Here is a 55,498-nt window from a genome sequence, read left to right as displayed (position 1 = left end):
ACGATCTGCTCCAGCACGTCCTCGATGGTGATCAGGCCGGCCACGCCGCTGTATTCGTCGACGACGATGGCCATGTGGTTGTGATTCGCGCGGAAATCGCGCAGCAACACGTTCAGGCGCTTCGATTCCGGGATGAAGATCGCCGGACGCAGCATGTCGCGCACGTCGAACGATTCTTCCGCATAGTAGCGCAGCAGGTCCTTGGCCAGCAGGATGCCGACCACCTTGTCGCGCTCGCCCTCGATGGCGGGAAAGCGCGAGTGCGCCGTTTCCAGCACGACCGGCAGCCATTCCTCGATGGGCTTCGTGATGTCGATCACGTCCATCTGCGAGCGCGGGACCATGATGTCGCGCACCGACAGATCGGACACCTGGAACACGCCCTCGATCATGGAGAGAGCGTCGGCGTCGATCAGGTTGCGTTCGTGGGCGTCGTGCAGCACTTCGAGCAGCTCTGCGCGGTTTTCGGGCTCGGGGGAAATCAGTGCAGTCAATCGTTCGAACAGCGACCGGTGGGTTTTAACGTCCGAACGGACGTCAGCAGGGTGCTCGGGCATAGTTGGCGTGAAGCCGTTGTTGCGATGGGCCATAGGATACACCAAAAGCCGCAATGCCTGATTTTTATGCAGCACCGGACCCAGGCAGGCGTGCGACATTGCCCATGGTCTTCGTCCTATAGTTGACAGTACGCTACGGAAAGGAATCCTCATGCCCGCCTTGAACGTCAACGGCACCACCTCCGATTTCGACATCCCCGACGACATGCCCCTGTTGTGGGCCATCCGCGACGTGCTCGGCCTGACCGGCACCAAGTTCGGCTGCGGCGTCGGCCTGTGCGGCGCCTGCACCGTGCACCTGGACGGCCAGGCCATCCGCTCGTGCGTGACGCCCGTGTCGGCCGCGTCCGGCAAGAAGATCACGACCATCGAGGCCATCGGCAACGATCCGGTCGGCGCGAAGGTGCAGGCGGCGTGGCGCAAGATCGACGTCGTCCAGTGCGGCTACTGCCAGTCGGGCCAGATCATGTCCGCCACCGCGCTGCTGCACGCGACCCCGAAGCCGGGCGACGCCGCCATCGACAGCGCCATGGCCGGCAATATCTGCCGCTGTGGGACTTATAACCGCATCCGCAAGGCGATCAAGATCGCGTCGGGGCAGGCATGAAAGGGACCGACGACATGGATCGGATCACGACGGAGCCGGTATCGGACAAGCGCCGCCAACTGCTGAAAACCGGCGCCGCCGGGGGCGGCAGCCTGCTGTTCGGCTTTTCGCTGTTCGGCTGCCAGAAGCAGGGCAAGGCGCCGTCCGGCGACCGCAAGGAACCGCCGTCTGAACAGGCCGTCGGCCAGGCCTCGACCGCCATGACCAACGAGGCGCCGGGATTGGCGCACGACGCCTTCATCCGCATCGACCGCGACAGCCTCGTCACCCTCATCATCCACAAGGTCGAGATGGGGCAGGGCACCTTTACCTCGCTGCCGATGCTGCTGGCCGAGGAACTGGGCGCCGATCTGTCGAAAGTGAAGCTGGAGCAGGCGCCGGCGAACAATTCGCTGTACGCCGACGCGCTGCTGGGCGGCCAGGTGACGGGCGGTTCGACGTCGATCCGCTCCACCTTCAAGCCGCTGCGCGAGGCGGGCGCCAAGGTCCGCACGGTGCTCGTGCAGGCGGCGGCGAAAAACTGGAACGTGGATCCGGGCGACTTGCGGGTCGTGGCCGGGACGATCCGCCACGAGGCGTCGAACCGGTCGGCTCACTTCGGCGACGTCGTGGACGCGGCATCGCAGCTGAAGTTTCCGGCCGACGTCAAGCTCAAGGACGCATCCCAGTTCACGCTGATCGGCAGGCCGGTCAAGCGGCTGGATTCTCCCGCCAAGGTCGACGGGTCCGCGCAGTTCGGCATCGACACGCGCCTGACCAATATGGGCATCGCGGCCGTGATGGCGTCGCCCGTCCTGGGCGGCAAGGTGACGGCCGTCGACGAGCAGAAGGCGCTGGCCGTGAAGGGCGTGCGCCAGGTGCTGCGCATCGAGGGCGCCGTGGCCGTCGTGGCCGACCATTTCTGGGCCGCGAAGCAGGGCCTCGCCGCTGCCGCGCCGCGCTTCGACGACGGCCCCAACGCCAACGTCAGCCTGGCCGGCATCGTCGCGGACATGATGAAGGTGTCGCAGAACACGGGCGCCGTCGCCACCGACAAGGGCGACGCGCTCAAGGCGCTGGACGCCGGTCCGGGCCGGCGCATCGACGTCGTCTACGAGGTGCCGTTCCTCGCGCACGCGACGATGGAACCGATGAACTGCACGGTCGACCTGAAGCCCGACGGCTGCGACATCTGGGTCGGCACCCAGGTGCCGGCGCTGGCGCAGGGCGCGGCCGCGAAGATCACCGGGCTGCCGCTCGAGAAGGTCCGCGTGCACAACCACTATATCGGCGGCGGCTTCGGCCGCCGGCTCGAAGTCGACAACGTGATCCAGGCGGTGGAATTCGCCAAGCAGGCCAAGGGCCCGATCAAGATCATCTGGACCCGCGAGGAAGACATCCAGCACGACATGTACCGGCCCTACTACGTCGACCGCATGTCGGCGCGCATCGACGACAAGGGCATGCCCGTGGCCTGGTTCCACCGCGTGACGGGATCGTCGATCATGGCGCGCTTCGCCCCGGCCATGGTCAAGAACGGCGTCGATCCGGATGCGGTGGAGGCGGCGGCCGACATCCAGTACGCGATTCCCGCCATGCGCGTCGAATACGTGCGCCACGAGCCGCCGGCGATGCCCACCGCGTTCTGGCGCGGCGTCGGCCCGACGCACAATGTGTTCGTCGTCGAGAGCTTCATCGACGAGCTGGCGTATGCGAGCAAGACCGACCCCGTCGCGTTCCGCCGTTCGCTGCTGCAGAAATCGCCGCGCACGCTGGCCGTGCTGAACCTGGCGGCCGAGAAGGCCGGCTGGGGCAAGCCGTTGAAGCCGATTGCGGGGCGCAAGGTCGGGCGCGGCGTCTCGACGCAATTCGCCTTCGGCAGCTACCTGGCGCAGGTGGCGGAAGTGTCGGTGGGGCCAAGCGGCGACGTGCGCGTACACCGCGTCGTGTGCGCGGTGGACTGCGGCCAGAACGTCAACCCGGACACCATCGTCGCGCAGATGGAAGGCGGCATCGTGTTCGGCGCCAGCGCGGCGCTGTGGGACGAGGTGACGGTCGAGAAGGGGCGGGTGCAGCAGACGAATTTTTCCGACTACCGCGTGATGCGCATGCCGGAATCGCCCGCCATCGAGGTCTATATCGTCGACAGCCACGACGATCCGGGCGGGATCGGCGAGCCGGGGACGGCGGGCATCGCGCCGGCGCTGGCGAACGCGGTATTCGCGGCGACGGGCAAGCGGATTCGCAAGTTGCCGATCACGTAGGGTGGGCATTTGAGGCCGGGGGCCTCAAATGAAACGTGCCCACCATGCGCACCCGATACGCGTGCAAAGGTGGGCGGAGGCCGCCCACCCTACGTCCACGACATTGATCCCATCTATTCGTTGTCCGCGTACGGATCCGGATACCCGAGCACTTCCATGATGTCGCGCTCGAGCTGTTCCATCTCTTCCGCTTCCTCGTCGGATTCGTGGTCGAAGCCCTGGGCGTGCAGCACGCCGTGCACGACGAGGTGCGCCGTGTGCTCCTCGACCGTCTTCTTTTGCTCGTCGGCCTCGCGCTGCAGGACGTCCGTGCACAGGACGATGTCGGCCTGCGTCGGTTCGTCGTCGGCGATTTCCGCGCCCTCGTTGTAGGCGAAGGTGAGCACGTTGGTGGCGTAGTCCTTGCCGCGGTACTCGCGATTCAGGGTCTGGCCTTCCTCGGCGTCGACGAAGCGGATCGCCAGCTCGGCCGGGCCGAGGAGGGAGGCCTGCACCCAGCGCTCGACCATCTCGGGCGTGATGGACGCCTCCAGGCGGGTGTCGGGGTACTGGACGTCCAGTTCGAGGTTATGCTTTTTTGCGGACATGGCGGGTGGCTGGTTTATTCAAAGTTCCCGGGAGTGCGCCGAGTTCCTGCATCGACGCGGCCTTCTCGTAGGCGTCGACGATGCGCGCCACCATCGGGTGGCGCACGACGTCCGCGCTGGAGAATTGGGTGAAGGCGATGCCGCGCACGTCCTTCAATACGTGCATGGCGTCGACCAGGCCGCTCCGCTGCGTCTTGTGCAGGTCGACCTGGGTGACGTCGCCCGTGACGACGGCCTTGCTGCCGAAGCCGATCCGGGTCAGGAACATCTTCATCTGTTCGACCGTCGTGTTCTGGGCTTCGTCCAGGATCACGAACGCGTGGTTCAGCGTGCGGCCGCGCATGAACGCGAGCGGCGCGATCTCGATCACCTGCTTCTCGAACAGCTTCTGCGTACGGTCGAAGCCGAGCAGGTCGTACAGCGCGTCGTACAGCGGGCGCAGGTAAGGGTCGACCTTCTGCGCGAAGTCGCCGGGCAGGAAGCCCAGGCGTTCGCCCGCTTCCACGGCGGGACGCGTCAGGATGATGCGCTTGACGGCGTCGCGTTCGAGGGCGTCGACGGCGCAGGCGACGGCCAGGTAGGTCTTGCCGGTGCCGGCCGGGCCGATGCCGAAGCTGATGTCGTGTTCCAGCACGGCCTTCAAATACCGGATCTGGTGCGGCGTGCGTCCGCGCAGGTCGTGGCGGCGTGTCTTGAGCATCGGGCTGACGAGGCCCTCGTCGTCATCTGCCGCATCAGTGCCCTTGTCGGCTTCCTCCGTGACCGACGCGCCGGGTTCCTTCGGCGGCTCGGTGTCCGGTGCCTTGGGTTTCAGGCCGGCGCGCTGTTCGACGAGCGCCAGCTGCACTTCCTCGATCGGCACGACCTTGTCGGCCACGGCATAGAAGCGCTCGAGCAGTTCGACGGCGCGCTCGGCGTTGGTCCCGCTGACGATGAATTTCTCGCCGCGCCGGAAGATGGTTACGTCGAGCGCGGCCGAGATCTGGCGCAGGTTCTCGTCCAGCGGTCCGCAGAGGTGGGCGAGCCGCGTGTTATCGAGCGGCTCGGGAATGAAGTACGAAGGCTGGGTGGGCGTTTTCAACTGGCTTTGGCAATCGTATCAAGGCTGGCGACCAGGTCGCCGCGCAGGGTGTAATCCAGGCTTTCGGTGATGCGCACGTCGACCAGTTGGCCGACGAGCGTCTCGCCCGCAGCGCCCGGGAAGAAGTTGACGACGCGGTTGTTCTCGGTGCGACCCTGGAGTTCGCCCCCGCCTTTCTTGGACGGGCCCTCGACCAGGATGCGCTGCACGGTGCCGACCATGGCGGCGCTGGTCTTGCGGGTGTTGGCGTCGATTTGTGCCTGCAACCGCTGCAGGCGCGCGAGCTTGACCTCGTGCGGGGTGTCGTCCTCCAGGTTGGCGGCCGGCGTGCCCGGGCGCTTGCTGAAGATGAAGGAGAAGCTGTTGTCGAAGCCGACGTCGTCGATGAGCTTCATCATCGCTTCGAAATCGGCGTCCGTCTCGCCCGGGAAGCCGACGATGAAGTCGGACGAGATCGAGATGCTTGGTCGTACCGCCTTGATGCGGCGGATGATCGATTTGTATTCCAGGCCCGTGTAGCCGCGCTTCATCGCCTGCAGGATGCGGTCGGAACCGTGCTGCACCGGCAGGTACAGGTGGTTGACCAGCTGCGGGATCTTCGCGTACGCGTCGATCAGGCGCTGCGTGAATTCCTTCGGGTGGCTCGTGACGAAGCGCAGGCGCTCGATGCCCGGGATCTCGGCCACGTATTCCAGCAGCAGGGCAAAGTCGGCGAATTGCGGCTCACCTTCGCCCGACGCCATCGCGCCGCGGTAGGCGTTCACGTTCTGCCCCAAGAGCGTGATTTCCTTGACGCCCTGCGCGGCCAGGCCGGCGACTTCCGTCAGCACGTCCTCGAAGCGGCGCGAGACTTCCTCGCCGCGCGTGTACGGCACCACGCAGTAGCTGCAATATTTGCTGCAGCCTTCCATGATCGACACATAGGCCACCGGACCTTCGACCTTGGCCGGGGGCAGGTGGTCGAATTTTTCGATTTCCGGGAAGCTGATGTCGACCTGGGCCGCGCCCGTGTGGCGGCGCAGCTGGATCATTTGCGGCAGGCGGTGCAGCGTCTGCGGGCCGAACACCATGTCCACGTGCGGCGCGCGCTTGACGATCGCCTCGCCTTCCTGCGACGCGACGCAACCGCCCACGCCGATGATCAGGTCGGGCTTGGCGCGCTTGAGTTCCTTCAGGCGGCCGAGGTCGGAGAACACTTTTTCCTGTGCTTTTTCGCGCACGGAGCAGGTGTTGAACAGGATCACGTCGGCATCGTCCGGCGTGTCGGTGCGTACGAGCCCATCGGACGCGCCCAGCACGTCCGCCATCTTGTCCGAGTCGTACTCGTTCATTTGGCAACCGAAGGTCTTGATGAATACTTTTTTCTGCATGGAATGCTCTGAGTGCTCTAGTGCTGATGCTTTGACAAGTGGAAGTTCAGTTTACCGTAAATCGGAATAGGCGCCGGAAAAGCGGGTGCGTGCGGCCGTGCGCGCCGGTGCTTCATGCTGCGCGGAATTGAGACTTTCCGTGAGTTAAATTATAAACAGTCGGTTACATTGTTAAATCTTGAATTTTCCTTGCCAGCTGTTATCTTTAAAGTTGCCGATCCGACTCGAATTGGTTTCTCGTTGTGAATCAAGCAGTTCGTGTGGCTCGGCAATTGCAAAATTAGTCCAAAAAAACACTTGCGTGCGCCACAATTTGTCACCATGTGCTGAAATGACTATGTGACAAGCTTTCCAACGGTTAGCTTGATTTCGGCCAATGAATTTCGTGCTCAGGTCGAGTGTGAACGCGGCGTATGAGTTTGATAATTTGTCCGAAAAACAAGTGCATGTGGGAAGCGGGAAGTGCAAAAAACCGCAGCGGCGGCCGTGATCCGGTCGCGGCGCCCGGCCAGGGTTCCGATGCTGCATTGGTTTTTTCGCGTTTTCCGACAAGGGAGCGCACGCGGTCCGGTCACGTCGCCGGCATGTCAGGTGGATGCCTGGTCAGTCGGTAACGCGATCCGGGAACTTATGTTGACGAAACTTAGTCATTCAGTACGGTTCGTAAAAGAACTATTTTAACCATTCACGAGGTCATCATGGCACATCACGCTTTGTCATCACAGGAAAGCTACAACCCCAACCATCTGCTGGACATTCTGCTCGGCAAGATGCAATTGAAGAACGATGCAGCGCTGTCGCGCATGCTGGAAGTCGCTCCTCCGGTGATCAGCAAGATCCGTCACCACCGCCTGCCTGTCGGCGCCTCGCTGCTGATCCGCATGCACGAAGTGACCGGCATGAGCATCCGCGATCTGCGTGACTTGATGGGCGACCGCCGGACCAAATATCGCCTGTCGGATGCCCAAGGCCGCCCGAAGCCCGAGGAAAAAGCCGCACAACAAGCTGCTCAGCAGGCTGCGCAACAGCAACAAGGTCAGCCCCAAGCACAATCGGCCCAACAACCGCAATCGACCGACGCGTCTTCCAAGCCCTCGGGCAACTATGCGCACTGATGCCGAGGGCATGACAGCCGGTCCTGTCATGCCGTCGGCCAGACCCGGCAGCGAAGCAGGTCTTCGCTGCCGTCATCACCGGCGGCCATCCTGGGCTTGAGCGGCCCGTTTCAAGCCATCAGGATGGCCTCCATCTCGCCGAACTGCACTTCCGTTTCGCGGAACAGGTGCAGATAGGCTTCCTCGTTCAGCCCCATCGCATCCCAGGCCACGCTGGAGACGCGCGGCACCAGCTCGTCGTCTTCCCCGGCGAGATCGAGCGCGTGGACGATGCTGTTTGCCACATGCACGATCGCCGCCAGGAATCCAGCGCCGTGGGTTTCCGGCGCATGGTGGTAGGCGATCGCATGGCGCATGGTGTCCGAGAAATTCCAGTGGTCCGCGAGCGCGACCCCGGCGTCGACGTGGTCGATGCCGAGCACGGCCCGCTCGGCGTCCAGCCAATCGCCGCCGTGCTGTCCATGCCAGGCCACGACCTGGTCGTAGGCGTCCGGGTGGCCCGTCACCAGGACGAGCCGGCCGATATCGTGCAGCAGGCCGGCCGTGAAGGCGATGTCCTGGTTGAAACGCATCCGGCGCGCCAGCGCGCGTGCGCAGGCGGCCGTCGCGATCGAATGGCGCCAGAACGCCTTGTCATGAAATCCGGCGCAACGTCCGCTCGGAAAGCAACCCGTGACGGCGGCCGCCGTGATCAGGTTGCGCGTCGTCTGGAAGCCGAGAAAGGTGATCGCCTGCTGGATCGTCGTGACCTTCACCTGCAGGCCGTACGACGACGAATTGGCCAGGCGCAGCGTTTTTGCCGTCAAGGCCTGGTCGTACGACACCTTTTTCGCCAGCACGGAGATGTCGATGTCGTCCTGCTCCACGCTGCTGAGCAATTCCATGACGACGGCGGGCAGCGAAGGCAGGTCTTGCACGCCGGCCGCCAGTTGTTCGGGCGTCAGGCGGTTCATGGCGTCACCTCGCGCTGCAGGCGGTAGTCTTCCACGTAGCGGCGCAGGATGCCGGTGGCCCAGTCGCCGAGGTCGTCCCGGTCTTGCTGACGGAACAAATGATCGAGCCGCGCCTGGATCGCTTCCGGATCCGCCGGCGGCGGGGCCGGGACCGCCTGGAGGATGGGCAGCACCTCGATACCGTGCCGGCCCAGCGACGCAAGCATGGATTCCGTGAGGACGACGCCCTGCGCCAGCAACACATTTCCCTTGTCGTCGCGTACGACGTCGGACAACACCATCCCCGGACGGGTCTCGGCCAGCGGCGTCAGCTGGAAAGGACCGCTCATGCTTACCTCTTTTGTTTTTTGCAATGTATTGATATTACCACCCGGTAAAGTGGGCGTCAGCGGGCGGGAGGCCGGGTGTTGTAAGCCCGTCGCGTGCGCGCCTTCGCGTTTTAATGTTCCCTTAAGTGCGCGGCGCCCCGCACCCGGCCCGGGCACGGTACCATGCCCGAATGACTTATCAACGCTACATCGCCTTACTCAGAGGGGTGAACGTCGGTCGGGCAAAACGCATCGCCATGGCCGACCTCCGCAAACTGATCGCCGACCTCGGCTACGATCATGTGCGTAGCCTGCTCAATAGCGGGAACGTCGTGTTCACCGGCCCTGCCAAGCCGTACGACCGGGTGGCGGCCGAGATCGAGGAAGCGCTCGTGCTCAAGCTCGGTGTCGCCTCGCGCACCCTCGTGCTCGATTGCTCCGAGCTGGACGACATCATCGCGTCCAACCCCTTGCTGGAACAGGCCACGGACCATTCGCGCCTGCTGACCTTCATTCTCGCAAATGCCCATCCGCGCGCAGCCGTCGAAGCCTTGTGCGACCAGGACTGGCATCCCGGTGCGGTGGCGCTGGGCAGGCGGGCCGCCTATGTGTGGTGTCCCGGCGGCATCCTCGACAGCACGGCCGCCGCGGCGCTGGGCAAGCACTTGGGCGACGCGACGACGGCGCGCAACTGGGCGACGCTCAGCAAATTGCATGCGCTGTGCCAGGAATTGCCCGCTTGATTGCCCTTGAAACCGGGCGTTTCGTTCCCACATTAAAAAACGGCGCCTTGCGGCGCCGTGGATGGTCGAATCGTCGAGATGGCGTGCCGTCCGCGTCTTGCGGAACAGTCCGGGATTCGATCGATTCGTCCCCGCCGTCCTTCCTTATTTAAATTTTTCACTACTGTCGCGGCTGGCCCGATAACCGATCAGGATCAGGCCGACCAGCATCATGGCAAACACTTCCGGTTCCGGAAGTTCGGACATCGAAGGGGAAGGCGGCGCCACCACTTCGTTGCGATTTACCGTCGACAGATCGGCCACGCCGTGCGTGCGGACGGCGGCGTGATGATTGTCGAGGTCAATGGCGGCGGCCTGGACGGCGCCGCTCATCAAGAGACTAAGCGTTGCAGCGAGTGCGTATCGTTTCACGGTCATTCCTTATCAAACCAACTGACTGTGGATTACGTCGTCCGCCTTGACGCCGGCAGCGGTGCCATGCGGATGTATCCCAGCATAGCAAAAATGCGCCGTGCATTGCGTCCGTTACGTGCGGTTAAAGCATGATAAATGGATGGCAAAGTTAATCATTTTTACATAAAACAAACGCAATAAATTAAACGATTGGCCATTGATAAAAAGCCAGGCGAGAGCGCTTTTATTGCGATTTATTTATTGGGAGTATGAGATGAGCAATGAAAATAGATGTCACTTTGATCAGCCGTGTTGCGATTCAAAATTTTTTCCGCGCACGGTATACACGTCGCTTTTCTTTGCGAGTATAGTCTCCATATCCCCATTGCCTTCGGGCATCAAAACAATATCAAACGCACACGTTTGAATACCCCGCGGTCCCTGCACCGCCGCCTTTCGCGTCCACTCGGCACCTCGGAAGGCAAGCAACATCCGCAGCATCACGCACCTTCGAACTTTGTAAGAGTACCGATATGCCCAATTTTGCCCGAATTCAAATTGCCTTTAAGAATGTTTATGTCCGGATCTTGACTGCCGTAATGCTCGGCGTGCTGACGGGCTGGGCAATCTACAAGGCAGATATCCCGCAGGATCCGTCGCCCGTCGTCTACTCGCAGAACATTTCGGAGATCACCCAGCTGGCTACCGAGAAGGACCGCCTGGACTACCTGCTGGTCGCGAAGCCGCTGTCCGATTCTCCGCGCTATATCTTCAAGTTCAAGGGCGCGCCGCAACTGCACGTGGTGAAGGTGCCGAGCACGTCGCACCTGTCGCTGGAGCGCGAAGTCCTGCTCAAGAACGCAATCCCGTATTCCATCGCCAAGGACGACTACCTGGCGTCGCACAAGGCCGTCATGCAGGACGAGGGCGAAGGCGTGGGCGCCGACGTCGTCGACTTCCTCAAGCGCCACGCGCTCGACATCACGGTGTTGCTCGTGATCCTGTACGCCATGAAATTCGGCATCCCGGGCATGGGCATGAGCAGCCAGCTCATCACGCCGGACAAGCTCAAGGGCAGCATGGACGACCTGATCGGCATGGATGACATCAAGCAGGAAGTGCTGCACCTGGAAGACATGATCCGCAACCGCGAGTTGTACAAAGAGCACAACATCGACAAGCCGTTCAACGTCATGCTGACGGGCCCGGCCGGTACGGGCAAGACGAAGCTGGTGGGCTACCTGGCCAAGCGCCTCGACATCCCGCTGATCCAGGCGTCCGGTTCGGCGCTGGAATCGGGCTACGTGGGCGGCGGTTCGAAGGCGCTGAATGCCCTGTACCGCAAGGCGTCCAGTAAAGGCCGCTGCATCATCTTCCTGGATGAAGCGCAAAGCCTGTTCATGCCGCGCGGCCGCAGCGAAAAGAAATGGGAAGACGACACGGCGAATACCCTGCTGGGCCTGTTGGACGGCGTCAAGAGCGACAAGGGCGCGGGCGTGATCTGGGTCGTCGCGTCGAACTTCGATGATGCGTCGTCGGAGATGGACGAAGCGATGCTGCGCCGCTTCTCCGTGAAGATCAATTTCCGCCTGCCGAACAAGGCCGAGCGCCGCGAACTCCTGCGCAGCTTCCTGTCGCGCAAGAAGGAAGGTCTCGTGGATTGGAGCGACCTCGACCTGGACCAGGTCGCGGAAATCACCCAGAACCTGAGCCCGGCACTGCTGGAAACGGTGGTCGAGCGCGCATCGATGATCTCGATCCAGGAAAAGACGATCATCAATACCGATCTGCTGTTCCGCGCCTACGAGCGCGCCACGATCGGCTTGACGGACCGCGCCACGACGGCCGAGAAGCACAAGCAGCGCGAACGCATCGCCGTGCACGAACTGGGTCACTTCTTCATGCAGATCGACCCGTACCTGCGCGCCGGCATGAGCTTGGCCGAGGTCAAGGAAAAATCGCATCTGCTGAAGATCAGCACGGAAGCGGTGTCCAAGATCGGTGCGCTGGGTTATGTGCTGCAGTCCGGTGACGACATGTCGCTGCGCACGCTGGAAGAGATGGAGCGCGACGTGATCGGCCTGTACGGCGGCGTGGCGGCGGAAGAATTGTTTTATGGCGCACGCGGCATCTCGGTGGGCAGCCAGAACGACATCGAAAAGATCACGAAGATGCTGAACATGATGGTCGGCCGCCTGTCGATGTATTCGCGCGCCAAGATCGACTACAGCCAGTTGCAGAACGACGCCTCTGCCGAGCATACGCTGCGCCAGGTCGAGGAGAAGTCGGACGAGCTCTATAACTACACGCTGAATTCGATCCGCGACTACAAGGACGTGATCGTGTCGATCAAGGACACGCTGCTGGAGCAATACGTGCTGTCGAAGGACGCCGTGTTCGACCTGCTCGAAGCGCACGAGGAAGCGCTGACGGCCGGCTTGAGCACGCCGCGCCACGCCAGCCTGAAGCTGTGCGCGGAAGAGGCTGCGGTGGCTTGACCGTAACGATTGGTGGTCGACGATGCGGCGGACAGCAATGTCCGCCGTTTTTTATTCCGGCCGCCGCACGGCGCGGATCTTGCCGCTGTTGCCGCCGCCGCAGAAGAAATGGTCCGCGCCGTCGGACTCGAGACCGGAGACGATGAGGCCGGGCGGCATCTCGACGCTCTGCAGCACGTCGCCGGTGTGCGGATCGACGCGGCGCAAATCGCTCTGTTCGTTTTCCCAGGTGGCGTGCCACAGTTCGCCGTTCAACCACGTCACGCCGGTGACGAAGCGCTTCGATTCGATCGTCTTCAGGATCGCCCCGGTCTCCGGATCGAGACGATGGATCTTGCGCGCCCGGTGCTGGCCGATCCACAGCGAGCCTTCGGCCCAGGTGAGGCCGGCGCCGCCGCCTTCCGGCGTCGGGATGGTCGACAGGACCGCGCCCGTGTCCGGGTCGATCTTCTGGATGCGGCTGTCCGCGATCTGGTACAGGTAGCGGCCGTCGAAGGCCGTGCCCGCGTGGGCCTGGACCGCGAGCGAGCGGTCCAGCCGGCCGCTGGCGGGATCGACCGCATTCAAGTGGTCGCCGGAGGCGAACCAGAGGACCAGGCCGTCGAAGGAGACGCCGTGCACGCCGGGCTTGTCGTCGAAGGGTCCGTATTCGCGGACGATGTGGGCAGGTGTCGTTTTCATGTGGCCATTCTATTGAACGCCCAGGGAGGTCGGGAGTAACAAGTTTGTCGCGAAGCCGGGCAGCGGCAGCATCGACCAGCGGCGCGCACGGCCCTGGCCGAACGCCTCGATCTTGCCGGCGGCCGCCAGCGCTTCCAGGGAACGCTGGATGGTGCGCTGGCTGGTGCCCAGCGCCAGCGCGAGCGCGGAGCTGGACCACGTCTCGCCGTCCGCCAGCAGGGCCAGCACGGACGCGTGGTCGTCGTCGACGGGGCGGGCGAGCACGGCGACGTCGTGGCCGTCGCGCGGGATCAACTGGAAGCCGCGCGCCGTGGCGCGTACGGCGGCGACGCCGCGCAGCACAGTGCGCAAACGGCCCATCTCGACGCGCAGGCGGGCGCGGTGCGTCTCGTCGGGATGGCGGATGCGGAAGGCGGCCAGGATCAGCGCGTCGCGCGGCGCGTCCTGCGGCCAGGCCTCGGCCAGGGTGCGCAGCAGTGCGAACAGGACCGGCCGCCGGGCCAGCGGGATCTCCGTGGCGAGGTGGTGCACGGTATGCAGGCAGCCATTGACGACCAGTGCGGTGGAGGTCATCAGCCGCTCGACCTCGTCGAGCAGCACGTCGCGCGGGCCGTCCGGCGTGACGAGTCGCGCCGCCGGGGCGTCGAGCAGGCGCGCCGCCGATTCGATTTCGGCGCCCAGCGCGGCGATGCCGGCGGCGCGCGCGTGGGCATCCGCGCGGACGAGCGCCGCGCGCGCCGCCTGCGCGCGCATGCGGCGCATCGCGATACCGGCCGCGGTCAACTCGTGCGCGGCGCGCAGGGCGCGCGGCATGCCGGCCGGGTCCAGCGCGGCCAGGCGCCGTTCGGCATCGTCGAGGCGGCCCATCAGCAGCAGGCGGCGGACTTCCAGGTAGCGGGCGTGCGCCGCATTGGCGTGGTCGCCGTGCGCGTCCAGCGTGCGGTGCGCGTCGGCGAGCGGCGCCGCGCAGGCGTCGAGGTCGCGCGCGGCCAATGCGATTTCGGCCTCGGCGAGCAGGCAGCGCGCGCGCGCGACGGCGTGCCTGGCACCGAAGGCCCGTGCCGCGCGGCGCACGAGCACGCGCGCGCGCGGCAAGTCGCCCAGCTGCGCCATCGCGATGCCGCGCAATGCCAGCGCGGGCGCGTCGTCACGCAGGGCGACGCGGTCCAGCGCGCCGAGCGGGTCGCCATGCGCCAGCGACAGGGCGGCTGCCGTGATCATCGAGTCCATCGGAATCGCGCCAAACTTGTCACTCCCGTCGTGTGCCGTGCCGTCCCTACTATAGCACCGCACCTTCAACCACCTGAAAGGAAAGACGATGACTACGCATCAGACGGGAACCCGGGACGAATGGCTGGCCGCGCGGCTCGCGCTGTGGGAGGCGGAACGCGAACTCACGCACCGCAGCGACGCGCTGGCGCGCCAGCGGCAGGCCTTGCCCTGGGTCCGCATCGACAAGGACTACCGGTTCGATACCGAGGCCGGCCGCGCGGCGCTGGCCGACCTGTTCCAGGGCCGTTCGCAACTGCTTGTCTACCACTTCATGTTCGGCACCGACTACACGGCGGGCTGTCCGTCCTGCTCGGCGATCGCCGACGGCTTCAACGGCATCGCCACGCACCTGGCCAACCACGACGTGATGCTTACGGCCGTGTCGCGCGCGCCGCAAGCCAGGCTGCGCGCATACAAGGAGCGCATGGGATGGACGTTCCCGTGGGCGACGTCGCACCCGGAACCCGGCGCGGATTTCAATGCCGACTTCAACGTCTGGTTCGACGAGACGCAACAGCGCGAAGGCGGCATCGAATACAACTACCGCCGCGAGCCGCCGATGCAGTCGCCCGCCAGGACGGACTGGACGATGCAGGACAGCGCCAGCCCGGCGCAGCTGCAGGCCGCGGCGACCGGCACCGACCTGGCCACCTATATCCGCGACCGGCCGGGCATGAGCGCATTCGTGCTGGAGGACGGCGTCGTTTATCACACGTATTCGACCTACTCGCGCGGCCTCGATGCGCTGTGGAGCATGTACCAGTGGTTGGACCGCGCACCCCTGGGCCGCAACGAGAACGGCATCTGGTGGCGGCGGCACGACGAGTATCCGGTGCGGTGATGGGCCGCATCCCGATGCCCGGCGGGTGGAGTATGTCGGCGGTCTGGCTGCCGATGTGCGGCCAGTCGTGGTTCGGTGCCGCCGCCGGCTTCGTCGGGATGTGGGCCGCGATGATGGTGCCGATGATGCTGCCGCTTGCCGTGCCGCCGTTGCGGCGCTATCGGGCCGCGCTGGCCGGGACGGGGCGCCGGCGGGCGTCGCTGCTCACGGCGGCGGCCGCGTTGGCCTGGGCCGCGGCCTGGGCGGCGTCCGGCCTGCCTTTGTTCGCGGCCGGCGCGGCCGTCGCGCAAACGCTGCTGGCCATGCCCGCGCTGGCGCGGATCATGCCCGTGATGGCGGCGGCGGCCGGCGTGGCGGGCGCCGTCTGGCATGTCGCAGCGTGGCGCAGGCGGGCTGCGCATCCGCTGCCCGCCGTGACCGGTCCGTCCGCTTGCGCCAAGGCGCTGCTGCTGGGCGCGCGCCTGGGCGGCCATTGCGTCCGGCGCTGCGCGGGTCTCACCGTCGCGCTGCTGGCCGCGGGCTTCATGGAGAGGGGCACGATGGTCTGCGCCGTCGTCGTCGTCGCGCTGGAATCAGTGCGCCTGCGCGAGCGCTAGCCCGTCCAGCACGTGGCGCGCCATGCTGCGCGCCAGTTCGTGCTCGCCCACGAGGACCGTGCCGCCCGTCTCTGCGCGCAGCAGGCGCGCATCTTCCTCGTTGTGCGTGCGCACGACGCAGCGGATGGCGGGATTCAGGGTCTTCGCGGTGTCGACCATGGCGCGCACGTGGAAGGTGTCCGGCGTCGCGATCACGAGCATGGCGGCGCGCGATGTGGGCCTGGATCAGCACGGCCGGTTCGGCCGCATTGCCCGCCACGGCCGGCTGGTCGCGCCGGCGCAGGTGGTCGACGATGTCGCGGTTCTGCTCCGCCACCACATAGTGGACGCCCTGGCTGTCCAGTGCCTGCGCAATGCGCTTGCCCACGCGGCCGTAGCCGACCAGCACGACCTGGCCCGTCAGGCGCTCGTGCGTGACCGTCGTCGGCAGCTCGGCCAGCGGGTCCGGCGAGCGCGCCATGTTGCGGGCGCGTTCGGATGCCGACAGCACCCGATTTTGCAGCGGGCCGACCAGCTTGAACATCAGCGGGTTCACGGCGATCGAGACGATGGCGCCGGCGAGGATCAGGTTCTGGCCCATCTCCGGCAGCAGGCCGAGCGAGATGCCGAGGGCCGCCAGGATGAACGAGAACTCGCCGATCTGCGCGAGGCTCGCGGACACCGTGATCGCCGTATTGACCGGATAGCGCAGCGCCAGCACGAGGAGAAACCCGGCCAGCGATTTGCCGACGAGGATGATGGCGACGACGCCGAGCACTTGCAGCGGGCTCTCGACCAGCACGCGCGGATCGAACAGCATGCCGACGGAGACGAAGAACAGCACGGAGAATGCGTCGCGCAGCGGCAGTGTCTCCTGCGCCGCGCGATGGCTCAGCTCCGACTCGCGCAGCACCATGCCGGCGAAGAAGGCGCCCAGCGCGAACGATACGCCGAACAGGTGCGACGAGCCGTAGGCGATGCCCACCGCCGCCGCGATCACGGCCAGCGTGAACAGTTCGCGCGAGCCGGTCTTCGCCACGCGCCACAGAAACCACGGGAAGAGCTTGCGGCCCACGAGCAGCATGAAGGCGATGAAGGCGCCGACCTGCAGCAGCGTTTTCCCGAGCGACGGCCACAACGAGCCGCCGCCTTCGCCCTTGCCGCCCAGCGGCCCCGCGAGTGCCGGCAGCAGCACGAGCACGAGCACCGTCACGAGGTCTTCCACGACGAGCCAGCCGACGGCGATGCGCCCATTGAGGGAGTCGAGCTGGCCGCGGTCTTCCAGCGCGCGCAGCAGCACCACCGTGCTCGCGACGGACAGCGCGAGGCCGAACACGAGGCCGGCCCCGAGGTCCCAGCCCCACAGATGCGTGAGGCCCATGCCGAGCAGGGTCGCCACCGCGATCTGCAGTACGGCGCCGGGCAGGGCGATGCCTTTCACTTCGAGCAAGTCGTCCAGCGAGAAGTGGAGCCCGACGCCGAACATCAGCAGCATCACCCCGATCTCGGCCAGCTGCGACGCCAGATGCACGTCGGCGACGAAGCCGGGCGTGGCGGGGCCGATGACGACGCCGGCGGCCAGGTAGCCGACCAGGGCCGGCAGGCGCAGGCGCACGGCGAGCATGCCGAACACGAGGCCGAGACCGAGGGCGGCGGCGATGGTGGTGATGAGGCTGATGTCGTGCTGCATCGCGGCTCCTTCGTCTTGAACCAGGGTAGGGTGGGCGATTGATGTCGGGGGCGATTGATGCCGGGGGCATCAATCGAACCAAGCGTGCCCACCTGCGTGTCGCCATGACGCAAGCGTTCGCGAGGGCGGAGGGCCGCCCACCCTACATCGGGCCAGTATAAGCGACACGGCAAATGGCGCGCGGCCGTTACGGCACGGTGGCCAGGTTCAGCAATGCCTTGCGCACCGCCGCCCGCACCGCCAGGAATTGCTCGCGGCGCGATTCGCGGTCCAGGCGGAACAGCATCAGGCCCTCGATCTGCGCCACCATCAGGATCGCCCGCTGCATGTACTCCTCGTCCGAGATGGCCGGATTCAGCCCGCGGATCAGGTTGTAGACGGTCTTGCGTTCGCGCCCCAGCATGCGGTCCATCAGGCTGGAGGCGAAGGCGTTGCGCGAGGCCAGCGCCCAGATCTCGAAGAACAGCGCGTGCGTGACGGGATCGGTGATCTCTTCCAGGAACATGTCGGACGTCGACAGGAACTGGTCCAGGCGCGGGCGGTCGCTCATCTCGGCCGAGATGCGGTCCATCTTGGCCTGGAACTCGTCCATCGTCGTCAGCAGGACGGCTTCCAGCAGCCCTTCGCGGCTGGGGTAATAATGCTGGACGTTCGACAGCGTCATGCCCGCCTCGGCCGCCACCTTGCGCATCGACAGCCCGGCATAACCGTCCGTCGCCAGCAGCCGGCGCGCGGCCTGCAGGATCGCGTGCACGCGCTCCCAGCCTTTTTCGGTCGTGACGGAGGACTTGTTGCGCAGGGTCTGGTCGAGCATTTGTTTCATGCCCTGGATTATCGCACGGCATGCTTTGAAAAACAGGTCGACTGACCTATAATCGCTTGACTAGGTCGGTCGACCTAATCCATGGCAGGGCACAACGCAAGGAGACGACGATGAGCCGCAAAGTGTATGTGACGGGTGTCGGGATGATCCCGTTCGCCAAGCCGGGGGCGAGCGCCCCGTATCACGAGATGGGCGCCCAGGCCGCGCGCGCCGCGCTGGACGATGCCGACATCGCCTGGATTGAGGTCGAACAGGCCTATTGCGGCTACGTGTACGGCGATTCCACCTGCGGCCAGAAAGCGTTGTACGGCGTCGGCATGACCGGGATCCCCATCGTCAACGTCAACAACAACTGCTCCACCGGCTCCACCGCGCTCTATCTCGCGCGCCAGGCCGTGCAGGGCGGAGCGGCCGACTGCGTGCTCGTGCTGGGCTTCGAGCAGATGAGCCCCGGCGCGCTGGCGTCCGTGTTCACGGACCGGCCGGCGCCATTCGACGATTTCGACGCCGTCACCGACCGCCTCGTCGGCAAACCCGAGATCCCGCTGGCGCTGCGCTATTTCGGCGGCGCCGGGCTCGCGCACATGGAAAAATACGGCACGCCGCTGGAGGCGTTCGCGCGCATCCGCGCCAAGGCCAGCCGCCATGCGGTGAACAATCCGCTGGCGCTGTTCCGCAAGGAGGTGAGCAGCCAGGACGTGCTGGACGCGCCCGCGATCTGGCCCGGCGTGATGACCCGGCTGATGGCCTGTCCGCCCACCTGCGGCGCGGCCGCCGCCGTGCTGGTGTCCGAGGCGTTCGCGAAGAAGCACGGCCTGCGTGCCGACGTCCACATCGCCGCGCAGGCGATGACGACGGACCGTCCGAGTACGTTCGACTCGAACGACATGATGCGCCTCGTCGGCTACGACATGAGCCGGGACGCGGCACGCCAGGTCTACGAGCACGCCGGCATCGGGCCGGACGACCTGGACGTCGTCGAACTGCACGACTGCTTCGCGCACAACGAGTTGATCACCTACGAGGCGCTGGGCCTGTGCCCGGAAGGCGGCGCCGACAAGTTCATCCGCGACGGCGACAACACGTATGGCGGCAAGGTCGTCACGAATCCGTCCGGCGGCCTGCTGTCGAAGGGTCACCCGCTCGGCGCGACGGGTCTCGCCCAATGCTTCGAGCTGACGCACCAGCTGCGCGGCAGCGCCGGCGCGCGCCAGGTCGACGGCGCGCGCACGGCGCTGCAGCACAACCTGGGGCTGGGCGGCGCCTGCGTCGTCACGCTCTACCAAGTGTGAGGAGGCGGCCATGACCTCGCCCTGGATGACGCCCGAACTGGACACCTTCCGCGACGCCGTGCGCCGTTTCGTCGCCGCGGAGGTCGTGCCGCACCAGCAGCGCTGGCGCGAACAGCAGCACGTCGACCGCGCGCTGTGGCGCAAGGCCGGAGAGCTCGGCCTGCTGCTCGCCGACGTCCCCGACGATGTTGGCGGCTCGGGCGGCACCTTCGCCCACCAGGCCGTCGTGTTCGAGGAGCTGGCGCTGGCCGGCGACACGGCGTTCGGCCTGCACGTGCACGCGATCGTCGCGCATTACTTGCTGAACCACGGCACGGAAGAGCAGAAGGTCAAATACCTGCCGCGCCTGGCCAGCGGCGAGATGATCGCGGCCATCGCGATGTCCGAGCCGGACGCCGGCTCGGACCTCAAGGGCATCCGCACGACGGCCGCGCGCACGGACCTGGGCTACCGCCTGAACGGTTCCAAGACCTTCATCTCGAACGGCTACCTGGCCGACCTGATCCTCGTCGTCGCCAAGACCGATCCGGCCGCGGGCGCCAAGGGCGTCTCGCTGATGCTGCTGGAGACGGCGAACAACCCGGGCTTCCGCGTCGGCCGCATCCTCGAGAAGATGGGGCAGAAGGGGCAGGACACGTGCGAACTGTTCTTCGACGATGCCATCGTCCCGCTGCAGAACGTGCTGGGAAGCGACGAAGGCCGCGGCTTCGCCCAGCTGATGACGGAGCTGCCGTACGAGCGCACGATCGTCGGCGTGGCGGGCGTCGCCTGCATCGAGCGCGCGCTGGCGCTCACGGTCGCGCACGCGCGCGAGCGCCGCGCGTTCGGCCAGGCCCTCATCGACATGCAGAACACGCGCTTCGTGCTGGCCGAGTGCAAGACCGAGGCGACGGTGGCGCGCGTGTTCATCGACCGCTGCATCGAAGACCTCGTCGCCGGCCGCATGGACACGGTGCGGGCGTCGATGGCCAAGTACTGGATCACGGACTTGCAGTGCAAGATCGTCGACCGCTGCCTGCAACTGTTCGGCGGCTACGGCTACATGCTCGAATACCCCATCACGCAGATGTACCTGGATGCGCGCGTGCAGCGCATCTACGGCGGGGCGAACGAGATCATGAAAGAAATCATCGCCCGGTCGCTGTGATGACCAGCGGACCTTTGAAGGGGCTGCGCGTGATCGAGATGGCCGGCATCGGCCCGTGCCCGTTCGCCGCGATGATGCTGGCCGATATGGGGGCCGAGGTGATCCGGATCGACCGCAAGGCCGATCCGTCCATGCCGAATCCCTACCCGGTGCTGGGCACCAAATACGACGTGATGGCGCGCGGCCGCCGCACGCTGGCGCTCGATCTGAAAGACCCACGTGCGCGCCAGGTGCTGCTCGACCTCGTCGCCAAGGCCGACGCGCTCGTCGAAGGCTTCCGGCCCGGCGTGATGGAGCGCCTCGGCCTCGGCCCCGACGCCTGCTTCGAGCGCAATCCGAAACTGGTGGTCGGCCGCGTCACCGGCTGGGGCCAGAGCGGCCCGCTGGCGCAGGCGGCCGGGCACGACCTGAACTACGTGGCGCTGACCGGCATGTTGCATGCGATGGGCGACGCCGACCGTCCGCCGCCGCCGCCGCTGAACCTCGTCGGCGACTTCGGCGGCGGCGGCATGATGCTGGCGTTCGGCGTCGTGTGCGCCATGCTGGAAGCGCGCACGTCCGGCCGCGGGCAAGTCGTCGACGCGGCGATGACGGACGGCGCGGCGCTGCTGGGCGCGATGATGGCCGGCCTGCGCGCGCAAGGTTCGTGGTCCGCCGCGCGCGGCGCCAACCTGCTCGACGGCGGTGCGCCGTTCTACGCCACGTATGCCTGCGCGGACGGACGGTTCATCGCCGTGGGCGCCATCGAACCGCAGTTCTACGCGCAACTGCTGGCGCTGACGGGGGCGTCGGACCCGGCGTTCGCGCGGCAATGGGACCGGGACGACTGGCCGGCACTGAAGGACAAGTTCGCGGCGCTGTTCGCCACGCGCACGCGCGACGCCTGGTGCGCGCTGCTGGAGGGGACGGACGCATGCTTCGCGCCCGTGCTCGACATGGACGAGGCGCCGCGCCATCCGCACAACGCGGCGCGCGCCACCTTCGTCGACGTCGACGGCGTGACCCAGCCGGCGCCGGCGCCGCGCTTCTCGCGCACGCCGGGCGCGGCCCGGCCGGTGGCGGCGCCGGGGCAGGACGGCGCGGCCATCCTGGCCGACTGGGGCTGGCCGCGGGACGCCATCGCCACGCTGCGGCGCGACAATATCGTCTAGGCTGGGCTACGATGGCGGCATGGACACCATGCCTGTTTCGTCAGCCAAGGAACGCGAACTGCGCCAGTCGAAGCGGCTGGCGCTGGGCTTTTTCGTCGGCGCCGCCGTGCTGTTCGTCGTCGCGCTGCTGCTGTCGGCCCGCTGGCCCGGCGGCTGGTGGATCGGCCTGCTGAAGGCCTTTGCCGAGGCCGCGATGGTCGGCGCGCTGGCCGACTGGTTCGCCGTCGTCGCGCTGTTCCGGCGCGTCCCGATCCCGCTCGTGTCGCGCCACACGGAGATCATCCCCGCCAACAAGGAGCGCATCGCGGACAATCTCGCCGCGTTCGTGCGCGACAAATTCCTCGACACGGATTCCATCGTGCGCCTGATCCAGCGCCACGACCCGGCGCAGAAGGTGGCCGACTGGCTGACGGCGCCGGAAAACACGGAACGCCTGGGCGATACCCTGGTGCGCGTCGCCGGCTTCGCGCTCGACGTCATCGAGGACGCGGCCGTGCAGAACTTCGTGCGGCGCGCCGTGCACGGCATGATCGCCGGCGTCGACCTGTCGCAGACGGCGGGCACGATCCTGGAAAGCCTGACGCGCGACGGCCGCCACCAGCAGATCCTCGATGAGGGCATCGATCAGTTGGCGCACCTGCTCGCGAACCCGCAGACGCAGGATGTCATCGCGCAGGGCATCGTCGACTGGCTGCGCGAAGAATACGCGTTCATGGAAAAGATGCTGCCGTCGGAACTCATCGGCCGCAAGGGGGCGGACGTCGCCGTGCGGCTCGCGGCCGGCATCCTCAAGCGCGTGAGCGACGACCCGGACCACCCGCTGCGCCGCCGCTTCGACGTCTTCACGCACGACTTCATCGAACGGCTCAAGAGCGATCCCGCCTTCATCGAGAAGGGCGAAGACATCAAGCGCTACCTGGTCGGCGACGCCACCGTGAACGGCTACATCGGTTCGTTGTGGGGCGACCTGAAAGGCTGGATCAAGGCCGACCTGCACCAGGCCGATTCACAGTTGCGGCGGCGGATCGTCGCCACCGGCGGCTGGATCGGCCGCACCTTGGCCGAGGACCCGGTGCTGCGCGCCGCGCTGAATGAGAACCTGGAACTGGCCGTGCGCGGCGCGGCGCCCGACTTCGCGGGCTTCCTGACGCGCCACATCGCCGATACGGTGAAGCACTGGGACAGCGGCGAGATGTCGCACCAGGTCGAGATCAACATCGGCAAGGACTTGCAATACATCCGCATCAACGGCACCATCGTGGGGGGCTTGATCGGCGTCGTGCTGTACCTGCTGTCCGCCCTGCCGGGCTGGCTGACGTAACACGGAGGATCGTCATGCATCTATCGAGCGACATGCTGAACGCCGCGCTGGCCGGCACGCCGGAAGAGGCGCGCCTGCCGGGCCGCGACCTGGTCGAGGTGGCGCGCTACCTGATCCCGCTGGAAGCGAGCCTCGTGCAGGGCTGCCTCGCCGCCTCCGGCATCCCGGCCGTGCTGGCCGACGCGCACCTCGTGCAGACGGACCTGCTGCTGGCGCCCGCGCTCGGCGGCGTGCGCATCCTCGTCCCCGAAGACCACCTGCAGCAGGCCCGGGCCGTGCTGGCGGCGTTCGCGCGCGGCGAGTTCGCCCTCGGCGAAGACGCCGACGTCGGCGGCGAGTGAATTATTTCAGCAGCGCCACGATGAACGGCCCCCCCCGGCAGGTCGTGTGCGAGTTGGCTTGCCTGCAAGTACTGCCGATCCGGATAGGTTCCGCCTCGTCCGGCAATGAAAAAGCCGCCGGCTCTCGCGAACCGGCGGCTTTCGAATTGGTGGTGATAGGTGGACTTGAACCACCGACCCTAGCATTATGAATGCTATGCTCTAACCAACTGAGCTATATCACCGGTAAAACCTTGCAACTCTCACTAAAACAAAATGGCTCGGCCTTGTATGCCAAGCCATTTCGCTTGAATTCTGTGGTGGTGATAGGTGGACTTGAACCACCGACCCTAGCATTATGAATGCTATGCTCTAACCAACTGAGCTATATCACCAGAACGGGGTGCATTATGCCGTCCGCCCCCGGGACTGTCAAGGCTACCCGCTCCGGATCGCCGTGTCCAGCGTCACGCCAATCGTGTCACGTCCGCAACGCGGCCAGATGGTCGAGCATGCGCCGCGCCGGGTCCGGCCCGAGGCAATCGATCACGATCCGCTCCGGCATCGAACGCAGCCACGTCAGCTGGCGCTTGGCCAGCTGGCGCGTGGCGACGATGCCCGTCTCGCGCAGCCGGGTGCGGTCGATGCTGCCGTCGAGGTATTCCCACGCCTGGCGGTAGCCCACGCAGCGCATCGAGGGCAGGTTCGGATGCAGGTCGCCGCGCGCGCGCAGGCCCGCGACCTCGGCCACGATGCCCGCGTCGTCGCGCCGGCCCAGCATCTGGTCGAAGCGCAGCGCGATACGGTCGTGCAGCACGGCGCGGTCGCTCGGCTCCAGCGCGAACGGCACGAGGTCGAACGGCAGTTCCGGCTTGTCGCGGCGCGCGAGCAGCGCGGACATCGGCTTGCCCGCCAGTTCGAAAATCTCCAGCGCGCGGTTGATGCGCTGGGCGTCGTTCGGCGCCAGGCGCTCGGCCGTGACCGGGTCGACGCCGCGCAGCTTCGCGTGCATGCCGGGCCAGCCGATGCGCGCCGCTTCCACGTCGATGCGCGCGCGCACGCCGGCGTCGGCCGTGGGCAGGTCGTCCAGGCCGTCGTTCAGGCCCTTGAAATACATCATCGTGCCGCCGACGAGCAGCGGCAGCCGGCCGCGCGCCTGGATCTCGGCCACGAGCCGGATCGCGTCGGCGCGGAACTGGGCGACGGAATAGGCGTCGAGCGGGTCGATGATGTCGATCAGGTGATGCGGCGCGCTCGCCAGCTCCTCGGCGCTGGGCTTGGCGGTGCCGATGTCCATGCCGCGGTAGACGAGGGCGGAATCGACCGAGATGATCTCGACGGGAAGTTCTTGCGCGATGGCGAGCGCCGCCGCCGTCTTGCCGGACGCGGTCGGGCCCATGATGGCCACGGCCAGCGGTTTGCGGTACGAAGTCATGTGGTTCTTACTGGCCGCGCAGGAACAGCTTGTCGAGGGCGGCGATTTCCAATTGGACCCAGGTCGGGCGGCCATGGTTGCACTGGTCCGCGCGTTCCGTCGCTTCCATCTGGCGCAGCAGGGCGTTCATCTCGGGCTGCGTGAGGATGCGGTTCGCGCGCACGGCCGTGTGGCAGGCGAGGGTGCCGAGCAGTTCGTTGCGGCGCTCGATCAGCACGCGCGAGCCGCCGTATTCGCGCACGTCGCGCAGCACGTCGCGCGCGAGCGTCTGCGCGTCGGCGTTCTTCAGCAGCGTGGGCACGGCGCGCACGGCGAGCGTCGTCGGCGACACCGCGGCGATGTCGAAGCCGAGGGCCTTGAGCGTTTCCTGTTCTTCCTGCGCGGTGCCCACTTCGACGGCGTCGGCGAAGAAGGTCACGGGGATCAGCATCTGCTGGACCTGCATCTGCTCGCCGCCGGCCTGGGCGTCGAGCGCGTTCTTCAGTTGCTCGTACAGGATGCGTTCGTGCGCCGCGTGCATGTCGACGAGGACCAGCCCTTTGCGGTTCTGCGCCAGCACGTAGATGCCGTGCAGCTGGGCCAGCGCGAAGCCGAGCGGGAAGTCGTCGTCGGACGCCGGCTTCGTCGTTTCCGGCAGCGGGGCTTCCTCCACGCCGGGCGGCGCCGCCGTTTTCGGTGCGCCCGTGAACAGCGCGCCGTAGCTGTCCGTGCGCTGCGGGACGCCGCCACCCGTCGGTGCATCCCAGCGGCTGCCGGGCGCGAACGGCGACGGCGAGAACGTCGACGAGGCGCGCGCGCCGCCACCGCCTCCGCCGCCCGTGCCGGCGCCGGACGTCCAGGCGGGCGACGCCAGTTGCGATCCGAACGACGTCTGCTCGTGCGGGCGGCGCCAGACTGGCGTGTCGCCCAGCGAGGTGGACGACGGCGTGATGTCGGACGCGCTCACGGGCGCGGGCGCGTTGCCGTGCGCCGTCGCCGACGTCTGGGCCAGCGCGCGCTGCACGGCGTGGAACACGAACTGGTGGACGGCGCGACTGTCGCGGAAGCGCACTTCGATCTTCGACGGGTGCACGTTCACGTCGACCATCGCCGGGTCGAGTTCGAGCGCCAGCACGTACGACGGAAAGCGGTCGCCGTGCAGCACGTCCTCGTACGCGGCCTTGACCGCGTGGACGAGCAGCTTGTCGCGCACGAAGCGGCCGTTGACGTAGAAATACTGGCTGTCGGCGCGCGCCTTCGATGCCGTCGGCAGGCCGACGTAGCCGTGCAGGCGCAGCGGGCCGGCGGTCTCAATGAGATGCAGCCGCGCTTCGGCGAAGTCGCCGCCGAGGATCTGCGCGCTGCGCTTGGCCGCCTCGCTCGTGTTCCAGTGGTCGATCGTGCGGCCGTTGTGCGTCAGGCTGAACGACACGTCCGGCCGCGCCAGCGCGATGCGGCGCACGACCTCGGCGCAGTGGCCGTATTCGGTCTGCTCCGATTTCAGGAATTTGCGGCGTGCCGGCGTGTTGAAATACAGGTCCTGCACGTCGATCGTCGTGCCGAACTGGCCGGACGACGGCGCCACGGTGCCCTGGTGCGAGCCGACGATTTCCCACGCGTGCGGCGCGCCCGGCGTGCGCGACGTGATGCACACGGCCGCGACGGACGCGATCGACGCCAGCGCTTCGCCGCGGAAGCCGAGCGTGTTCACGTTCTCGAGGTCGGTCAGCGACGCGATCTTCGACGTCGCGTGGCGCGCCAGCGCGAGCGGCAACTCCTCGGGCGGGATGCCGCGGCCGTTGTCGGTGATGGCGATGCGCTTGACGCCGCCTTCCTCGAGCCGGATCGTGACCTGCGTGGCGCCCGCGTCGAGCGCGTTTTCCAGCAGCTCCTTCACCACGGCCGACGGCCGCTCGACGACCTCGCCGGCGGCGATCTGCGAGATGAGCTGGTCGGGAAGCTGCTGGATGGGACGGTGGGTGGGGGCCGGGGCGTTCATCCCCCGATTATAGCCCGGCACCCGCGTCACGAAACGAGCGCACATTCGGGGTCAGAGCACAAATTTCGAGAAATTCGGGGTCAGAGCACATTTTTGAGCAATTTCCCGCGATGGCGGATGACGCCGCCCGCCACCGGTTCGTTGGCGATTTGCGCGCTACAACGCCATCGTTGATCGGCGTATTCCCTGTCTGTGCAATTTCCTGAAAAAGTGCTCTGACCCCAAATTTAAGGAAAAAAGTGCTCTGACCCCGAATTTATTGTTCCCGTACGGGAATTGGCGCGGCGCACAGGTCGAGGTGGCCGGCCGCCACCTTGGTCCACGGGCCGCCGCGGTTGCGCTGGGCGTCGAGGACGGCCCGGTAGGTGGCGCCGTCCGTGCGCATGACTTCGAAGTGGCTGCGCTGGTCCGGCGGGACGTCGGCCGCCACTTTGATCGATGCGATCGGCACGTTCATCTCCGGCTTGTCGTAGAAGCCCATCGGCGCCGGGCCGCGCGGCAGGGCGGCTAGTTGCGGCATGCCGGAAATCACGCGGCCGACCACCGTGATGTTGCGGTCGAGGTGGCGGGCCGGGCCGATCACGGCGTACAGCGACGTCCCGCCGCCGCTGTCGGCATCGATGTCGCGGCCCACGCCGACCATGCCGTAGCAATGCGCCAGCCACGTCTCGCCCGTCCTGGGATCGCGTCCGACGGGAAAGCCGTTCGAGTGGCCGACCTCCCGCGCGTAGCCGTCGACATCCGGCTGGCGCGTGAAGTGCGTGTCATTCTTGATGGGCACCGTGAATTCGGCCTTCAGCGTCTTCTGCGCGCCCGTGACGGGCCTGGCCTTGTCGTTGTCCTCGTTCGGGTCGCCCCATTGCACGACCCAGTTGTCCTGCACGCGCACGACGGCCAGGCCGTCGAAATAATGGGCGCGCACGAGAGCCTTGATGTTCCTGACGTGGTTCGGCGCGAAAGTAGGGGCCAGTTCGATGACGACGCGTCCGGACGGTAACTCCATGTACAGCGTGTTGTCCGGTTCGAGGGGGCGCCAGTCGGACGGTTTCGACGCCTTGACGATGTCGGCGACGCTGGGCTTGGGCGGCAATTCGCGAGCAGCGGCGGCACCGGCCGCGAGCAGCGCGCAGGCGGCAACGAGGCTCGTGCGCCGGTGGGTGCAGTAGGGCTTCACGTCGTCTCCTTGGCCGCTTGTGGCGGCCTGGTCATTGTGGGTGTGACGACGATTGTAATATGGGAAATAATGAAAATGAAACCATTTACCAATCGAGAAAAAATCGCCGCCGGCATGACCTGGGACCGATTTCCGAGGGCGGACTGATGGTATGATTCGGCGCTACCGTTTAGGAAAATTATGGATCTGATGCAACTCATCGGCATGATTCTTCATGTCGACAAAACCCTGGGCACACTGCTGGCGCAATACGGGGTTTATGTCTATGCCGTGCTGTTCGCCATCGTATTCTGCGAAACCGGTCTCGTGGTTCTGTTCTTCTTTCCTGGTGACACGCTCCTGTTCATCGCAGGCGCCTTCTGCGCCACCGGCGAGATGAGTTATGCGGTGCTGACGACCTTGTTGATCGTGGCGGCGGTGACGGGCAATACCCTCAACTATTACATCGGCGGGGCGATCGGGCACCGCGTCTTCACGCACGACTACCGCTGGCTGAACAAGGACGCGTTGCGGCGCACCCACGAATTCTTCGAACACCACGGCGGCAAGACTATCATCCTCGCCCGTTTCGTGCCCGTCGTGCGCACGTTCGCGCCGTTCGTCGCGGGCGTCTCGGACATGACCCATGCGCGCTTCCAGATGTACAACGTCACCGGCGCCGCGGCATGGGTCGTCACCCTGGTGACCGGCGGTTACTTCTTCGGCAATATCCCCGTGGTCCGCGACCACCTGACGGTGATCGTGCTGGTCGGTGTCGGGGCAGCCGTCGTGCCGCTGGCGCTGGGCGGCCTGTACAAGGTGGGCCGGCGCATGATGAGCCGTTGAGCGGACGGATTGCCGCATTCGCAGCGCGCCGCAGGACGGCGCGCTGTGCGTTTACGGGTCTTGACGCATGGAATTGTTCCCTAGCCTCAAGTTTACTGTCGGTCACGCCGATAAGGCAGGGGAGAGCAACAGTACTGGATTCCCATGCGTAACCTGATCGCCTTGTTCGTGTGCAGCTGCGTCGCCTTGAGCGCCGGCGCCGCGAACGATCCCGAGGCCGCCGCGGCAGCCAAATTGGCGGCTTCCGTCTCCAGACCGGCATCGGCCATGGTGCCTTTGGCGCCCGCGGCCAAGAAACCCGAGCCGGTCGTCCGGAAGGCCGAACCGGCGGCCGCCCCGGCCGCCGCCCCGGAAGCCAGCGAGGAAGATGCCGAGGTCGCATTGTCGGCCAAGATCGCCCAGCGCCTGGCCGCCCTGCGCGAGCGCCAGCAGGCCCGCGCCGCGGCCGCCGCGCGCGCGCGCAAACTGGCCGAGGCCAAGCGCCGCCAGGAAGAGGCCGCCGCCGCCGCGGCAGCGGCCCGCGCCGCCGCGCCCAAGCACGGCACCGTGTGGTCGTACGAGGGCGAGACGGGCCCGGCCAACTGGTCGAAGATCAATGTCGACTGGGCCAAATGCGGCACCGGCAACCGCCAGTCGCCCATCGACTTGCGCGACGGCATCAAGGTCAATCTGGAGCAGATCAGTTTCGACTATCACCCGTCGTCGTTCAGCGAAGTCAACGACGGCCACACGATCAGGGTGATGGTGGGGAGCGGCAATTTTATTACGGTCGGCAACACGGTCTACGAGCTGCAGGAATTCCATTTCCATCGCCCGTCCGAGGAAAAGATCAACGGCAGGGGCACGGAAATGGTGATCCACCTCGTGCACCGGAGTGTCGAGGGCAAGGTCGCGATCATCGCCGTGCTGCTCGAGCGCGGCCAGCCGCACCGGCTCATGCAGACCATTTGGGATAATTTGCCGCTGGAAAAACATGACGTCGTGTCGCCGTCGATCGTGATCGACCCGTCCGACGCGCTGCCGGAGCGCCGCGACTACTTCACCTACATGGGGTCGCTGACGGAACCGCCGTGCACGGAAGGCGTGCTGTGGATGGTGTTCAAGCAGCCGATGCAGGCGTCGCCGGCGCAGATGGCATTGTTCTCGCGCCTGTATCCGCTCAATGCGCGCCCGGTGCAGCCGACGGCGGGGCGCATGATCAAGGAGTCGAACTGAGCGCTCGTATGGTCAATGCCAGCCGCGGCGGTGGCCCCATCCGCGCCCATGCCCGCGCCCGCCGCGGTATTCGTAATCGTGGTAGCTGAAGTCGAGCGAAACGGGCGGCCCGACATAGGCCGGGCCATAGCCGTAAGGATAGTAGGGGCCGTCGTAGGCCCCGTAAGGCGGCGCGTAGACGGCGCAGCCCGACAAGGCGCCGCCCGCCGCTAGCGCGAGTGCCAGGCGTTTCAGCCGGCCGGTTGTGTTGGTGTCCATCGCGTCACCCCGTGTGCTGTCCTGACTATAGTCTAGGCCGGCCCGGGAAGGTTGCCGTTCTTTTTTGCTACAAATTGAAACGCCGGCAATGCCGGCGTTTTGTCGTCATGCCGCTTGCACCACGGCCCGGTACGTCCCGCGCCAGGTGCCGCCCGGCTCCAGTTGCTGCGGTTCCAGCAGGGCCGGTTCGATGCAGACGAAGCGGCGGTATTCCTCGTCTTCCATGTCGGGCAGCGCCGCCGCGTCGGCCGCGCCCGGATTCCACACGACGGCGTCGTTGAAGCCCGTCTGCTCCAGCGTCACCTTGTCCGCGCCCGTGTCGAACGTGATTGTGCCGCCGATGCGTTCGAACACCTGGTCGAGCTTGTCGGTGATGGCGAGCGTGTCCGTCTGCACGCCGTCGATGCGCACGGCGTCCAGGTCGTCGACGAGGTGGTAGGTGTGGAGCGCGGCCGCGAAGGGAAGCGGTTGTGCGCCCGTGTTGCGCACGTCGAGCGCCATGTCCAGTTGCGCGCCGCGCACCGCTACCCGCAGCACCAGCTCGAAGGCGTACGGCCACGCGGCCGCCACGTCGGGGGCCAGGTCGGCCTGGTTCAGCGCCAGCACGGCGAACGCGGCGCCGTCCGCTTCGCCCTGGTCGACGACGCGCCAGGTCGACACGCGCGCGAAGCCGTGGCGCATGCCGTTGCCGCGTTCGGCGAACTGGGGAAAGATGACGGGGACGCCGCCGCGGATCGCCTTGCGGCCGTCCAGCGCCGACAGGCTGCTGAGGAACAGCCGTTCCTGGCCCGGCGCCTCGGCCGTGGTCACGGCCTTCCACGACACGAGGTGGGCGCCGTACAGAGTGATGGTCGCCTCGGCGCCGTCCGGCGCGCGAAGTTGCAGTGCGGGCAGCTGCCCGAATTGAGTGGTCGTTACGTTCACGAGAATCCTCCTCAGGGGGACGCCCGCGGGCGTCCGTTAAGTCATGCGGCTCTTCGCCAGCGGCGGATTGTACGCGAAGTAGCGTTTGATGCCTTTCGTGATCGCGTCGGCCAGTTCGTTCTGGTAAGCATCGTCCTTGAGCCGCGCTTCTTCCTCCGGGTTCGAGATGAACGCCGTCTCGACGAGGATCGACGGGATGTCCGGCGCCTTGAGCACGGCGAAGCCGGCCTGTTCGACGACACCGCGGTGCAGGCGGTTGATGCCGCCGATCTCCGTCAGCACGGCCTTGCCGAGTTTCATGCTGTCGTTGATCTGGGCCGTCTGCGACAGGTCGATCAGCACGCTCGCGAGCTGCCGGTCGTGGTTGTCGAGATTCACGCCGCCGATCAGGTCGGCCTTGTTCTGGTCGTTCGCGAGCCAGCGCGCCGCGCTCGAGCTGGCGCCTTTTTCCGACAGCACGAAGACGGACGAGCCGCGCGCCGTCCGCTCGACGAACGCGTCGGCGTGGATCGACACGAACAGGTCGGCTTGCACCTTGCGCGCCTTTTCCACGCGCTGGCCGAGGGGGACGAAGAAGTCGGCGTCGCGCGTCAGCATCACGCGCGTGTTCGGCAAGCCTTCCAGCTTGGCCTTCAGGCGCTTCGCCACCGACAGCACGATGTCTTTCTCGTGCACGCCCGTCGCGCCCGTGGCGCCCGGGTCTTCGCCGCCGTGGCCGGGGTCGAGGGCGATGGTCACCATGCGCATCACTTTCTGGCCCGGCGTCACCTTGGTATGGGCGGCGGGCTGCGGCGTCGCCGGCTGCGGCGTCGCCGGCTGCGGTTGCACGGGGGAAGCCGCGGCGCGGGCCGCGTCCGCTTCCAGCCTGGCGATGGCGTCCGGGCCGGCCTGCTCGACGGCCGGCGCGCCCGGTTGCCCGGCCGGGGTCGGGGTGACGGGAGCCGCCTCCGTGGTCCAGTTTTCCTTGGCGATCATGGCGGCCAACGGGTCCACTTCCTTGACCGGGTACAGGTCGAAGATCAGGCGGTGGTGGTAGCCGGCGACGGGCGCCAGCGTAAACACTTGCGGCTTGACCTCTTCCTTCAGGTCGAACACGAGGCGCACGACGTTCGGCCGGTTTTGGCCCACGCGCACCTGCCTGATGTACGGGTCGTTCGATTCGATCTTCGCGACGAGGCTTTTCAGCGTCTCGTTCAGCGCCAGGCCTTCGATGTCGACGACGAGGCGCGGCGGGTCCGGCACCATGAAGTGCGTCGTCTTGAGTTCGCCGTCGTTTTCCAGCGTGACGCGGGTGTAGTCGTCGGCCGGCCATACGCGCACGGCGAGGATCTGGGCGGCGGATGCCGGCAGTGGCGCGATGACGGACAGCAGCAGCGTGCCGCCGGCCTTCAGGATCGTACGTCGCGTCAAGGAGCCGGGAATCAGGGTGTCGGGGGGTAGTGCAGGCGTTCGAGGCATAGCAGGCCCAGGTCGGACAACGCCTGCAATTCTACCTCACGCCCGCGTCCGCTGACCTTAAGCAACACTTTAACGTCGGGCGGCGGCAACACCGGCTCGCCTTTTTCCGGCCATTCCACGATGCAAATGTTGTTTCCGTCGAAATCTTCCCGGAAGCCCGCGTCGAGGAATTCCTCCGGGCTGGACATGCGGTACAGATCGTAGTGGATCACGTTGACGGGCCGGCCGTCCAGGTCGATGCGGTATGGCTCGGACAGCGTATAGGTCGGGCTCTTGACGGCGCCCTTGTGGCCGGCCGCGTGCAGCAGGGCGCGCGTGAGCGCCGTCTTGCCGGCGCCGAGGTCGCCGTGGAGATACATGACGAGGCCCGGGCGCAGCGCGCGCGCGAGGGCGGCGCCCAACGCTTGCGTGGCCGATTCGTCGGGAAGATAGGCATTCACTTGCTGCTGCATCGAATAAAATATGAGGTTTGTAGGTCCGCCATGTCCGCCACCCAGTCGCCCGCCACGCCCGATCTCCCCGCACTCGCCCAGGCCATCAAGGCATGGGGCGCGGAGCTGGGCTTTGCCGACGTGCGCATCGCCGACATCGATCTCGCCGACCAGGAAGCGGGCCTGCGGGCCTGGCTGGACGCGGGCCATCACGGCGACATGGATTATATGGCAAGCCACGGCATGAAGCGCGCCCGCCCGGCCGAGCTGGTGCCGGGCACGGTGCGCGTGATCAGCGCGCGCATGGACTACCTGCCGATGGCGACCCCGGCCGACTGGCGCGCGCGCGAACGCCTGCGCCAGGAAGATCCGCAGGCGGCCGTCGTGTCGATCTATGCGCGCGGCCGCGACTACCACAAGGTGTTGCGCAACCGCCTGCAGCAGCTCGCGGAGCGCATCCGGGCTGCCGTCGGCGAGTACGGCTACCGCGTGTTCACGGATTCCGCGCCCGTGATGGAGCTGCCGCTGGCGCAGAAGGCGGGCCTCGGCTGGCGCGGCAAGCACACCTTGCTGCTGAGCCGCACGGCCGGCTCCACGTTCTTCATCGGCGAGATCCTCGTCGACCTGCCGCTGCCCGTCGACGCGCCCGGTGGCGCCCACTGCGGCCAGTGCAGCGCCTGCATCGACGCATGCCCGACGAGCGCCATCCTCGGCCCGGGCCGGCTGGATGCGCGCCGCTGCATTTCCTACCTGACCATCGAGCTCAAGGGCGCGATCCCGGAAGACTTGCGGCCGCTGATCGGCAACCGCATCTACGGCTGCGACGATTGCCAGCTGGTCTGCCCGTGGAACAAGTTCGCGCAGCGCTCGAGCCTGCCGGATTTCGACGAGCGCAACGGCCTGGGCGCGGCGGGACTGGTGGAGCTGTTCGGCTGGAGCGAGGAGGAATTCAACCGCCGCCTGGAAGGCAGCCCGATCCGCCGCATCGGCCACGAGCGGTGGCTGCGCAACCTGGCCGTGGGCCTGGGCAATGCCGGCGGCGACGCCGATGCCGCCGATGCCATCATCGCCGCCTTGCGCGCCCGCGCGGACCACCCGTCGGCGCTGGTGCGCGAGCACGTCGCGTGGGCGCTGGCGCGCCACGGCGCCGCGGTGTGAGCGTCAGAGTTCGATGCGCTTCATGCGCAGCGCCGACCAGTCGCCGTCGATCGAGATCATGGCGACGCCCGTGATGCCGTTTTCCTTGGCATAGGCATTGATCGAGTCGCGGTTGATGTCGGTGGCCTTGGAGGCGGTCTGCTTCAGGTAGGCGACCCACAGCGAGCCTTTGTCGCCGAGCCGTTCCTTGGCGATGGGGAAGAATTGTTCGAGTTCCTTGCGGTTCATCGCGAACAGCAGCACGACGTCCACCTTGTCCGCGTCGTTCCTGATCAGGTTGGCCGGCATCTGCGACACCATGCCGGGGTGGACGTTCCCGTTCAGGATCAGCATCGATTTCGCGGTCCTCAAGAACATTTTGTCGGCTATCGTCTTCTCGCTCATCTGCGTTCCCTAAAGAATTTTTCGACGTGGTGAGTTCGACCACTCCATGTTCAGGTTGATTTTACAAGCGAACCCCGCGCGGCACAGGACGCGCGGCCAGCCGTGCGCGGGTGTTACTTCAACAACCCGGCCAGCTCGACGGCCGTCTTGACCTGCATCTTGTCGAAAATGTGGGCACGGTGCACTTCGACCGTACGCATGCTGATGCCGAGCTTGTCGGCGACGACCTTGTTCATGTTGCCGGCCAGGATGAGGTCGAGCACCTCCCGTTCGCGCGCCGACAGCGTGGCCAGGCGGGCGCGGATGGCGTCGCTGGACGCGGCCTTGCGCGACGCGGCCAGCGCTTCCTCGACGCGGTCCATCAGCTGGTTGTCGTTGAACGGTTTTTCGAAGAAATCGAAGGCGCCGCGCTTGAGGGAGTCGACGGCCATCGGCACGTCGCCGTGGCCGGTCAGGAAGATCACGGGCAGGCGCGCCAGCAGGCCGCGCGCCACCAGCTGGTCGAACACGGCGATGCCGTTCATGCCCGGCATGCGCACGTCCAGCAGGACGCAGTCGCCATGTGCGGCATCCGCCACGAAGCGGTCGCCCAGGGCGTCGAGAAACGCCTGGCCGCCCGCGTAGCCGCGGGCCGGCAGTCCGCGCGACTGCGCCAGCCATTCGAGGGCGTCGCGGATGACGTCTTCGTCGTCGACGATGTGCAGCATGGTGTCTCCCGGGTGTTCTATTCTTTTGGCCTATTGTAAATCACGGTTCAGGCGACGGGGGCCGTCTGGGCCTGCTGCAGGGTGAACGTGAAGACGGTGCCGCCGCCCGGATTGGCCGCGTGGGTCAAGGTGCCGCCGTGGAATTCGATGGCCGTGCGGCAGATCGACAGGCCCATGCCCATGCCCTCGGCCTTCGTCGAAAAGAACGGCGAGAACAGGCGCTCGGCCACTTCCGGCGCGATGCCGTGGCCGTTGTCGATCACGGACACGGCCACCTCGCCCTGCTCGCCGGTGTGCGCGGTGATGCGCAGGACGCGCCGCTCCGGATCGATGGCCTGCATCGCCTCGATCGCGTTGCGCGTGAGGTTCAGCAGCACCTGTTCGATCAGCACGCGGTCCGCCAGCACGGGCGGCAGGTCGGGCGGGACGTCGACCGAGAGGCTGACGTAGCTCTGGCGCGCCTGCAGTTCGACGAGGGCGCGGATGCCGTCGACGACGTTGGGAATGGCGACGGTTTCGCGGCGCGGCTCGCGCTTCTTGACGAATTCGTGCACGCTGCGGATGATCTGGCCGGCGCGGCGCGCCTGCGTGTTCGCCTGTTCCAGCGCGCGCTTGAGCATGCCGGCATCCACCGGCGCGCCGTCGTCGCCGTCCGCGCGCGCGAGCACGTTCAGCGCGCCCGCCGTGTAGCTCGCAATCGCGGCCAGCGGCTGGTTCAGTTCGTGCGCCAGCATCGACGAGATCTCGCCCATCGTCGCCAGGCGTGCGCTCGTCTCCAGCTTTTCCTGCTGCTGGCGGTTGAGTTCCTCGGCGCGCTTGCGGTCCGTGATGTCGAGGATGGAACTCATCCAGCCGGTGTGGCGGCCGTTGGCGTCGACGAGGGGCGCCTCGAACACGAGCACGGGCACGCGCACGCCGTCCGAGCGCTGGAACACGGTTTCGAATTGCGGCGTGACCTGGCCGGACAGCACCTTGCGGAAGCGGCTTTCGTATTCGGTCATCGCTTCCGGCGCCCAGTAGGGCATCGGCGGCATCTTGCCCAGCAGGTCTTCCGGCGGCAGGCCGACCATGCGGCAGAACGCCGGGTTGACGTAGGTGACGCGGCCTTCGAGGTCGCGCGCGCGCAGGCCCGTGAGCAGCGAATCTTCCATCGCCGTGCGGAAGGCCATCTGCTGGCGCAGCGCGTTTTCCGCCGCGATCGTGCGCGCGATGTGGCGCCACAGCGCGACGAGCGAGATCACGAGGCCCAGCGCCAGTACGATCACGGAACCCACCAGCAGGTTCGGCAGCAGCTTGGGCGCGCCCTTGACGCTGTCGGTGGCGAGCACGATCTGCGATCCCGGCAAGTCGAGCGCGCGCTTGTGCGTGTAGACGCCGCGCCCCGGCCCGCCGGCCGCGCGCTGCGCCACGACGTGGTCGTCGCCGTCGAGCAGGGACAGGGCGTTGTCCTGGGCGAACCACCACGGCACGTTTTCGTCCAGCAAGGTTTGCAAGTTGTACGTGGCGACGAGGCTGCCCATGTATTTGCCGGCGTGGTACAGCGGCAGGTGGAAGTCGATCAGCCCGTGCACGAGGCCACGCGCGCCGTACGGTTCGCTGTAGCGGCCCAGGCGGGTGCTGCGCGCCATCGCGGCCGCGTCGCGCGACGATTGCGTGAGACCTTCGGGCGGCAGCTCCAGCCCGCGGCTCGCCTTGACCTGGCCGTTCGCGTCGTACCAGATGATGCGCTGGAGTTCGTGCCCGTTCTTGAACATCTGCGCCAGGCGCGCCTGCAGGGCGGCCGGCGGCGGCGTGTCGACGGCCAGGTCGGCGCCCAGCGCGGCCAGCGCTTCCTCGCTGCGGGCCAGCTCGAAGCGCAAGGTCTGCTCGACCCACAAGGTGTCGGCGATCAATTGCTCCTGGCGCTCGTTGCTTTCCATCTGGCGCGCCTGCCAGGGCAGCCACAGCAGGACGAGCAGGAACAGCAGCACGAGCAACACCGGCACCAGCCAGCGCCACGGGCCTTCCGGGACGGGCCGGGGCAAGGTAAAGGAAGTTTTCATGTGATAACGTTTCATCTTTTACTACCGGCCGCCTGTCGTGGTTTTCCACGATAGCGGCGCCGTGACGCACGGGGCACACTGGTGGCCGGTATCCGAATATACACCGCAGCATGAGGAAATCTATGCGTATCAAAGCCCTGCTGGCCGCGTTCGCCGTTCTGGCCGGCCTTGGCGCCGGCGGCGTGCGGGCCCAGCCCCCCATCGTCATCAAGTTCAGCCACGTCGTGGCACCCGACACACCGAAGGGCCAGGCGGCCGAACGGTTCCGCGTCCTGGCGGAACAATTGACCCACGGCCGGGTCCGTGTCGAAGTCTATCCGAACAGCCAGTTGTACAAGGACAAGGAAGAGCTGGAAGCCCTGCAACTGGGCGCCGTGCAGATGCTGGCGCCGTCGCTGGCCAAGTTCGCGCCGCTGGGCGTGAAGGAATTCGAGGCCTTCGACCTGCCGTATGTCTTTCCGACCAAGGCGGCGCTGTATGCCGTGACGGAGGGACCGATCGGCAAGAGCCTGTTGCAGAAACTGGAATCCAAGGGCATCACGGGACTGGCCTACTGGGACAACGGATTCAAGGTGATGTCGGCCAACCGGCCGCTGCACACGCCGGCGGATTTCCGCGGCCTCAGGATGCGTATCCAGGGCTCCAAGGTGCTCGAGGCCCAGATGCGCGCGCTCGGCGCGATTCCCGAGGTGCTGGCGTTTTCCGACGTCTATCCGGCCCTGCAGGCCCACATCGTGGACGGCACGGAGAATCCGCCGTCGAACATGTACACGCAAAAGATGCACGATGTGCAGAAGTACGTGACGGTGTCGAACCACGGCTATCTCGGGTACGCCGTCATCGTCAACAAGAAATTCTGGGACGGTCTGCCGCGCGATATCCGCGAAGAACTGGAGCAGGCGATGCGCGAGGCGACGGCCTTCGAAAAAACCATCGCCCAGCGCGACAACGACGCCGCGCTGGAAGCGATCCGCAAGACCGGCAAGACGAAAATCCATACGCTGACGCCGCAGGAACAGGCCGAGTGGCGCCAGGTCCTGCTGCCCGTGCAGAAGCAGGTGGAAGGGCGGATCGGCAAGGATTTGATCGATGCGATCAACCGGACGACGGCGCGGGTGACCGCGCCGATGACGGCCAGGGCCTGGTAACATGACGGCGCGGCTGTTAGTTGCCTTGAATCAATGAAACATCGCGGTAGACTGTTTTATGACATGTCATAGGGGCTTATGACCGAAATATATTTCGTGAATGTATATAAAAAACTACGCTTTTCCTATTCGGTTGCGTTATGATGGGGCACCTTTTGGCACCAACCTGGTGCGATAAAGCGAACCGAATACGATTTGGGAGAGGGAAAAGAAAGCGGTAAGTACAAACTTTACCGAAAAATAGTTAGGAGGAGACACACGTTTTACATGATGCAGCCGGCAATGACCAGGCAGCCGAAAACGTGACCAAATTGGAAACGCACCTACGGGTGCGTTTTTTTTTGCCCGGAGCAAGACTTGCGATCGCGCGGGCCCGGTCTTACACTGCATCGATGAACACACAACAAGGCAGCGAGATTTTCAGCGCCATCATCGCGGCGCCGTTCGGGGCGATGGGCATCCGGACCGAAGACGGACGGCTGCGCGAACTGGTCTACCTGCCGCCGCATTACCAGGAAAAATCGGCGCAGGATGCCGTCGCCGAGCAGGCCGCCCTGCAACTGGCGCGCTATTTCGAGGATGCCGATTTCCGTTTCGACCTGCCGTTGAAAGAGGCCGGCAGCGCGTTCCAGCGCCGCGTCTGGGACACGATCTGCGCGATCCCGCGCGGCAGCGTGCGCACCTACGGCCAGATCGCCAAGCAGCTGGAATCGGCCCCGCGCGCCGTCGGCCAGGCGTGCGGCGCCAACTGGTTCCCGCTCGTGATCCCGTGCCACCGCGTGACGGCGTCCGGGGGCCTGGGCGGTTTTTCCAGCAGCGACGATGAACACGGATTCCAGCTCGGGATCAAGCGTTGGCTGCTGCGCCACGAAGGCGCGCTGGCGCTCGAGATGCCATGGCAGCAGCAGTCAATCTTCCCCTGATCGACGCGTTCTGCGACGCGCTCTGGCTCGAGCACGGCCTCGCGAAGAATTCCCTCGACGCCTACCGGCGCGACTTGCGCCTGTTCGCGCGCTGGCTCGAAGTCAAGCGTCCCGACCGGCCCGACCTGTACGCGGTCCTGCCGCAGGACATCGCCGCGTATTTCGCCGAGCGCCACGAAGACACGAAACCCAGTTCGGCCAACCGCCGCCTGTCCGTCCTGAAGCGTTTTTACCAGCTGGCGCTGCGCGACCGCCGCGTCGCCGCCGACCCGTGCTTGAACATGGCGTCGGCGAAACAGCCGCAGCGCTTCGTGCACACGCTGACGGAAGCCCAGGTCGACGCCCTGCTGGCCGCGCCGGACGTGGCGACCCCGCTCGGCCTGCGCGAGCGCACGATGCTCGAACTGATGTACGCGAGCGGCCTGCGCGTGTCGGAGCTGGTCGCCTTGAAGCTGGTCGAACTGAGCCTGAACGACGGCGTGCTGCGCATCACGGGCAAGGGCAGCAAGACGCGCCTCGTGCCGTTCGGCGAACAGGCGAGATACTGGCTGGAGCGCTACATGAAGGAGGCGCGCGCGATCATCCTCGACGGCCAGGTCGACGACGCCCTGTTCGTGACGGCCCGCGGCGGCCCGATGACGCGCCAGATGTTCTGGGTCGTCATCAAGAAGCATGCGGCGAAGGCGGGCATCACGGCGCCGCTGTCGCCCCACACCCTGCGTCACGCGTTCGCCACGCATTTGCTGAACCACGGCGCCGATCTCCGCGTGGTGCAGTTGTTGCTCGGCCATTCCGACATCTCCACGACCCAGATTTACACGCACGTCGCGCGCGAGCGCCTGAAGCACCTGCACGCGCAACACCACCCGCGTGGTTAATTCTCAAGACGATGCGGGATGACTGGTCCATAATGGACCGGTACGACCTTTCCAACGACAGTCTCGAGGTGAGCATGGCCAAGACGAATTTCCAGTACGAAAAACGACAGCGGGAGTTGGAGAAGAAGCGCAAGGCCGAAGAAAAGGCGCGCAAGAAGCAGGAAGCGAAGTTGCACAAGGGCGAGGGCGGGGAGGACGCGCCTGCGCTGGACGAGGATTCCGGAGAAGAAACGCACCAGGAACATCCTGCCTGATCGCTTGTCGGCGCCCGGCGCCGTTTCATTCGTACCTCAAGCAAGGCCGAACAGCTTCATCGACCGGGTCGCGCTCGCGGGGGCGCATGTCCGTCGTCCTTGGGGCCCTGGCTGGCGACCCGCGGCGCTTCCCATTGCCGGTGAATCTGGGTCAAGACTTCGACAAACTGCCTGACCCTGGCGGAGCGGAACCGCGCGGCCGGGTAGACCACGTGGATGCCGCCGTTCGGCAGTGTCCATTGCGGTAGCAGGTGGACGAGCTTGCCCTGCTCGAGTTCGGTTGCCACGGCATAGTCCGGCAGCACCGACAGGCCGGCGCCCAGGCATACGGCGGCGCGTACCGCCAGCGTCGCGTCCAGGCGGATGGCCGGGTCCACGGTCACCGCCTGGCTCAGGCCCCGAGCGTTTGCGAACGTCCAGTGCTCGGGCGCCTTCAAGACCGAGTTGGCGACGAAAGGCAGGTCCGCGATCTGCTCGGGACCTTGTTTGCGGTCCAGCCGCCGCGCCCATGCCGGTGCGCCGACCAGCAGTTGACGGAAGCTGCCGATCTGCCGCGCCTGCAACTGCGGGTCGGCCAGCCAGCCGGCGCGGATCGCCATCTCCACGCCCCCGCCGTGCAGGTCGAGCGACAGGTCGCTCATGATGACGTCGACCTTGCACCCTGGGTGGAGCTTCGAGAACTCGACGACGGCCGGCACGACCGCCGCAAGCCCGTAGTCGAACGGCGCGGTCAGCCGCAGGACGCCCGTCGGTTCCGTGGACACGTCGGCCAGTTCGTCGAACGCATCGCCGGCTTCGCGCAAGATCAACGCGCAGCGCTGGTAGAACGCCAGCCCGGCATCGGTGGCGGTGACGCGGCGCGTGGTACGCGTCAGCAATTGCGTCTGGAAGTCCCGTTCCAACCGTGCAACCTGCTGGCTCACAACCGCCTTGGTCACGCCAAGGCGGTCGGCCGCCGCGGTGAAGCTGCCGGCCTCGACCACAGCGGCAAAGTAGGCCAATCGCTTCAGGTTCGAGAAGGCATTCGAGCCGGCGGCTGCATGATTGTTCGCTTTTAGCATACAGAAAGTATACCGGAACGTCGTTTGTCTTCTGGCCATTGCGCCCTATTATGCCCCTCATCCTATCCATCCGGGGCTCCCATCCATGACTCGTACGCTGTACTACCTCTTCGATCCGCTGTGCGGCTGGTGCTACGGCGCCGGTTCCGCGTTGACCACGCTCTCGCAGTCCGCCGCGGTCCAGCTCAAGCTTTTACCCAGCGGCTTGTTCCAGGACGCGGGCGCGCGTCCGATGGACGATGCGTTCGCGGCCTACGCGTGGTCCAACGACCAGCGCATCGAGCGCCTGACGGGCCAGCCCTTTTCGCAGAGCTACCGCGAGCAGGTGCTGGGCGACCGCGGGCAGATGTTGGACAGCGGTCCGGCCACCCTGGCCCTGACGGCCGTCTGGCTGACGGCGCCCGGGCGCGAGGTGGACGCGCTGAAGGCGATCCAGCATGCCCGCTACGTCGAAGGGCGCGACATCACGCAGCTGGACGTGCTTCGCCGGGTGCTGGACTCGCTGGACCTGGTCGAGGCTGCGCAACGGCTCCAGGCACCCGACGACGCGCTGCGCGCGGCCGCCCGGTCCCGGATCGACGAGGCGCAAACGATGATGTCGCGGTTCGGTGCGCGCGGCGTCCCGAGCTTTGTCCTCGATTCCGGTGACCACCAGGAATTGCTCCAAGCCAGCACCGTCTACCCCGATCCCCGCGATTTCCTGGATCAACTTGCCGCGCCGTTGCAATGGCATGCGCTGCCCGCCGGCGAACAGGGTTTCTTCCGCGCGCCGGTGCTGCTGTCCGGTGCCACGGAAGCCGTCCTGATCGACGGCGGTTTCTCCCTGCCGGACGGCCGCGCGGCGGTCGAGGCGATCAGGGCCTCGGGCAAGACGCTGACGACCATCTATATCAGCCAGAGCGACCCCGACTATTACTTCAGCCTGGGACCCGTCAAGGCCGCCTTTCCCGCCGCCAAGGTTATCGCGGCATCGGCCACGATCGCGGCGATCAAGGCGAACGTCGAGAAGAAGCTGGCCGTGTGGGGGCCGCAGCTGAAGGAAAACGGCCCGCAGGCGCTGGCGGACATCGTCATGCCCGAAGCCTTCGATGGCGACGCCCTGGACCTGGAAGGCCACCGCATCGAGATCGTCGCCGCGCAGGGGATGGAAAATCGCCGCTACCTCTGGGTGCCGTCGCTGCAGGCCGTATTCGGTGGCGTGCTGGTCTTCGCGGGCCTGCACGTCTGGACGGCCGACACGCCGACGCCGCAGGCACGTGCCGCCTGGGTCGGGAACCTCGAGGCGATCGCCGCCCGCGCGCCGGCCGTCGTGGTCCCGGGCCACATGGCGGTCGATGCGGCGCCGGACGTTTCTGCGGTCAGCCATACCCGCGACTACCTGCTGGCCTTCGAGGAAGAGGTCGCCAAGGCAGCGGACAGCGCGGCGCTGATCGCCGCGATGAAGCAGCGCTATCCGGCGGCCGGCATGGTCCAGGCACTGGAGATCGGTGCCAAGGTGGTCAAGGGTGAAATGAAGTGGGGCTGAACGGGTTTCCCGCCACCTGCAGGCCGCGCTGGCACCGGACGCGCACTGGACGGAGGCGGCCGGATTCCCGTACGCGGGCACCTATGTGGGGCTCGAGCAGATCGGGGCACGTACCGCAAGACCGGCAAGCCCATGACAGCGAGCTTCGCGCACCTGTACCACTTAAAGGATGGCAAGATCGTGCGCATGGAACAGTACGTCGACAGCCATCGGGTGCAACAGGCGCTCGTTCCGGGATGAGCCGCGTCACGCCGCCCGCTCGTTGCCCTCCGCCACCTCTTCCTCGCGCCCGCGCTTGAACCACGCGGCCACCCGCTTGCCCAGGCTGTCGAGATAGGTGTACGCCACCGGCACGACGACCAGCGTGAGCAAGGTCGACGTGATCACGCCGCCGATCACGGCGCGGCCCATCGGCGCCTGCGTTTCGCCGCCTTCGCCCATGCCGATCGCCATCGGCAACATGCCGAAGATCATGGCCAGCGTCGTCATCAGGATCGGGCGCAGGCGCACCTGGCCCGCTTCCATCAGCGCATCGAACTGGTTGCGTCCCGCGCGCTGGCCGTGGTTGGCGAAGTCCACCAGCAGGATCGCGTTCTTCGTCACGAGGCCCATCAGCATCACGATGCCGATCACCGAGAAGATGTTCAGCGTCGTCTTCGTGACGAGCAGCGCGACGAGCACGCCGATCAGCGACAGCGGCAGCGACACCATGATCGCGATCGGCTGCAGGAAGCTGCCGAACTGCGACGCCAGCACGAGGTAGATGAAGATCACGGCGATGCCCAGTGCGACGCCGAAGCCGGCCATCGTTTCGTCCATCTGCTGGGCGTCGCCGGAGACGTCGAAGCGCACGCCGTCCGGCAGGGCGATCGACTTCATCGCCTTGTTCACGTCGCCCATCACGTCGCCGAGCGGACGGCCTTCGAGGCCGGCGTAGATCGCGACGCGGCGCTGCAGGGCCTGGCGCTTGAGCATCTGCGGGCTCGTCGACGGGATGAATTGCACGACCTGGCGCAGCGGCACCATGATCGGGTTGCCGGCCGCATCGAGCTTGCTCGACGCCACCGACAGGTCGGCCAGGTCGGCCACCTTTTCGCGGCCCGATTTCGGCAGCTGCACGTTGACTTCGTAGTTCTGGCCGTCCGGCGCGAGCCAGCGGTTGGTCTGGTCGCCGGCGACGAACGGACGCAGCGCCGTGCCGATCTGCTGCACGGTCAGGCCCAGGTCGGACGCCAGCTCGTGGTTGATCTTCACGATGGTCGCCGGGTTCGCGCCTTCCTGGCTGTACTCGATGTCGGCCACGCCGCGGATCTTGCGCATCTTGTCCATCAGCGTGTGGGCGACGGCGTCCAGCTTGGCCTCGTCGGTGCCGAGGATGGCGATGAAGATGGGGCGCTGGCCGACCGTCAGCGATACGCCGGCGATCTTTTCCAGGCGCGCGCGGATGACCTTCTCCATTTCCTGCTGCGAGCGGCGGTGCGTCTTGTGCACGTCCGTCAGCTTGAGGTTCACCTGCGAATAGTTGCGGCCTTCCCACGAGCCGATGATGGTCGAGACGCTTTCGATTTCCTTGAACTCGGCCAGCGCGGCCTCGGCCTGGCGCAGCTTGGCGTCCGAGTAGTCGAGGCTGGAGCCGATCGGCGTCTTCAGGCGCAGCTGGATGAAGCCGTCGTCGACCTGCGGCACGAATTCGCCGCCGATCTTCGGCACCAGCATCAGGCTGCCCACGAACAGCACGACCGCGAGCAGCAGGGTCGATTTGCGCCAGCCCAGCGCCAGCGCCAGCACCTTCGCGTACACGTGGTGCAGCCACTCGATGCCGTGCTCGATGCGCGCCATCAGGCGGCCCAGCCAGGGCAGGTACTTGAAGCGGTCCTTGACCGGATCGGGCCACACGGACGACAGCATCGGGTCGAGCGTGAAGCTGACGAACAGCGACACCAGCACGGCCACCGCGACCGTGATCCCGAACTGCAGGAAGAAGCGGCCGATGATGCCCTTCATGAACGCGATCGGCACGAACACGGCGACGATGGCGAACGTCGTCGCCATCACGGCGAGGCCGATCTCGCCCGTGCCATCTTCCGCGGCGCGCACGTGGTTCTTGCCCATGCCGAGGTGGCGCACGATGTTTTCGCGCACGACGATGGCGTCGTCGATCAACAGGCCGATGCACAGCGACAGCGCCATCAGGGTGAGGAAGTTCAGCGTGAAGCCGAACCACTTCATCGCGATGAAGCTGGCCAGCACCGAGATCGGCAAGGTGAGGCCCGTGATGATCGTGCTGCGCCACGAGTGCAGGAAGAAGAACACGATCACCATCGTCAGCAGCGCGCCTTCCAGGATGGTGTCCTTGACGTTGTCGACCTGGCCCTGCACGTTCTTCGCCTTGTCGTCCAGGATGCGGAACTGGATGTCCTTCGGCAGGCTGTCCTTCATCGCGTCGATGGCGGCGCGCACGCCGTTGCCCACCTGGACCGTGTTGGCGTCCTGGATCTTCGCGATCTCCAGCGTGATGGCGCGCTCGCCGTTCACGCGCGAGATCGACTGTTCCTCGGCGGCGCCGTCCGAGATGTCGGCCACCTGGCCCAGGTAGATCGGACCGCCCGTGCGGTTGGCGACGACGATGCGCTTGAAGTCGGCCGCCTCCTTCATCTTGCCTTCGATGCGCACGAGGTTCTCGCGCGCGCCGCGGCTGATGCGGCCGGCCGGCAGGTTAGCGTTGGTGGCCGCGATGGCGCTCATCACCTCGTCGATGCCCACGTCCAGGCTCTTGAGCTGGTCCGGGCGGATGTCGACGAGCACCTGGCGGTCCTGCTTGCCGTTGACGCGGATCTGGCCCATGCCGGCCACGGCCTGCAGGCGCTTGACGATCACCTGGTCGGTCAGCATCGACAGGTCGCGCAGGCTGCGCTCGTGCGACGTCAGCGACAGCAGGATCACCGGCTGCGTGTTCTCGCCTTCCTCGCGGTAGACGACCGGTTCCTTCACTTCACGCGGGAAGCCGCCGCGGACGGTGCCGATGCGGTCGCGCAGGTCCTGCACGGCGCGGTTCATGTCGACGGTCAGCTGGAATTCGATGCCGACCCCGGAGCGGCCTTCCCACGACGTGCTGCGGATGGTCTTGATGCCGCCGACCGTGTTGGCCGCTTCCTCGATCGGGCGGGTGACGTCGTTCTCGACCTGCGCGGGCGAGGCGCCCGGATACTGCGTCTCGATGAACACGGCCGGGATCTCGATGTTCGGCATGCTCTCGACGCCGAGGCCGCGGTACGCGAACAGGCCGAGCACCATCAGGCCGACCATCACCATCGTGGCGAAGACGGGATACTTGATGCTGGTGCGGGTGATCCACATGGCTCAGCCTTTCCGCGCGGGGGCCGCGCCTGCGTTCGCGGTGGCCGCATCCGGCAGCTTGACACGGCTGCCCGGCTTGACGTCGTCCAGCGGCACGGCCAGCACCGTCGCGCCGGCGTCCAGGCCGTCGAGCGCTTCGACGAGACCTTCGTCGGGGTTGCGCAGGCCCAGCTTCACGGGCTGCACGACGACCTTGCCGGCGTCGACGCGGTAGACGACGTCGCGGCCGTGATCCTGGCGCACGGCGCCGATCGGCAGCAACGGATGCGCGGCCGACTTCTCGGTGACGATGGTGCCCTTGGCGAACATGCCGGCGCGCAGCAGGCCGTCCGGATTCGCCACGTCCACGTAGACGATCATGGCGCGCGAGCCCGCTTCCGTGGCCGGGTTGATGCGCGCGACCTTGCCCGCGAAGGTCTTGCCGTCGAAGCCGTCGACCTTGAACCGCACGTCCTGGCCGACGCGGATGCGCGGGATGTCGGAGGCGGGGACTTGCGCGTCGAGCGTCAGGTGTTTCAGGTCGACGATCGCGAACACGGGGCTGTCCGGCGCCAGCTTTTCGCCGGCCTGCGCGAGACGCTTGCTGACGACGCCCGACAGCGGCGCGTGGATGGTCGTGTCGGCCAGCGCGATGCGCGCCAGGTCCAGCTGGGCGCGCGCGGCGTCGACGGCGGCCTGCGCCAGGTCGACGGCGTTCGCGGACGTGTCGTACGCGTTCTGCGCGATGAAATTCTGCTTGAGCAGCGAAGCGCTGTTGCTCAGGTTTTTCCGGGCCAGCGCGAGGCGCGCCTGGGCGTCGGCGAGCATGGCCCGCTGCTGGGCGACGCGGGCGCGGGCCTCGGCGGGGTCGAGTTGCGCGATCACCTGGCCGGCCTTGACGTCCATGCCTTCCTGCACGGTGGTGGACAGCACGATGCCCGAGACCTTCGACTTGACGGTGGCTTGCGACAGCGGCATCAGGGAACCCGTGACCGGCAGCGTGACGGCCAGCGGCCGCGCCTCGACGCGGGCGATGTCGCGCGGCGACAGCTCATGCACCGGATCCGCTGCCGCCTTTGCCGGCGCGGCCGCCTGCGCGGGCGGCGCGGCGCGGTGCGTCAGCGCGTAGCCGCCGGCGCCGGCCAGCGCGACGGCGAGCAGCGTCAATGCGACGACCTTGGTGCGCCGGCGCGGCGGGGTGGGCTGTTCGGCGGACAGGGGCAGGGACTCGATCTTCATGATTGTTCTTTATGTGTGGTAAGCGCGAGCGGAAAAGGGGAGCGCAAGTGCTCCGTCCTGCGGGGCAGGATGGAGCTCCCGGCGCATGAAAGCATGGTAGGTTTGACGATGACGAACCGCTATCGGAATGCGACGGGCGGTGCAAAAGGGACGCTGAACTGCGCAAAATCCGGCACGGACGCGCGTGTGGTTGGACGAACGGTTATTGGTGATGCATATGGTGGGCGCGGGGCGCCCACCCTACGTTACATGCGGACCAAATTCAACCGTCGCCGTCCGGCGTCCCGGGTCGCTCGAACAAGCGCAACCGCGCCAGCACCTGCCCGTGATCGGACGCCTCCGGCAACCCGAGGTCGAGATGGTCGTTCAGGTACACGACGTCGACGACTTCGCCCAGCGCGCCCGGCAAGGCGCGATTGAATTCCGCCGACACGAGGATATGGTCGATCGTCGTGTGATACCCATCATGCACATTGGAAAATCCGACGTGGCGCAACAGGTCCTGGCGGCCCTGCAACTGGCAGGCGTCATACAGACGGTCGCCGCTCGGTGCGCCGATGCCCAGCACGATGCCGGTCGTGACCGCGTCGGCCACGTCGTTGAAGTCGCCCAGCACGATGCGGGGGCGGTGGTGCTCGTGCCCGATCCCGGTCAGCAGCACGCGCAACGCGGCCGCCTCCGTGCCGCGCCGGATCAGCGAGCGCAGCGACGCCAGCGCGTACAGCTGCGGATCGTCGCCCGTGTCGCCCGCGCGGTAGTCGGGACGGCGCGACTTGAGGTGCACGACCACCACGTCGGCGACGAGATCCGGTGTCAGCTGGATCGCCGTGTGCAGCGGGGCGCGCGTGAAGCGTTCCGGATCGCGGTTGCCGGGCGGCATCGCGATCCCGGGTGGGAAATAGGGCAGTTGGCGCGGCGCGTCCGCCAGCGGCAGGCGCGAGGCGAGGGCGACGCTGGGCGTGAGCTTTTCGGCGTCCGGATCGGGATCGAAGCCGACGTGCACGGCATCGCGGAAGCGCCGCGTGCGCGACAGCGCCTCGGCCAGCGCGGCCTGGGAGAACACTTCCTGGAAACCGATGACGTCGGCGCCGAGCATGTCGATCTGGTGCGCGGTCCAGGCAATCTTCGCTTCGTATTCCTCGGGGGTGCTCGGTTCCAGGTTGTCGTACAGCTGGGCGCCCGGCGGCGCGAGGTTACACACGTTGAAGGTGGCAAAGCGAATCTCTTGCTGCATAATAAGCAACTCCTCCGTTTGCATTTAGCGTAACACGCATGGCCAAGAAAGAGCATATCTCCGAAACCCCCGCGACACAGTTCCTGCGCAAGCATGGTGTCGTCTTCTCGGAGCACCCGTATGAGTATGAAGAACATGGCGGCACGGCCGTGTCGGCGCGCGAGCTGGGCGTGGCTGAGCACGCCGTCGTCAAGACGCTCGTGATGCAGGACGAGGCGGCGCGTCCGCTGATCGTGCTGATGCATGGCGATTGCAAGGTCTCGACGAAGAACCTGGCGCGCGCCATCCCGTGCAAATCCGTCGAGCCGTGCAAGCCGGACGTCGCCCAGCGCCATTCCGGCTACATGGTGGGCGGGACGTCGCCGTTCGGCGTGCGCAAGGCGATGCCGGTGTATGTCGAGGAGAGCATCCTGCAGCTGGACAAGATCTATATCAATGGCGGACGGCGCGGCTTCCTCGTCGGGATCGCGCCTGCCGTGCTCGTCGACGTGCTGCAAGCCCGGCCCGTGCATTGCGCGTTGGCGGATTGACGGCTTGTCCGACTATCGCCGGGCTCGGCCGATGGTGTATATTCTTGCGCGCCAGATCCCTGGCCGGGATTAAGCCCGTAGGGGTTAAGAAAGACACTCATGTACACAATTCTGTTCACCATCGCAGCCTACCTGATCGGCTCGATTTCCTTCGCCGTCGTGGCGAGCCACCTGTTCGGCCTGGCCGACCCGCGCACCTACGGCTCGAAGAACCCGGGCGCCACCAATGTCCTGCGCTCGGGCAGCAAGAAGGCGGCCATCGCGACGCTCGCCGGCGACTGCGCCAAGGGCTGGCTGGCCGTGTGGCTGGCGAGCCACTTCGGCGAGCGGTTCGGCGTCGAGGACGGCGGCGTGGCCCTGGTGGCCATCGCGGTCTTCCTGGGGCACCTGTGGCCCGTGTTCTTCCGCTTCGTCGGCGGCAAGGGCGTCGCGACGGCGCTGGGTGTGCTGCTGGGCCTGAACGTCTGGCTCGGCCTGGCGACGCTGGTGACGTGGCTCGTCGTCGCCTACGCGTTCCGTTACTCGTCGCTGGCCGCGCTGGTGGCGGCGATCTTCGCACCGTTCTACTACGGCCTCTTGTTCGGTGCCGACGAAAAACTGTTTGCCGTCATCGTGATGAGCCTCTTGCTGCTGTACCGCCACGGCAGCAACATCAGCAATCTCCTGGCCGGCAAGGAATCGCGGATCGGCAGCAAATCGAAGGGCGCCACGACCGCCCCCAAAGCCACCCCCCGCAAAAAATAATTCGGGGTCAGAGCATTTTTTTTCCAAAATTCGGGGTCAGAGCACTTTTTGTGGCAATGACTCCCGAGTACTCTTACCCCATGCGATGACGGGTTGCGCGCCTTGCCGCAGCCGGGTTCACCGCGCGCGACCGGCGATTCCACGTTGGGCGCCACCGCAGCGACATTTCTTCAGAAAGTGCTCTGACCCCGAATTTGGCGGAAAATGTGCTCTGACCCCGAATTTAGAAAGGCGGTGAACAAGTGAGCAAGCAGATGAGAATCGATTTCGTGTCGGATGTGTCGTGCCCGTGGTGCGCGATCGGCCTGAAATCGCTCGAGCAGGCGCTGGACCGGGTGTCCGACGACATTACGGTCGACATGCACTTCCAGCCTTTCGAGCTGAACCCCGGGATGGGGCCCGAGGGCCAGGACATCTCCGAACACATCGCCGAGAAATACGGCGCCACGCCCGCCCAGCAGGAACAATCGCGCGAGATGATCCGCCAGCGCGGCGAGGCCGTCGGCTTCACGTTCGACATGGGCAAACGCGGCCGCATCTACAATACCTTCGACGCGCACCGCCTGCTGCACTGGGCGGAAGGCCAGGGCCGCCAGCAGGCGCTGAAGGAAAAGCTGTTCGAGGCGTATTTCACGCAAGGGGAGAACCCGGGCGCGCACGACGTGCTGCTGCGCATGGCGGGTGAGGCCGGCCTCGACGTCGACGCGGCGCGCCAGGTGCTGGAATCGAATGCGTATGCCGACGAGGTGCGCCAGCTCGAGTATTACTGGCAGCGCGCCGGCATCCGCTCGGTGCCCGCGATCGTGATCAACCAGCGCCACCTGATCTCCGGCGGCCAGCCGCCCGAGGTGTTCGAGCAGGCGCTGCGCCAGATCGCCCAGCAGGACGAGGAACTCGAGCAGGACGAGGAACCGGCCGCATAAGCGCCCGCATGAGCGCCCGGCCGGTTCAGCCCAGGTCCAGCACGATGGGCTGGTGGTCCGAGGCCGACGTCTCGGACTGCACGCCCATGTCGACCACGCGCCCGGCGAGGTCTTCCGTGACGAAGAAATAATCGTAGCAATCGGGCTTTTCGGGCCACTTGAAGCCGTGCAGGCCGGCCGTCGGGGCGCGCGCCATGTCGCCGTGGCGCAGGCGCCACGCATCCAGCAAACCCAGGGTGCCGGCCGGCGCGGGCGCCACCAGGGCCCGGTAGTCGTCCGAGTCCGGTTCGAAATTGAAGTCGCCGCAGTAGATCGCGGTGCCGGGCCGGAAACCGAGCTGGAACGGCGGCTCGAGCGCGGGATCCGGCTGGTAGACGGCGGCGCGGGCGCACGCTTCCTCGTGCAGTTCGCGGATGCGGCGCACCTGCGCGCGGCGCTGCAGCGGCGAATAGTACTCGAGGTGCGTCGTCAGCACGCGCAGCTTGCCGCCGGGCGCTTCCAGCACCGTTTCGATCATCCCGCGCGGCATGCCGGCCGGGTGTTCCGGATCGACGGGCCACGGCAGCATGTGACGTTGCGCCTGGGTGATGCGGAATTTGGACAACAGCATATTGCCGAACTGGCGCGGCAGGTTGTTGCGGTAGATTTCGCTCGGCGCCTGCTCGATCATGTGATACCCGCCGAACGCGCCGGCGAGCTGCTTGAACTGGCTCGCGCTGGCGCTCCCGTCCAGTTCTGGATGGTTGGCCGCCACTTCCTGCAGGCAGATCACGTCGGGATTCAGCTTGCGCAGCACATCGATGATTGCGTGGATGCGGATGCGCCCGTCCCTCCCACAGCCCCAGTGAATATTCCAGCTTACCACGCGCATTCGATACCTCCGTAAAACTCAACTGCCAGAGTTTGCCATTCTTTGGAGAATGGCGGTCACACGGTAGGATCGATGTCAAGCTAACAAGTTCACCGGAACAGTGTCCGGAACGGGCGGCGGGTCAGAACCGGCGCGCGTTGCTGCGCCGGTGTTCCGCCCCTTCTTTTAGCAACTGGTCCGCTTCCGCGGCGTCCTTGGGCGTGAGGGCGTCGCCCGTCTGCTTGACGAGCGCCAGTTGCTGGATCGCGGCCGGATACTCGTGGTCGGCGGCGCGCTCCAGCAGGTCGCGCGCGCGGCGTGGGTCGGCCGGCACGCCGTCGCCGTCCGCATACGCGTTCGACAGCAGGAACATCGCATGCGCGTCGCCCGCCTGCGCGGCCACGCCCAGCCAGTGCGCGGCGGCCGCCTTGTCGACCGGGACGCCGGTCCCGTTCTTGAGCAGCAGCGCGAGCCCCAGCGCGGCCCTGGCGTGGCCCTGCCGAGCGGCCTGGCGATACCACTGCGCGGCGCGCGCGCCGGCGCCGTCGTCCCGGGAACGCTCGCGTTCCAGTTCGCCCAGCTGCCAGGCCGACTCCGCGTCGCCCTGGCGCGCGGCGCGCATGAACAAGGCGCGCGCCTGGTCGTCCCGATGGCGCGTGCGGTACAGCAGGGCGAGTTCACGCTCGGCCACCGGCAGGCCGTCGCCGGCCCAGGCCTGCAGGCGCCGCTCGGCGGCGGCGTCGCCGCGCTGGACCGCGTCCATCGAGACAGCCTCGATCTCGGCCGGCAGCGGCGCGCGTCCGCAGCCGGCGACGAGGATCGACAGCAGCGCGGCGGCCAGCCACGCGCGCATGGTACGGATGATCATGCCGGCTTACTTCGACAGGTCGATCGCGTACTTGGCGAAGCCGCTCGCGTCCAGCCCGCCCTCGGCCGTGACGTTTGCGAGACCCGCCGCCTGCGCCAGCGGCAGGTGACCCGGCGCCGAGCGCAGGATCACGGGGCCGGCGGTCGCCGTCTTCACGAAGGTCCAGCTGCGCGCGCCGCCGTTGGCCGCGAGCGTGACCTTGCCGGTGGCCGCGCCGATCTTCTGCAGGTAGTTGCTGACGACGGCCTGGTTGGCGTCCGGCGACTTGATGATCGTCTTGCTGCCGTCGATGCCGGGGAAGTTGCCGCCGCCGCCCGCGCGGTAGTCGTTGGTGGCGACGATGAAGTCGTCCGTGTCCGCCACCGGCTTGCCCTGGTACGTCAGGTTGACGATGCGGCTGCCGACCGGCTTCGTCACGTCGATCTGGTACTGCAGCGCGTTGCCCTCGGCGTAGAACACGTCGTAGTTGTAGATCGTGCCGTACGACGGGACGAGGTCCTGCTCGCCGGTGGCCGCCGGGTCGATGCGTGCGAACTGCTTCGCGGACGTCTCCAGCCAGGCCTTGAGGTCGGATCCCTTGATCTTCACGGCCTGCAGGTTGTTGTTGCTGTACAGGTAAAGGTCGCCCGGGTTGCGCACCTGTAGGCCGACGGGTGCGGCCGGCGTCGCGCCCGGCGCCACGTCCGTGAAGTCGGAGGGCCCGTTGCGGCCCGCCTTGAACGGCGCGCTGCACGAGATGACCGGGATAGTCTTGTAGCTCGACAGCGCGGCGTCCGTACTGGTGGCGATGGCGTTCTTGACGTAGTCGATCTGCGCCTGGTTCACGAGCTGGATGGCCGACACGTCGCCGGCGAGCGCGAAATACGAGGACATCTCGAAGTCCGTCGCCACGCCCAGCGGCTGCTTCGCGTACGCGATCGTGGCCTGGTGCTCGGCCTGCACGGCGGCCGCGATGGCCGGGTCGGCGGCGACGATGGTCGTGCCGTCCTTGTACTTGAAGCCGCGCGATTCGACGGTCGTCTGCGCCGGCTGCACGACCCATTTCCCGCCCTGGTAGGCGAGCGTCATCTTGATGATGCCGAGGCGCCGGCCCCAGCTTTGCGCCATCACGGTCGGCACGCCGTTGACGAAGCCCTTCACGGCGTCGACCTTGGCCGCTGCCGGGATCGCGGCGAACGACGGATCCAGCGCGGGCGCGCCCGTTTCTTTCCCCTTCGGGAAGATGAGGTGGGCGTGGCCGATCAGGAGCGCGTCGATGCCGGTCGTGCTCAGGTAGTAGCTCTGGTTTTCCATCTTCGGGCTGTACGCGCCCGTGTCGAGGCCACCGTGCGACAGCGCGACGACGAGGTCCGCGCCCTTGCCGCGCATCTCCGGCACGTACTGTTTCGCCGCTTCGACGGCCCCGCCGACGGCGACCTTGCCGGCCAGGTTCTTCTGGTCCCAGTCGAGGATCTGCGGCGGCACGAAGCTCATCACGCCCACGTTGACGGTGACGGGCATCGTCTCGCCGTTCGGCTTCGTCGCCGTGAAGTTGCGCGCCAGGATGCGGTACGGTTCATAGATCGTCTTGCCGGTGGCGACGGCCGTCACGTTCGACAGCACGAGCGGGAAGTTCGGCCCGCCGCAGGTGCCGCTCGGTTTCGACACGCCCGGGATGCCGAAGTCGGTGTTCGTGACCTGGCTGAGGAACGGCAGGCCGTAGTTGAATTCGTGGTTCCCCAGGCCGCCCGCGTCGTACTTCAGCGTGTTCATCGCCTTGTGCACGGCGAGCGTGTCGCTGCACTTCACGGGCGACGTGACGGCCTGCAGGTCGGCCAGCAGGGTGCCCTGGATGACGTCGCCGTCGTCGAACAGCAGGTTGTTCGGCGTCTCGGCGCGCGCCTGCTGGATGAGCGTGGCCGTGCGGTCGAGGCCCAGCGTGGGGTCGGCGGCGAGCGAATAATAGTTGTAGCCGAGGACGTTCGAGTGGATGTCGGTGGTCTCGAGCAGGGCGAGGGTGACGGTCGTGCCTTCGGGGATGACGTTGGCGGGCGTGGATGGCTCGCCGCAGCCGGTCAGGCCGGCGGCGGCCAAGGCCGCGAGAAGTACGTGGTTGCGTTTCAAGATGGATCCCGTTGTGGTGGAAACGGGGCGCACTCTATCTTGATGGGATTACAACGATGTGACACCGGGGCGACCGGCCCCACCGTGACGTCGCCGAAACGCATGCGTTTGGTGGGCACGGGGCGCCCACCCTACGCAATTATGGACGATCCGTTGTTACGCCCGCCCGACGGCATGGTGAATCGTAGATACCGTCTCGCCCGTCAAGCATCACATAGCGTAATTTGGGTCGTATGGCCTGCCTGTGTGTACAACGCCAAAACACAGGTGGGCCAGTTTGCGCATGCAGGCGCCAATAACTGCCATCTTGGTCTTGCCTTTAGCG

General features: G+C 66.5%; 50 protein-coding genes, 2 tRNA genes and 2 pseudogenes (1 of these 54 cut by a window edge). 24 read left to right on the top strand and 30 right to left on the bottom strand.

Annotation, left to right across the window (positions count from 1 at the left end):
- Positions 1-557 carry the 5' portion of a CorC family transporter gene (locus ISF28_RS03290; protein WP_198116160.1) on the bottom strand. It extends 322 nt beyond the left edge of the window, so only the first 557 of its 879 coding nucleotides appear in the window; its start codon is at positions 555-557; its stop codon lies off the left edge, out of view.
- Between the two features lie 151 nt (positions 558-708).
- Between ISF28_RS03290 and ISF28_RS03285 the strand changes: the two genes are divergently transcribed.
- Positions 709-1,164, top strand: a complete 456-nt coding sequence (locus ISF28_RS03285; RefSeq protein WP_198115736.1) for a (2Fe-2S)-binding protein — start codon at positions 709-711, stop codon at positions 1,162-1,164.
- On the top strand, positions 1,161-3,407 hold the full coding sequence (locus ISF28_RS03280) for a xanthine dehydrogenase family protein molybdopterin-binding subunit (protein ID WP_229518857.1): 2,247 nt from the start codon (positions 1,161-1,163) through the stop codon (positions 3,405-3,407). The genes ISF28_RS03285 and ISF28_RS03280 overlap by 4 nt, the downstream gene beginning before the upstream one ends.
- A gap of 113 nt (positions 3,408-3,520) precedes the next feature.
- On the opposite strand, the gene ybeY is transcribed toward ISF28_RS03280, so the two are convergent.
- The 3 genes from ybeY to miaB are packed head-to-tail and all read right to left on the bottom strand — an operon-like array spanning position 3,521 to position 6,445.
- Positions 3,521-3,994 (bottom strand): rRNA maturation RNase YbeY, encoded by a 474-nt coding sequence (gene ybeY / locus ISF28_RS03275; protein WP_198115735.1) that lies wholly within the window; start codon positions 3,992-3,994, stop codon positions 3,521-3,523.
- Positions 3,975-5,075 carry a PhoH family protein gene (locus ISF28_RS03270; protein WP_198115734.1) on the bottom strand — a complete coding sequence of 367 codons (1,101 nt, stop codon included), beginning with the start codon at positions 5,073-5,075 and terminating at the stop codon, positions 3,975-3,977. The genes ybeY and ISF28_RS03270 overlap by 20 nt, the downstream gene beginning before the upstream one ends.
- On the bottom strand, positions 5,072-6,445 hold the full coding sequence (miaB, locus tag ISF28_RS03265) for a tRNA (N6-isopentenyl adenosine(37)-C2)-methylthiotransferase MiaB (protein WP_198115733.1): 1,374 nt from the start codon (positions 6,443-6,445) through the stop codon (positions 5,072-5,074). The genes ISF28_RS03270 and miaB overlap by 4 nt, the downstream gene beginning before the upstream one ends.
- A 698-nt stretch (positions 6,446-7,143) precedes the next feature.
- Between miaB and ISF28_RS03260 the strand changes: the two genes are divergently transcribed.
- The gene (locus tag ISF28_RS03260) at positions 7,144-7,560 is read left to right on the top strand and encodes a hypothetical protein (protein ID WP_198115732.1); all 417 of its coding nucleotides are present in this window, start codon (positions 7,144-7,146) and stop codon (positions 7,558-7,560) included.
- A 110-nt stretch (positions 7,561-7,670) separates the two neighbouring features.
- On the opposite strand, the gene ISF28_RS03255 is transcribed toward ISF28_RS03260, so the two are convergent.
- A complete protein-coding gene (locus ISF28_RS03255; RefSeq protein WP_198115731.1) occupies positions 7,671-8,513 on the bottom strand; it encodes an HDOD domain-containing protein in 843 nt (280 codons plus the stop codon).
- Positions 8,510-8,842 (bottom strand): hypothetical protein, encoded by a 333-nt coding sequence (locus ISF28_RS03250; RefSeq protein WP_198115730.1) that lies wholly within the window; start codon positions 8,840-8,842, stop codon positions 8,510-8,512. Before ISF28_RS03250 ends, ISF28_RS03255 begins: the two co-directional genes overlap by 4 nt.
- Before the next feature lie 170 nt (positions 8,843-9,012).
- Between ISF28_RS03250 and ISF28_RS03245 the strand changes: the two genes are divergently transcribed.
- Entirely contained in the window at positions 9,013-9,564 is a 552-nt protein-coding gene (locus tag ISF28_RS03245) for a DUF1697 domain-containing protein (RefSeq protein WP_198115729.1), read from the top strand.
- Positions 9,565-9,708: 144 nt separating this feature from the next.
- Here ISF28_RS03245 and ISF28_RS03240 read toward each other — a convergent pair whose 3' ends face one another.
- Complete coding sequence (locus ISF28_RS03240; RefSeq protein ID WP_229518855.1) at positions 9,709-9,981, bottom strand: hypothetical protein; 273 nt, start codon at positions 9,979-9,981, stop codon at positions 9,709-9,711.
- 509 nt (positions 9,982-10,490) lie between these two features.
- On the opposite strand from ISF28_RS03240, the gene ISF28_RS03235 reads away from it, so the two are divergent.
- Complete coding sequence (locus tag ISF28_RS03235; protein ID WP_198115727.1) at positions 10,491-12,455, top strand: AAA family ATPase; 1,965 nt, start codon at positions 10,491-10,493, stop codon at positions 12,453-12,455.
- Positions 12,456-12,506: 51 nt separating this feature from the next.
- On the opposite strand, the gene ISF28_RS03230 is transcribed toward ISF28_RS03235, so the two are convergent.
- Positions 12,507-13,136, bottom strand: coding sequence for a Vgb family protein (locus ISF28_RS03230; RefSeq protein ID WP_198115726.1), 630 nt, complete (start codon positions 13,134-13,136; stop codon positions 12,507-12,509).
- 9 nt (positions 13,137-13,145) lie between these two features.
- Entirely contained in the window at positions 13,146-14,366 is a 1,221-nt protein-coding gene (locus tag ISF28_RS03225; RefSeq protein ID WP_198115725.1) for a helix-turn-helix domain-containing protein, read from the bottom strand.
- An 88-nt stretch (positions 14,367-14,454) separates the two neighbouring features.
- Between ISF28_RS03225 and ISF28_RS03220 the strand changes: the two genes are divergently transcribed.
- Positions 14,455-15,249 carry a DUF899 domain-containing protein gene (locus ISF28_RS03220; RefSeq protein ID WP_198115724.1) on the top strand — a complete coding sequence of 265 codons (795 nt, stop codon included), beginning with the start codon at positions 14,455-14,457 and terminating at the stop codon, positions 15,247-15,249.
- 32 nt (positions 15,250-15,281) lie between these two features.
- Complete coding sequence (locus ISF28_RS03215; protein ID WP_198115723.1) at positions 15,282-15,845, top strand: copper chaperone; 564 nt, start codon at positions 15,282-15,284, stop codon at positions 15,843-15,845.
- Here the strand turns inward: ISF28_RS03215 and ISF28_RS03210 are convergent.
- Together ISF28_RS03210 and ISF28_RS03205 are read right to left on the bottom strand one after the other, a co-directional pair.
- A pseudogene (locus ISF28_RS03210) lies at positions 15,822-17,514 on the bottom strand (cation:proton antiporter domain-containing protein). The gene ISF28_RS03215 and the pseudogene ISF28_RS03210 sit on opposite strands and share 24 nt — an antisense overlap.
- A 187-nt stretch (positions 17,515-17,701) precedes the next feature.
- Complete coding sequence (locus ISF28_RS03205; RefSeq protein WP_198115722.1) at positions 17,702-18,337, bottom strand: TetR/AcrR family transcriptional regulator; 636 nt, start codon at positions 18,335-18,337, stop codon at positions 17,702-17,704.
- 110 nt (positions 18,338-18,447) lie between these two features.
- Between ISF28_RS03205 and ISF28_RS03200 the strand changes: the two genes are divergently transcribed.
- From ISF28_RS03200 to ISF28_RS03180, 5 genes are read left to right on the top strand one after another with little or no spacing between them, the layout of a single operon-like run.
- Positions 18,448-19,629, top strand: a complete 1,182-nt coding sequence (locus tag ISF28_RS03200; RefSeq protein ID WP_198115721.1) for a lipid-transfer protein — start codon at positions 18,448-18,450, stop codon at positions 19,627-19,629.
- 10 nt (positions 19,630-19,639) lie between these two features.
- Positions 19,640-20,776: an acyl-CoA dehydrogenase family protein gene (locus ISF28_RS03195; RefSeq protein WP_229518854.1), complete on the top strand. Its 1,137-nt coding sequence runs from the start codon at positions 19,640-19,642 to the stop codon at positions 20,774-20,776.
- Positions 20,776-21,927: a CaiB/BaiF CoA transferase family protein gene (locus ISF28_RS03190; RefSeq protein ID WP_198115720.1), complete on the top strand. Its 1,152-nt coding sequence runs from the start codon at positions 20,776-20,778 to the stop codon at positions 21,925-21,927. The genes ISF28_RS03195 and ISF28_RS03190 overlap by 1 nt, the downstream gene beginning before the upstream one ends.
- A gap of 28 nt (positions 21,928-21,955) precedes the next feature.
- Complete coding sequence (locus tag ISF28_RS03185; RefSeq protein ID WP_198115719.1) at positions 21,956-23,248, top strand: DUF445 domain-containing protein; 1,293 nt, start codon at positions 21,956-21,958, stop codon at positions 23,246-23,248.
- A gap of 14 nt (positions 23,249-23,262) precedes the next feature.
- The gene (locus ISF28_RS03180) at positions 23,263-23,589 is read left to right on the top strand and encodes a putative signal transducing protein (RefSeq protein ID WP_198115718.1); all 327 of its coding nucleotides are present in this window, start codon (positions 23,263-23,265) and stop codon (positions 23,587-23,589) included.
- A 147-nt stretch (positions 23,590-23,736) separates the two neighbouring features.
- On the opposite strand, the gene ISF28_RS03175 is transcribed toward ISF28_RS03180, so the two are convergent.
- From ISF28_RS03175 to ISF28_RS03155, 5 genes are all read right to left on the bottom strand, one after another.
- Positions 23,737-23,813: transfer RNA gene (locus ISF28_RS03175), tRNA-Met, on the bottom strand.
- A 73-nt stretch (positions 23,814-23,886) separates the two neighbouring features.
- Positions 23,887-23,963: transfer RNA gene (locus ISF28_RS03170), tRNA-Met, on the bottom strand.
- A gap of 86 nt (positions 23,964-24,049) precedes the next feature.
- A complete protein-coding gene (miaA, locus tag ISF28_RS03165) occupies positions 24,050-25,003 on the bottom strand; it encodes a tRNA (adenosine(37)-N6)-dimethylallyltransferase MiaA (protein WP_198115717.1) in 954 nt (317 codons plus the stop codon).
- A 7-nt stretch (positions 25,004-25,010) separates the two neighbouring features.
- Positions 25,011-26,981 (bottom strand): DNA mismatch repair endonuclease MutL, encoded by a 1,971-nt coding sequence (gene mutL, locus ISF28_RS03160; RefSeq protein ID WP_198115716.1) that lies wholly within the window; start codon positions 26,979-26,981, stop codon positions 25,011-25,013.
- Between the two features lie 256 nt (positions 26,982-27,237).
- Positions 27,238-28,155, bottom strand: coding sequence for a peptidylprolyl isomerase (locus tag ISF28_RS03155; RefSeq protein ID WP_198115715.1), 918 nt, complete (start codon positions 28,153-28,155; stop codon positions 27,238-27,240).
- A gap of 180 nt (positions 28,156-28,335) precedes the next feature.
- On the opposite strand from ISF28_RS03155, the gene ISF28_RS03150 reads away from it, so the two are divergent.
- Together ISF28_RS03150 and ISF28_RS03145 are read left to right on the top strand one after the other, a co-directional pair.
- A complete protein-coding gene (locus ISF28_RS03150; protein WP_198115714.1) occupies positions 28,336-28,980 on the top strand; it encodes a VTT domain-containing protein in 645 nt (214 codons plus the stop codon).
- A 144-nt stretch (positions 28,981-29,124) separates the two neighbouring features.
- Positions 29,125-30,195 carry a carbonic anhydrase gene (locus tag ISF28_RS03145; protein ID WP_198115713.1) on the top strand — a complete coding sequence of 357 codons (1,071 nt, stop codon included), beginning with the start codon at positions 29,125-29,127 and terminating at the stop codon, positions 30,193-30,195.
- 12 nt (positions 30,196-30,207) lie between these two features.
- On the opposite strand, the gene ISF28_RS03140 is transcribed toward ISF28_RS03145, so the two are convergent.
- The 4 genes from ISF28_RS03140 to tsaE form a co-directional block, all read right to left on the bottom strand.
- On the bottom strand, positions 30,208-30,453 hold the full coding sequence (locus ISF28_RS03140) for a hypothetical protein (RefSeq protein ID WP_198116190.1): 246 nt from the start codon (positions 30,451-30,453) through the stop codon (positions 30,208-30,210).
- 105 nt (positions 30,454-30,558) lie between these two features.
- Positions 30,559-31,377, bottom strand: coding sequence for a D-hexose-6-phosphate mutarotase (locus tag ISF28_RS03135; RefSeq protein WP_198115712.1), 819 nt, complete (start codon positions 31,375-31,377; stop codon positions 30,559-30,561).
- Between the two features lie 36 nt (positions 31,378-31,413).
- The gene (locus ISF28_RS03130) at positions 31,414-32,835 is read right to left on the bottom strand and encodes an N-acetylmuramoyl-L-alanine amidase (protein ID WP_198115711.1); all 1,422 of its coding nucleotides are present in this window, start codon (positions 32,833-32,835) and stop codon (positions 31,414-31,416) included.
- Complete coding sequence (gene tsaE / locus ISF28_RS03125) at positions 32,799-33,287, bottom strand: tRNA (adenosine(37)-N6)-threonylcarbamoyltransferase complex ATPase subunit type 1 TsaE (RefSeq protein WP_198115710.1); 489 nt, start codon at positions 33,285-33,287, stop codon at positions 32,799-32,801. The genes ISF28_RS03130 and tsaE overlap by 37 nt, the downstream gene beginning before the upstream one ends.
- Positions 33,288-33,317: 30 nt before the next feature.
- Between tsaE and queG the strand changes: the two genes are divergently transcribed.
- Positions 33,318-34,424, top strand: coding sequence for a tRNA epoxyqueuosine(34) reductase QueG (gene queG / locus ISF28_RS03120; RefSeq protein ID WP_198115709.1), 1,107 nt, complete (start codon positions 33,318-33,320; stop codon positions 34,422-34,424).
- Positions 34,425-34,427: 3 nt separating this feature from the next.
- On the opposite strand, the gene ISF28_RS03115 is transcribed toward queG, so the two are convergent.
- From ISF28_RS03115 to ISF28_RS03105, 3 genes are all read right to left on the bottom strand, one after another.
- On the bottom strand, positions 34,428-34,757 hold the full coding sequence (locus ISF28_RS03115; RefSeq protein WP_229518853.1) for a DUF3052 family protein: 330 nt from the start codon (positions 34,755-34,757) through the stop codon (positions 34,428-34,430).
- A gap of 164 nt (positions 34,758-34,921) precedes the next feature.
- Entirely contained in the window at positions 34,922-35,515 is a 594-nt protein-coding gene (locus tag ISF28_RS03110) for a response regulator transcription factor (protein ID WP_198115707.1), read from the bottom strand.
- Positions 35,516-35,562: 47 nt separating this feature from the next.
- On the bottom strand, positions 35,563-37,557 hold the full coding sequence (locus ISF28_RS03105) for a two-component system sensor histidine kinase NtrB (RefSeq protein ID WP_198115706.1): 1,995 nt from the start codon (positions 37,555-37,557) through the stop codon (positions 35,563-35,565).
- Positions 37,558-37,679: 122 nt separating this feature from the next.
- On the opposite strand from ISF28_RS03105, the gene ISF28_RS03100 reads away from it, so the two are divergent.
- From ISF28_RS03100 to ISF28_RS03085, 4 genes are all read left to right on the top strand, one after another.
- Complete coding sequence (locus ISF28_RS03100; protein ID WP_198115705.1) at positions 37,680-38,705, top strand: TRAP transporter substrate-binding protein; 1,026 nt, start codon at positions 37,680-37,682, stop codon at positions 38,703-38,705.
- A 392-nt stretch (positions 38,706-39,097) separates the two neighbouring features.
- On the top strand, positions 39,098-39,628 hold the full coding sequence (locus ISF28_RS03095; RefSeq protein ID WP_198115704.1) for a methylated-DNA--[protein]-cysteine S-methyltransferase: 531 nt from the start codon (positions 39,098-39,100) through the stop codon (positions 39,626-39,628).
- On the top strand, positions 39,601-40,506 hold the full coding sequence (gene xerD, locus ISF28_RS03090) for a site-specific tyrosine recombinase XerD (protein ID WP_198115703.1): 906 nt from the start codon (positions 39,601-39,603) through the stop codon (positions 40,504-40,506). Before ISF28_RS03095 ends, xerD begins: the two co-directional genes overlap by 28 nt.
- Positions 40,507-40,580: 74 nt before the next feature.
- Complete coding sequence (locus ISF28_RS03085) at positions 40,581-40,760, top strand: hypothetical protein (RefSeq protein WP_198115702.1); 180 nt, start codon at positions 40,581-40,583, stop codon at positions 40,758-40,760.
- Between the two features lie 56 nt (positions 40,761-40,816).
- On the opposite strand, the gene ISF28_RS03080 is transcribed toward ISF28_RS03085, so the two are convergent.
- On the bottom strand, positions 40,817-41,821 hold the full coding sequence (locus tag ISF28_RS03080; RefSeq protein ID WP_198115701.1) for a LysR family transcriptional regulator: 1,005 nt from the start codon (positions 41,819-41,821) through the stop codon (positions 40,817-40,819).
- Positions 41,822-41,906: 85 nt separating this feature from the next.
- On the opposite strand from ISF28_RS03080, the pseudogene ISF28_RS30310 reads away from it, so the two are divergent.
- A pseudogene (locus tag ISF28_RS30310) lies at positions 41,907-42,452 on the top strand (DsbA family protein); the annotation flags it as partial.
- Between the two features lie 69 nt (positions 42,453-42,521).
- Positions 42,522-43,346, top strand: coding sequence for an MBL fold metallo-hydrolase (locus ISF28_RS03075; protein WP_229518885.1), 825 nt, complete (start codon positions 42,522-42,524; stop codon positions 43,344-43,346).
- Positions 43,347-43,592: 246 nt separating this feature from the next.
- On the opposite strand, the gene ISF28_RS03065 is transcribed toward ISF28_RS03075, so the two are convergent.
- The 3 genes from ISF28_RS03065 to ISF28_RS03055 form a co-directional block, all read right to left on the bottom strand.
- Positions 43,593-46,703, bottom strand: coding sequence for an efflux RND transporter permease subunit (locus ISF28_RS03065; RefSeq protein WP_198115700.1), 3,111 nt, complete (start codon positions 46,701-46,703; stop codon positions 43,593-43,595).
- Between the two features lie 3 nt (positions 46,704-46,706).
- A complete protein-coding gene (locus tag ISF28_RS03060; protein WP_198115699.1) occupies positions 46,707-47,921 on the bottom strand; it encodes an efflux RND transporter periplasmic adaptor subunit in 1,215 nt (404 codons plus the stop codon).
- Between the two features lie 262 nt (positions 47,922-48,183).
- A complete protein-coding gene (locus ISF28_RS03055; protein ID WP_198115698.1) occupies positions 48,184-49,155 on the bottom strand; it encodes an endonuclease/exonuclease/phosphatase family protein in 972 nt (323 codons plus the stop codon).
- A gap of 38 nt (positions 49,156-49,193) precedes the next feature.
- On the opposite strand from ISF28_RS03055, the gene ybaK reads away from it, so the two are divergent.
- From ybaK to ISF28_RS03040, 3 genes are all read left to right on the top strand, one after another.
- Positions 49,194-49,685 carry a Cys-tRNA(Pro) deacylase gene (ybaK, locus tag ISF28_RS03050; RefSeq protein WP_198115697.1) on the top strand — a complete coding sequence of 164 codons (492 nt, stop codon included), beginning with the start codon at positions 49,194-49,196 and terminating at the stop codon, positions 49,683-49,685.
- A 99-nt stretch (positions 49,686-49,784) separates the two neighbouring features.
- Positions 49,785-50,429, top strand: coding sequence for a glycerol-3-phosphate 1-O-acyltransferase PlsY (plsY, locus tag ISF28_RS03045; RefSeq protein WP_198115696.1), 645 nt, complete (start codon positions 49,785-49,787; stop codon positions 50,427-50,429).
- 254 nt (positions 50,430-50,683) lie between these two features.
- Positions 50,684-51,352, top strand: coding sequence for a DsbA family oxidoreductase (locus ISF28_RS03040; protein ID WP_229518852.1), 669 nt, complete (start codon positions 50,684-50,686; stop codon positions 51,350-51,352).
- Between the two features lie 25 nt (positions 51,353-51,377).
- On the opposite strand, the gene ISF28_RS03035 is transcribed toward ISF28_RS03040, so the two are convergent.
- The 3 genes from ISF28_RS03035 to ISF28_RS03025 all read right to left on the bottom strand — a co-directional run bounded on the left by ISF28_RS03035 (position 51,378) and on the right by ISF28_RS03025 (position 55,173).
- A complete protein-coding gene (locus ISF28_RS03035) occupies positions 51,378-52,223 on the bottom strand; it encodes an endonuclease/exonuclease/phosphatase family protein (RefSeq protein ID WP_198115694.1) in 846 nt (281 codons plus the stop codon).
- A gap of 121 nt (positions 52,224-52,344) precedes the next feature.
- A complete protein-coding gene (locus ISF28_RS03030) occupies positions 52,345-53,070 on the bottom strand; it encodes a tetratricopeptide repeat protein (RefSeq protein ID WP_198115693.1) in 726 nt (241 codons plus the stop codon).
- Positions 53,071-53,076: 6 nt separating this feature from the next.
- Positions 53,077-55,173, bottom strand: a complete 2,097-nt coding sequence (locus tag ISF28_RS03025) for a bifunctional 2',3'-cyclic-nucleotide 2'-phosphodiesterase/3'-nucleotidase (protein WP_198115692.1) — start codon at positions 55,171-55,173, stop codon at positions 53,077-53,079.
- Between the last annotated feature and the right edge of the window lie 325 nt (positions 55,174-55,498).

The organism is Massilia rhizosphaerae (assembly GCF_016093545.1).
Taxonomy (GTDB): domain Bacteria; phylum Pseudomonadota; class Gammaproteobacteria; order Burkholderiales; family Burkholderiaceae_D; genus Telluria; species Telluria rhizosphaerae.
The sequence above is the reverse complement of the archived record's forward strand: the minus strand, read 5'-3'. Positions and strand labels throughout refer to the sequence as shown.

What these genes read in the sequence shown, in the direction of transcription:
- ISF28_RS03100 (WP_198115705.1), top strand. Translation starts at nt 37,680, where the DNA reads ATGCGTATCAAAGCCCTGCTGGCCGCGTTCGCCGTTCTGGCCGGCCTT.
- miaB (WP_198115733.1), bottom strand. Translation starts at nt 6,445, where the DNA reads ATGCAGAAAAAAGTATTCATCAAGACCTTCGGTTGCCAAATGAACGAG.
- ISF28_RS03065 (WP_198115700.1), bottom strand. Translation starts at nt 46,703, where the DNA reads ATGTGGATCACCCGCACCAGCATCAAGTATCCCGTCTTCGCCACGATG.
- ISF28_RS03085 (WP_198115702.1), top strand. Translation starts at nt 40,581, where the DNA reads ATGGCCAAGACGAATTTCCAGTACGAAAAACGACAGCGGGAGTTGGAG.
- ISF28_RS03055 (WP_198115698.1), bottom strand. Translation starts at nt 49,155, where the DNA reads ATGCAGCAAGAGATTCGCTTTGCCACCTTCAACGTGTGTAACCTCGCG.
- ISF28_RS03205 (WP_198115722.1), bottom strand. Translation starts at nt 18,337, where the DNA reads ATGAAACAAATGCTCGACCAGACCCTGCGCAACAAGTCCTCCGTCACG.
- ISF28_RS03115 (WP_229518853.1), bottom strand. Translation starts at nt 34,757, where the DNA reads ATGCTGATCCTGAACGGGAACGTCCACCCCGGCATGGTGTCGCAGATG.
- ISF28_RS03230 (WP_198115726.1), bottom strand. Translation starts at nt 13,136, where the DNA reads ATGAAAACGACACCTGCCCACATCGTCCGCGAATACGGACCCTTCGAC.
- ISF28_RS03220 (WP_198115724.1), top strand. Translation starts at nt 14,455, where the DNA reads ATGACTACGCATCAGACGGGAACCCGGGACGAATGGCTGGCCGCGCGG.
- ISF28_RS03245 (WP_198115729.1), top strand. Translation starts at nt 9,013, where the DNA reads ATGACTTATCAACGCTACATCGCCTTACTCAGAGGGGTGAACGTCGGT.
- ISF28_RS03060 (WP_198115699.1), bottom strand. Translation starts at nt 47,921, where the DNA reads ATGAAGATCGAGTCCCTGCCCCTGTCCGCCGAACAGCCCACCCCGCCG.
- ISF28_RS03150 (WP_198115714.1), top strand. Translation starts at nt 28,336, where the DNA reads ATGGATCTGATGCAACTCATCGGCATGATTCTTCATGTCGACAAAACC.
- ISF28_RS03095 (WP_198115704.1), top strand. Translation starts at nt 39,098, where the DNA reads ATGAACACACAACAAGGCAGCGAGATTTTCAGCGCCATCATCGCGGCG.
- ISF28_RS03260 (WP_198115732.1), top strand. Translation starts at nt 7,144, where the DNA reads ATGGCACATCACGCTTTGTCATCACAGGAAAGCTACAACCCCAACCAT.
- ISF28_RS03240 (WP_229518855.1), bottom strand. Translation starts at nt 9,981, where the DNA reads ATGACCGTGAAACGATACGCACTCGCTGCAACGCTTAGTCTCTTGATG.
- ISF28_RS03190 (WP_198115720.1), top strand. Translation starts at nt 20,776, where the DNA reads ATGACCAGCGGACCTTTGAAGGGGCTGCGCGTGATCGAGATGGCCGGC.
- ISF28_RS03195 (WP_229518854.1), top strand. Translation starts at nt 19,640, where the DNA reads ATGACCTCGCCCTGGATGACGCCCGAACTGGACACCTTCCGCGACGCC.
- ISF28_RS03110 (WP_198115707.1), bottom strand. Translation starts at nt 35,515, where the DNA reads ATGCTGCACATCGTCGACGACGAAGACGTCATCCGCGACGCCCTCGAA.
- ISF28_RS03035 (WP_198115694.1), bottom strand. Translation starts at nt 52,223, where the DNA reads ATGCGCGTGGTAAGCTGGAATATTCACTGGGGCTGTGGGAGGGACGGG.
- ISF28_RS03225 (WP_198115725.1), bottom strand. Translation starts at nt 14,366, where the DNA reads ATGGACTCGATGATCACGGCAGCCGCCCTGTCGCTGGCGCATGGCGAC.
- mutL (WP_198115716.1), bottom strand. Translation starts at nt 26,981, where the DNA reads ATGAACGCCCCGGCCCCCACCCACCGTCCCATCCAGCAGCTTCCCGAC.
- ISF28_RS03200 (WP_198115721.1), top strand. Translation starts at nt 18,448, where the DNA reads ATGAGCCGCAAAGTGTATGTGACGGGTGTCGGGATGATCCCGTTCGCC.
- ISF28_RS03040 (WP_229518852.1), top strand. Translation starts at nt 50,684, where the DNA reads ATGAGAATCGATTTCGTGTCGGATGTGTCGTGCCCGTGGTGCGCGATC.
- ISF28_RS03145 (WP_198115713.1), top strand. Translation starts at nt 29,125, where the DNA reads ATGCGTAACCTGATCGCCTTGTTCGTGTGCAGCTGCGTCGCCTTGAGC.
- ISF28_RS03185 (WP_198115719.1), top strand. Translation starts at nt 21,956, where the DNA reads ATGCCTGTTTCGTCAGCCAAGGAACGCGAACTGCGCCAGTCGAAGCGG.
- ISF28_RS03215 (WP_198115723.1), top strand. Translation starts at nt 15,282, where the DNA reads ATGTCGGCGGTCTGGCTGCCGATGTGCGGCCAGTCGTGGTTCGGTGCC.
- ybaK (WP_198115697.1), top strand. Translation starts at nt 49,194, where the DNA reads ATGGCCAAGAAAGAGCATATCTCCGAAACCCCCGCGACACAGTTCCTG.
- ISF28_RS03180 (WP_198115718.1), top strand. Translation starts at nt 23,263, where the DNA reads ATGCATCTATCGAGCGACATGCTGAACGCCGCGCTGGCCGGCACGCCG.
- plsY (WP_198115696.1), top strand. Translation starts at nt 49,785, where the DNA reads ATGTACACAATTCTGTTCACCATCGCAGCCTACCTGATCGGCTCGATT.
- ISF28_RS03285 (WP_198115736.1), top strand. Translation starts at nt 709, where the DNA reads ATGCCCGCCTTGAACGTCAACGGCACCACCTCCGATTTCGACATCCCC.
- ISF28_RS03280 (WP_229518857.1), top strand. Translation starts at nt 1,161, where the DNA reads ATGAAAGGGACCGACGACATGGATCGGATCACGACGGAGCCGGTATCG.
- ybeY (WP_198115735.1), bottom strand. Translation starts at nt 3,994, where the DNA reads ATGTCCGCAAAAAAGCATAACCTCGAACTGGACGTCCAGTACCCCGAC.
- miaA (WP_198115717.1), bottom strand. Translation starts at nt 25,003, where the DNA reads ATGACTTCGTACCGCAAACCGCTGGCCGTGGCCATCATGGGCCCGACC.
- tsaE (WP_198115710.1), bottom strand. Translation starts at nt 33,287, where the DNA reads ATGCAGCAGCAAGTGAATGCCTATCTTCCCGACGAATCGGCCACGCAA.
- xerD (WP_198115703.1), top strand. Translation starts at nt 39,601, where the DNA reads ATGGCAGCAGCAGTCAATCTTCCCCTGATCGACGCGTTCTGCGACGCG.
- ISF28_RS03235 (WP_198115727.1), top strand. Translation starts at nt 10,491, where the DNA reads ATGCCCAATTTTGCCCGAATTCAAATTGCCTTTAAGAATGTTTATGTC.
- queG (WP_198115709.1), top strand. Translation starts at nt 33,318, where the DNA reads ATGTCCGCCACCCAGTCGCCCGCCACGCCCGATCTCCCCGCACTCGCC.
- ISF28_RS03105 (WP_198115706.1), bottom strand. Translation starts at nt 37,557, where the DNA reads ATGAAAACTTCCTTTACCTTGCCCCGGCCCGTCCCGGAAGGCCCGTGG.
- ISF28_RS03030 (WP_198115693.1), bottom strand. Translation starts at nt 53,070, where the DNA reads ATGATCATCCGTACCATGCGCGCGTGGCTGGCCGCCGCGCTGCTGTCG.
- ISF28_RS03140 (WP_198116190.1), bottom strand. Translation starts at nt 30,453, where the DNA reads ATGGACACCAACACAACCGGCCGGCTGAAACGCCTGGCACTCGCGCTA.
- ISF28_RS03250 (WP_198115730.1), bottom strand. Translation starts at nt 8,842, where the DNA reads ATGAGCGGTCCTTTCCAGCTGACGCCGCTGGCCGAGACCCGTCCGGGG.
- ISF28_RS03080 (WP_198115701.1), bottom strand. Translation starts at nt 41,821, where the DNA reads ATGCTAAAAGCGAACAATCATGCAGCCGCCGGCTCGAATGCCTTCTCG.
- ISF28_RS03255 (WP_198115731.1), bottom strand. Translation starts at nt 8,513, where the DNA reads ATGAACCGCCTGACGCCCGAACAACTGGCGGCCGGCGTGCAAGACCTG.
- ISF28_RS03130 (WP_198115711.1), bottom strand. Translation starts at nt 32,835, where the DNA reads ATGCCTCGAACGCCTGCACTACCCCCCGACACCCTGATTCCCGGCTCC.